The sequence below is a fragment of the Eubacterium sp. genome (genome assembly GCF_057858645.1).
This window is the reverse complement of the sequence record NZ_DBLZZO010000001.1, coordinates 57,672-115,342: the sequence shown is the minus strand read 5'-3', so window position 1 is coordinate 115,342 and position 57,671 is coordinate 57,672. Positions and strand designations below refer to the sequence as shown.

The following is a 57,671-nucleotide window of genomic DNA, read 5'->3' as shown; positions in this document are numbered from 1 at the left end:
ATGAACTACTTTAACTTGATTTTTACTAAAATTATTGTGAACCACTTTTCCTTTAAATTATTTGCTTTTTCTTTGTGGTAATTTTGAAGTTCATAGGTTGTTCTAATAATAATAACGTAAAAATTGCGAAAAATATTGCATTTAAATAAGAATTAATTAAAACTTAAGGAAATCTTAAGATATGGACAGTAGGGCGAAAAAATCGCTGTATCCATTATTTGATACAACGATTTTTATTATTTAATTATTTATGTTTTTTTAATTTCTATCTGATACCAATATATTCTTTAATAATGTCTAGCCTCTGTTCTGTGCGTCTACTAAATTCTTGCTATGGTAAATTTCTCTAAGCTTTGGCTTTTCGATTTTTCCTGTGGCATTTCTTGGTACTTCCGCAAAAATCACCTTTCTAGGTCTCTTATATCTTGGAAGTTCCTTACAGAATTCATTGATTTCTTCTTCTGTACATTCTGTATCAGGATTTAATTCAATGATTGCTGCGGAGATTTCACCTAAACGTTCATCCGCTAAGCCGATTACGGCAACGTCCTTTATTTTTGGATGCTTGCTTAAGAAGTTTTCAATCTGTACAGGATAAATATTTTCACCGCCACTAATGATAACGTCTTTCTTTCTGTCAACTAAGTAAATAAAGCCGTCTTCGTCCATTTCAGCCATATCACCTGTGTAAAGCCAGCCATCCTTTAAGCAGGCTGCTGTTGCTTCCTCATCATTATAGTAACATGTCATAACTCCGGGACCTTTTACAATAAGTTCTCCAACTTCACCCTGAGCCACTTCATTGCCATCTGTATCAACTATCTTTGCTTCCCAGCCATAGCCGGGGATACCGATAGCACCTACTTTATGTATGTTTTCCACGCCTAGATGTACGCAACCAGGTCCAATTGATTCGCTTAAACCATAGTTTGTGTCGTACTGATGATGTGGAAAATATTCTTTCCAACGTTTAATCAGACTCTGTGGTACAGGCTGTGCTCCAATATGCATCAATCTCCACTGGTCTAAATTATAATCTTCTTTTTTAATTTCTCCTCTGTCTAATGCAAGAAGAATGTCCTGAGCCCAAGGAACTAATAACCATACAATTGTACATTTTTCATTAGAAACTGTTTCCATTATTGTTTTTGGTGTTACACCTTTTAGAAGGACTGCCTTGCCACCTGTTAATAAGCTACCGAACCAATGCATTTTTGCACCTGTATGGTAAAGAGGTGGTATGCACAAAAATACATCATCTTTTGTTTGTCCATGATGATTCTGTTCAACCTTTGCTGCATGCATAAGGCTTTCGTGATTATGTAAAATAGCCTTTGGGAATCCTGTTGTACCTGATGAAAAATAAATAGCTGCATCGTCCTTGTCTGTGATTTTCACGTCCGGCGAAAGTGATGAACAGTTAGATACCAATTCATTGTAATCCTCAGCAAATGATGGACAGTCACCGCCTACATAGAAAAGAATTCTCTTTTCATCTATTTCATCAACTATTTCCTCTAATCTTCCAATAAATTCAGGTCCAAAGAAAAGCACGTCTGTTTCTGATAATTCTAAACAGTATTTAATTTCATGTTCGTCAAATCTAAAGTTCATTGGAACTGCCAAAGCTCCCATTTTCAAAATACCAAAGTAAATAGGTAACCATTCTAAACAGTTCATCATAAGAATGGCAACTTTGTCTCCTTTTCTGACACCACGACTAATTAACAAATTAGCAACCCTGTTTGCCTTTTCGTTAAATACATGCCATGTAATTTCTCTTCTATATTGCTGACGCAAATCCGGCTGAATCAATTCATATTCACGCCATGTAACTCTCTTTTTCTCCTGAATTTCAGGATTAATTTCTACTAAAGCCACATCATCTGCAAATTCTTTTGCATTTCTCTCCAATAATTCTGTAATTGGCATTTACTTGTCCTTCTCTCTCTTTATTTTGATGTATAACATTATCTATAAATGTTATTTTTAGTTTCTACACTAAAACATTGTCTATGAATATTGTTTCATTTCTGCAATATAACACTGCCTGACAATGTTACGTTTTTAATTTCTTTTATGTTAGAACTTCTTAATTATGATTTATAGTTTAAATGCCTTATAATCTCTAACCTAGAAAAAATTAAATAAGTTATTTGCGTTTTCGCCTAAAATAATTTTATTTTCTTTTTCTGATAATCCTACTTTTTCAAAATCTACCAAAGCCTGCTTTTGGTCGTACCATGGAGTGTCTGTTCCAAAAATAACTTTGTCTGCCCCATGTTTTCTGACTATTCTCGCAAATTGTTCCTGTGATATTTTTACAGGGAATTTTTTATTTAGTACAGCTGCTGTGTCAAAATACATTGGAAGACCGGCTAATTTTTCTTCTACTTCATCCCACATTCTCCAACCGCCTAAATGTGCCAAAATAAGCTTCTCCGGCTGAATGTGTTTCCACAAATTAAGAACCATGTCAGGGGTACAATGCACTCTGCCTGGCAAACCTACGTCCTCACCTGCATGTACAATAATGCCCAAGTCTTTGTTTGCTGCGTAATCAATTAATCTTAAATACTTTTCGTCATCAAAAAAAGTATTCTGATAGTCAGGATGAATTTTTATGGCTTTTAAATCCATTGCCACAATGTCATCAATTATCTCTTTGTAATTCTCGCAATCAGGATGAATTGCCCCAAAATAAAAGATTTTGTTTTCTGACATTTTCTCATTGTATTCCACTGATAGTCTGTTAATTTTTTCAGGTTGCCTTGTGTTGGTAGCTACGGGACAAACCACTGACAGGTCTATGCCTCCATTGTAGGTGCTTTCTATTAATCCCTGCAATGTTGGTATTCTCTCGTGTTTTACCACCATCTTCTGACCTTTTAAGATTTCTTTTTCCATATTGGCTATAGTCTTATCTGCTATAGCCTCAGGAAATGTATGTGCATGAATATCAATTATCATTAACCTATTTCGTAACCTCTCTCAAATGCTTTTACGTTGATGTCGATTGTTTTTGGTGGAACTTTTTTCTTGATTACTTCAATCCACTGTTCCTTCTCAAAATCCATTTTGCTTGCTGCAACACCAAGAATAATTACGTTAAATACTCTTGAATTACCTAATTCTAAAGCTTCTTTCTGAGCATCAACTGATATAACTTTATATTTCTCAGAAAGATGTTCAATTATACCTTCAGGGTATTTTGCTACACCTGTTACAACAGTCATAGGATCTATTTTCTGATCATTTACAATAATTACTCCGTCTTTCTTTAAGAAATGTGCGTAACGTAATGCCTCTAATTTTTCAAAGGCAATAAGCACATCTGCCTGACCTTCTTCAACAATTGGCTCTGTTACTTTTTCGCCATATCTTACATAAGTAACAACGCTACCGCCACGCTGTGCCATACCGTGTACTTCTGAAAGTTTTACATCATATCCGTTTTCTACAGTGATACCACCTAAAATTCTGCTTGTAAGGAGAGTACCCTGACCACCAACGCCTACTATCATAATATTCTTTGTTTCTGCCATGATTATTCTCCTCTTCTTTCTAATTCAATTGCTCCGAATTTACAGTTACTCATGCAAAGTCCACAACCGTTACACATTGTCTTATCAATTGCAACTGTTCCGTCTGCATTCTTTGTCATTGCAGGACAACCTGGAACTAAACACTGACCACATTTTACGCATTTTTCAGGAATTGTGTAACACTTGCCCTTTGGAACAAATGATTTTAACAATGCACATGGTGACTGTGAAATAATTACAGAAACTTCATCTCTTGCAACTTCTTCTTTTACAACCTTTGCTAATCTGTCAACATCAAATGCATCAACAACTTCTACATGCTGTACACCTAATGCCTTACATAAATCTACTAAATCTACTGCATAAGCCGGTTCTCCTGCTAAAGTCTTTCCTGTAGCCGGATGATCCTGATGACCTGTCATACCTGTTGTTGAGTTGTCGAGAATAATAACTGTTCCTGTTGATTTGTTGTATACCATGTTCATAAGTGAGTTTACACCTGTATGTAAAAATGTACTGTCACCTATTACTGCAACCCAATTCTTAATGTATTCTTTACCTTTTGCCTTCTCCATACCATGAAGAGTTGAAATACTTGAACCCATACATAATGTAGTGTCAACTACTCCAAGTGGATTAACTGCACCTAATGTGTAGCATCCAATATCGCCTGCTGCATGAATTCTTAATTTCTTTAATACTGAATATGTACTTCTATGTGGACAACCAGGACAAAGAATTGGTGGTCTTGCAGGTGCTTCTTCTGCTTCTGCTATTTCTACTTTTTCACCAAGGAGTTTTTCTCTTAACATGTTTGCACTGTATTCTCCCTGAATTGTAAATAAATTCTTACCATCACATTCAATTCCCATTGCCTTAACTTGTTCTTCAATTACAGGTTCAAGTTCTTCTACAACTACAACTCTGTCAACCTTGCTTGCAAATTCCTTAATTAAATCTTTTGCTAAAGGATGAACCATACCAAGTTTAAGCACTGATGCATTTGGTAATGCTTCTTTTACATACTGGTAAGGAATACCACTTGTAATAATACCGATGCTTGTGTCGTTGTATTCAACCTTGTTAATATCTAATGTGCATGCATCTTTTTCTAGTCTCTTCATACGTTCTTCTACACGTACATGTGCCTTAATTGCGTTTCCTGGCATCATTACATTTTTTGCAACATTTCTTTCGTAAGGTTTGTCTTCTACTTCTACTCTATCTTCTAAATTAACAATTCCCTGTGAATGAGCAAGTCTTGTTGTTGTTCTTAAAATAATTGGTGTATCGTATTCTTCTGATATTTCATACGCTCTCTTTGTAAACACTCTTGCTTCTTCACTGTCTGATGGTTCAATAACGGGAATCATTGCCGCACGACCTACCATTCTTGTATCCTGTTCGTTCTGTGAACTGTAAATTCCAGGATCATCTGCAACAACTACTACCATACCACCATTTACTCCAATGTATGAACCTGAATAAAGTGGATCTGCTGCTACATTTAAACCTACCATCTTCATCATTGTCATAGAACGGATTCCTGCCATAGATGCACCGATAGCCACCTCGGCAGCAACCTTTTCATTTGGAGCCCATTCTGCATAAATACCATCATATTTCACTACGTTTTCGCTTACTTCTGTACTTGGAGTCCCAGGGTATGCTGATGTCACCTTAACTCCTGCTTCGTAAGCACCTCTGGCAATAGCTTCATTGCCTAACATAATTGTCTTTTTACTCACTTTTATATCCTACCTCTCTTTTAAAATAGACACTTTTTTCACTGCTTTAAAGTCATAAAGTATATTATAATTTATCCATTTCTATAAGTCAATGAAACCCACCACTAGAAAAGGCATCCCTTTGTGCCTGTTCCTGCAACATGGGATGCCTTTTACTTCTACTGAAGTCTTTCAATCATAGCCACTAATGTGTCAATGTTTTCAAAGTTTTCTTCTGTTTTTTCTTCCATTGTTATTTCAATATCAAACTTATCTTCCAGTTCTGCAATTAACGCAATTATGTCCATGGAATCTAAATCTTCCGGAAGGTTCATGTCCTCATCGTTTACATCAATGTCTGGGCATATCATTTCTAAAATTTCAATAACTTCATCTCTCATATTCATTCTCCAATCTTTCTTTAATTATTTTCCAATGCTTTCAACTGTTTTCTTATGATTTTTCCATTGAAAGTTCTTGGAATTTCATCTATAACCTCAAAAGTCTTTGGCACTTTTAAAGATTCAAGTTTTGATAAAAGATACTTGGAAAGCTCTTTTTGATCCAGTTGATATCCTTCATTTAAAGTTACAAACAACTTAGGGGCTTCACCTGTTATTTCATCTTTAATCGGGATACATGCGCAATCTTTAATCATTTCATGCTTCATAGCTACTTCTTCTATTTCAGTAGGTGCAATTTTGATTCCACCCATGTTAATAACATCTCCCTGTCTGCCAAGAAGATACACTAAGCCATCCTCACCTAAGTAGCCTAAATCATTTGTATACACAACACCGTTTTCATCCATCACTTCTTTAGTAATTTCAGGTTCCTTGTAATAAGAACGCATATTCATTTTACCTTTAAAAGCAAGTATGCCCGGTTTTTCCAACGAAGCTTCTACTATATTTCGCTTGTCATCTACAAATAAGATTTCTGTATTAACTGTTGTTCGGCCAATACATTTTTTCTTGTGACCATATTTGCTAAATTCCAAAATCACTGTACAACCTGACTCTGTAGCCCCGTATGTATTGTACAATCTTGTAGTTGGAAACATTTTTGTTAATATTTCTTTATTTGTTTCAGACAATGGTGCTGAACCTAACTGAATATAGTGAAATTGATTATCATAGGTTGCAAATCTGTCCTTTGCAAATTTTAGAACCTGCTCAAGTATTGCAGGTACAAAAGTAATTGCCGTAATTTTGTATCTGTCTAATAATTTGAAAAAGTCCTCTACAAACTTTATTCCATCTGTTAAAACAATTGAACTTCCATTGTAAATTGCACCGTAAGATCTTCTTATTGCCAGGGAATGATTAATTGGTGTAGTAATCAATTCTATCTCATCCTTTTCCATACCAACACTGTCAATAACGTTTTGTGCAATAGCTACATTACACCCAAATGTAACTTCAATTCCTTTTGACTTTCCTGTTGTCCCTGTAGTAAACAAAATTTCTGACAAATCATCACTAGCCGGTAAACTAAATTCTTTTGAATTAACGGCTTCACTACTGTCTGAGCTTTCGTTTAACACTACATTTTCACTGTTGTCTGTATTTTCATTTGGTGTTACTGCCTCATTATTTTGGACAACCTTAAACATTTCCTTCAAACTAATATTATTAACAGTTGTATTCTTTACAGGTTTTTCTGCTAAATAAATATTTGAATCAACGAAATTCATTATTTCCATAATACGGTCGTCTTTTATGGCTTTTTCAAGAGGGCAAACAGCACCACCTGCTAGTTGTACACCGAAAACTCCTAACAAAAATTCAACTTTCTGTGCTCCTCGAATAACAACCATATCTCCTTTTTGTACGCCTTTTTCCTGAAGATAAACTGCCGCCTTTTTTACCATGTTCCAAAATTCTTTATAAGTAACCTGATTTTTCTTATCACCTACACATAATTTGTCAGGTGTTTTCTCAGCATTTATTTTTAATGCTTCAACAATTGAACTTATCTGTTCTTCCATTTTTGTGTCCTTTCTTCAATTAGAGATTACTAAAACTGTCCATAAACAAATGCTCCTGCATTATATCCTGAACCATATATACCAAATATAATAATTCCGAATATTAAACCAAAATATAATATCCAACGGAAAATAATATTCTGTTCGCAAATTACATCTCTAATGCCCTTGTTATCTTTATCAAATTTTTCCTGTAACATGCTAACACACCAAACTAACCCAATTAAAATAAGCGATAGTGTAAACCCATGTCTGTCAAGTCCAAAAGAATATAGGCTTTCGTCCCATAATGTATGTAATCCAAAATTTCTCAAATCAAAAGTTCTTTTGATAATCAATACTGCATGATGGAAACCTGCTGTAGATACAAAAAATATTCTACCAATGGCAGACAATAAGAATGTTCTTGCCATTCTAAATAAATTAAATGAAAAACATTCAGTGTTAATATGCAATAACTTATTTAATTTCTGTATTGGTACATCAAACACTGCTCCAAGTATAATCAAGATTCCATGATACACACCCCATAGCACGTAGCACATTGCCGCTCCATGCCACATACCTGTTACAATCCATACGCATGCTGCAGGGATTACTGTTGAAAATGCTCTTGATGCCTGATTGCCCCACTTCTTTCTTGTAAATCTGTTAATTGATTTACAAAGCTTCGACATTGAAACAGGATAAAGTAAATAATCCTTAAACCAGGCTCCAAGTGTAATGTGCCATCTTCTCCAAAACTCCGGCATGTTTTTTGAAAAATAAGGATGCCAGAAATTTCTTTCCAACTCTATTCCAAAAATCTGTGAAACACCTCTTGCAATATCCATGCACCCTGTCCAGTCTAAATACAACTGCATTGAAAAAAATATAATTGCAAGCACTAACGGTAAACCTGTAACCTCGTCCCACTTTGCATATACGCCGTTAGCGAAAATAGCCAACCTGTCTGCAATAACCATTTTTTCAAAATAACCCCATAACATTAACAGCAAACCTTTTTTTACTCTGTCATAATCAAACTTATATCTTTGATTAAACTGTTCTGCTAATTTGTTATATCTGCCAATTGGTCCCTGAACTATGTGTGGAAAATACGATGTGAACAAAGCAAGCTTCAAAATATTTTTCTCTGCTCTATATCGCTTCCAATAAACATCGAGTATGTATCCTACTGTCATAAAAGTATAAAATGATATACCAAGTGGTAAAACAAAACTCACAGATTTTGACCAGTCAACTCCAAACTTTGCAAGCACTGCGGACATACCGCGAAGTGCAAAATCCATATACTTAATTACACACAGCATACCCAAATTTATAACTAAATCCAGCAATAACCAGACTTTTCTTTTTGCTGTAAACTGTTTCTTTATGGATTTCTTCTTTTCTTTTGAGAAATCATGTTCTCCAATAATCTTCTTTTCTCTATCATGAAGTTTTTGTATCTTTCCTGCAAACAAATATGTTGTAACAGCAGTTATGCTAATATAAACTATGTACTTTGGACCTGAAAACATATAGAAAGCAATACTTGCAAGTAGCAGTAAAAACCACTGACACTTTCTAAACAGGGTAAAGTACAAAATTGCAACCACAAGTACAAAACCTAAAAAACTTAAACTTGTAAAACTCATCCTTTGCCCTTTCTCCCTATACTTACAGTTCCATAAGCATTATTTTTTAATCTTACTGTATCTATAACTGACTTTGTTTTCTTATCGTAAACAACAATATTCATGGCATCCTCATACACATCACCACAGGCATTGTTGTTTACTCTCACTGAACAAAGTCCAACGCTAACTTTTGCTGAGTAAGACATTCCATCACTAAACTGTCCCCCCTGATCTATTACCGCTGTTGTGTATTTGTCTTCTTCTTTTGATATATTGATACTTGCATCTGACTTTACGTCCTCTGATACATAAACAAAATTATTTCCATAAACAGAATCTTTTTGGAACTTGTCAATTTTTATATTCATATCCTTAAAAAGATCTAACTGCTCTGTTGAAAAATTCAACTTATGTGATGATGAACCTGCAACTACAATAAATGCATAATCTTTGTCATTTATTAATTTAAGGTAATTATTTAAATTCATTTCCTTTAAAAGTTTTGCATTTTTCATCTGAGTTTCATAAGTTGCCATTTCTGACTGAAAACTCTTTGTTACACTAGAATCTTTTTCTTTATAATTTGTAAGATTAAAATTCTTTGTCAAATATTTTCCAATGTAAGATGTTACCTTTTTTCCACCACTAATGTTCATATGGATATTGTCTGCACCATCTTCAGCAAAATTAATGCCTACAGCTTTTCTCATAGACTTCAAATTAAAATCTAAATACTTAACGCCTAATTCCTTTGCTAAATCATTTACATAATTGTACTTTTTAACACTCCAGCTTGTATCCGGTGTTTTGTATAAAATAAGCTCCACATTATTTTGTTTTGCTAACTTTGCAATCTTTTCAACATACTCTTTGTTTGTGGTGTTATATTTGCTGTACTTAACTTTTTTTGCATCGAATCCATCATACTTTCCTGCATCATCACTTGCCTTATCATATTTTGATGTATATTTAAAAGTATTTGTTAATGCAGCGTAGCCTTTTGTATCTGAATTATTGTTGCCCAAAACAAAATCATAATCGTCATAGTCTAACTCAGACCATCTTGTGTGATAAAGTGAAAGTGGAAAGAGATATTCAAAAATTCCCTGTGCTTCCTCATTATCTTTTATTTCCTTATCAGAGTTCACTGTGGCATAAGCGTACTCTAATTTTGTTTTTCCAAGTCGCATATAATCATAAGACTTTCTTGCCTTACTTTCTAACTTGTCATGCTTTCTTCCTAGAATTTTAACCTCAACAAAAATCACCTTTGGCTTTTGTGTCTGTAAAGCTTCCTTTACCCAAAAATATGTTCCGCTCATAGTTTGGGAAACCACACTCAAATTGTAAGAAGATATTCCATATTCATTGTATAATTGAAAAGGATCCGCTGACGCAGCTACAACACTGGAGCCAAAGAACAACACATCTGTACTGTTCTTTTCCAGCTTATAAAAACTTACATTTGTTTTTGAAGATGTCCATCTGTCCTCTAACCACTTTGGCTTAAATAACCCATTAACAAAATCAAGTAGTAGGACAAATATCAGACAAAAACAAACTATTTTTGCTAATATTTTCAATTTTCTTTTCATTGTCTAACTCCACATTAATTTTCTTTAGTATTTTCTTCCGTCAACATGCTATTCAAATGTTCCCATAACTCTCCGTATCCTTCACTAGCAGGAGTTACCGGTTTTTCAATTGGATTGTACATATGCTCCTTAATTAAACCATCCTTTGACATAACCATAATTCTGTTGCCAAGGGCAATTGCCTCCTGAATGTTATGAGTAATAAATAAAACTGTCATTTTCTCTTTTTCTTTTATGTGCATAAGTTCTGACTGCATTTGATTTCTTGTCATTGCATCTAATGCTGCAAATGGCTCATCCATCATAATGATTTTTGAACCTAATGCCATTCCTTTAGCAATAGCTACTCTCTGTTTCATACCACCACTTAGCTGATGTGGATAGTAGTCCTTGTATTGCAAAAGATTTACCTTGTCTAAATATTTCTCAGCTCTCTTTATTCTTTCTTTTTTGTCCTTCATGCCACTGCTCTTTAAAGGAAATGTTATGTTCCCAAGAACTGTCTTCCACGGAAACAACTGATTAAAGTCCTGAAACACCATAATTCTGTCAGTACCGGGACCTTTTACACTTTCGCCACTAACTTCAATTGTTCCTTCATAATCCTCAAAACCTGCAATACATCTAATCATGGTTGATTTTCCACAACCTGATGGTCCAAGCACACACAAGAAATCTCCTTCATAAATACTTAAGTCTATTCCCTTCAAAACAGGTTCAGTAGTATTGCTATATATCTTTTTTAAATTTTCTATTTTTAAAATCTCATTATTGCTCATCGTGTCATACCCCATTTCTTAAATGTTCTATTTTCAATAGTTCTAAAAATTCCGTATTCCACAACAAGTCCAATAATTATAATTATGATTATTGTTGCATATATACTTGCAAGGTCACTATTATCTCTTCTTTGAGAAATGTAATATCCCATACCAATAGTTCCTGCTCCACCAAAAACCATTTCCGCACTAATAAGCCCTCTCCAGGCTCTCGCCCAACCAACTTTTATGCCTGAGAAAATTCTTGGCATTGCCGCTGGAATGAAAACTCCAAACAAAAGTTTTATTGGTGACAGACCTATATTTTGTCCAACTTCCAAATATAATTTTGGCACAGCATTAAAGCCATCAATAATACTACGTGACATAGGCCACACAACTGAATGAACTACCAAAATCACAATGGCAGTATCGTTTTGTCCATACAGAAAAATTATAATTGCTGAAATTAAAGCAATTCCGGGAATCAGGTCAAACATAGATACAACCATGTTGTAAACTGCCGCAAATGAATCTGAGATAACAGATATACCTGATAATACAATTGCTAAAACTATCCCTATACCTAATCCCTCTAACATTAGTAAGAGTGAGTGAAGCATAATGCCACCAAAACCTTTTTCAGCAAATCCCCATATCATTTTTTCAAAAATCATTCCTATGGATGGGAACAGATTTGCGTTTCCATTTTGTGCAAAATTGTATGCCACAATCTGCCATATAGCCACAACTATTACTATAAAAATAATCTGACACAATAAACCTTTTGTTTTTTTCTTCACTGCTTTTGTCTCCTTGTAACTTTATTTTCCTTTTCCACCATCGTATACAATGTCACTAAGATTTCCTGAATATTCGTTTTCTAAAAATCCTTCATCCTGCATAAACTGAACAAAATTTCCTGCACCCTGTAGTGTTGTTGAATATTGTGATTTTGAATCAGTCATCCACTTAACAATATCTTCCACGCTGTCATCAAGTTCTAATTTATCTTTTACAAGTTGTGCTGTTTCTTCAGGATTGTCCTTTACATACTGCATAGCTTCATCAAGTGCTTTGCAAACAGCATTGTATAAATCTTTGTTATTTTCATATAGATTTTTTGAAGCAATTCCTACAATAGATGTATCTCCAGGCACCCACACATCTTCACTAATAGCAATTTCATGAGTTCCCTCCACAGCTAACTCTTTGAAATTATACGGTGAAATTACAATATGTGCCTTAATTGAACCACTTTTAATTCCGTCAAATCCTGATGCATTGTCAACCGAATTAAGCACATTATCAAATGCATGAGCATCTCCAAGTTCAGCCTTAGCAGCCATACCAAGTAAAATATGTCCCTGGCTGTTTGTACTTAAAACTCCTATCTGAATTTTTTTATCTTTTAAATCTTTTAAAGTGTTTATATCCTTTTGATTTGTAACAATTGAATATGGCTGTGAAGAAATACCTGAAAAGATTTTGTATTTACTGCCACTTAAAATTCCAACAACTGCCGGTGGCAATCCTAATGTTCCAATATCAATGCTTCCACTTGATACGCCTTCTTTAATTGTGTTTCCATCTTTCTCAACCTGACAATCAACTTCTAAATCCTTGTCATAATATTTTGAAATCATATTCTTTTCTGCCATTATCATTACCGGTGCATAAGCAATACTTTTCTGGTATCTGATAACAATCTTGTTATCATTTTTGCTTTCCTTACTGCTGCCTCCACATGCTGTCATTGTTACTGCCATAGCTGTAATCAGCGCGAAGCTCAAAACTTTTTTAATAATTCTCATATTTTTAAATTCCTTTCATTTAATGTTTTTGTTTTTTGTTTTTCTTTTGGTTATATTTCTTTTTATTTTTTCTAAAAATCCTATTTTGCCCATTTTTACTAATATCTTTGTGATTTTATCAATCTGATATGATGTAATTTTGATATAAATTTTCCATCAAATTTCGACTTTACTCTTTTAGCAGATTATTTACAAAATACATAAGGAGACAAAAAATGAAGAGATATTATAAGGTTATTTTTCTTTTACTATTAATTTTTCTTGGCATAAATTGTACCCCAACCTATGCCACATCTAACGATATTTCAACAACACGAATTTTATTTATCGGAAACAGCTCAACATATTGCAATCAAATGCCTTTGATGGTGGAAGGTCTTGCTAAAGCTAACAATATTAACTGTGAGGTCAAATACATTACAGCCTCTGGCTATAAACTTACTCAATTTGCCACAACGGGCAATGCTTATAACACAGAAATTGTTAATGCTCTATCAAAAGAGAAATGGGATTTTGTTATTTTGCAGGAGCACCGCGAAAATATAATGGGTAATTTAGAAGCAACTGAAAATGCTATCACAAACTTAAAATCAAAAATTGATAGCACAGGTGCAAAGACAATACTATATGAAACTCAGGCAGATTATATTGGTAATGATTTTATAATTGATGGCACTTCAATTTACTTTGACAATATTACATTGCAAAATTATATGACTAAATTCTATTTTTCTCTTGGAAATAAATTTGACTGCAAAGTTGCACCTGTAGGTGTCAATTATACAAGATGCATGAAAGAATATCCTGAAATCAGCTTATATAATTCCGACATGATTCATCCAACATTAGAGGGAAGTTATCTGGCTGCCTGCACACTTTTTCAGACAATCTTTGAAACATCAGCTTACAACAATACTTTTTTGTCAGGAAGTGAATTCGACACCAGCCATATTATAGATAAATTAGATAATGATACTGCAAAAAAACTTCAGAATGTAGCTGACGGAATGATAAATTTATCTACCTATAACGTTACTCTTAAAAAAGGGGAAAAAGCCTCTGTGAATGCCAAAATCACTTTCACTGACACAAACCCTGTTATGGCAAATTATTCAAATACAATAACATATTCAAGCACTAACGAATCAAGTGTAGGTGTAAATTCACAAAAGGGAACCATTACTGCAATTAGAAATGGTTCTTCAATGATTAAAGCTTCAACAGATAGCGGACTTATGGCATTCTGCACAGTAAATGTTGTTCAGCCTTCTACCTCTCTTACTATAAAAGAAGGTAGTATTTACCTACACATAAAAGATACTGCAAAGTACACTACGGAAATTTATCCAACTGACACCACTGATACAATCACTTGGACAAGTAGTAATCCATCTGTAGTTTCTGTTGATGAGACAGGCACAGTGAAAGCCAAAGAAATCGGTTCTGGGAAAATTACTGCCAAAACAGATAGTGGGATTAAATTGACCCGATATGTAAGAGTTAAACTTAAAACTCCTACATCAGTAAAAGCTGTTAAAACCAGCGGTTCTACAAAAAGCTATAAATATTCAAACGTTAAAGTAACCTGGAAGAAAAATTCATCTGCTGTTAAATACTACATTTACAGAAGACGATTAGGTAAATCAAAATATACTAAAATAGCTACTACAACTACTAATAAGTTTATTAATTCTAATGTTAAAAAAGGTAAAACCTATTACTACAAAATCGTAGCAGTATATTCAAGCTCATTGTGTAACAGCTATAAATCATCTGCTGCTAAAATCAAATTACAGTAAAGAGATATAATAAGGAATGTACTAAAGAACATAATAAAAACTTTTATAAACAAACTTGCTGTATTTTCTAATGAAGTAATCTAACACCTTTTATTGAAATAATGTTATAATCTACTTTTGAGATTTATAACTAGAAAATATAAAAAAATTTCTATTATAATCATTTTTTTAATTAAAGGTGAATTTATGTTACATGATGCAGATATTAGAGAGCCTCTGTTTGATTATTTGGAGGATTCTTACGGAAAAATACGAATACTTGAAGAAGTAGAAATTGCCCGCTCAAGAGCTGATGTTATTATGGTTACTGACGATTCTTTAGTGGGACTTGAAATAAAAAGCGACGCAGATACATATGTAAGATTAGAAAGACAGGTAAAAGACTATAATCTTTTCTTTGACTATAATTATGTTGTAGTTGGTTCAACTCACGCAAAACACGTTAATGAACATATACCTGACAGTTGGGGAATTATTTCTGCTGAGCTAATTGACGGCAACATGGACTTCTATGTACTACGGGAACCTACACGAAATAAACGCCAGCGTATTAAGCGTAAGCTTAGTTTATTATGGCGACCTGAACTTGCACATATTCAGGAACGAAATGAACTTCCAAAGTATAAACAGAAAAGCAAGGATTTTGTAGTAAACAAGCTTATTGAAAAACTTCCACGAGAGCAACTTGATTTAGAAATCAGCACTGAACTTTTTGAGCGGGACTATACTTTGATTGCTGACATAATCGCAAACTATAAGAAGGAAAATCAAAAGTCTGTTAAGAAAAGACGTTCCCGAAAAACAAAAAAAATTACCCGAAAGCATGTATAAGTAACGGTAATATCTATAATCACCTGAAAACATGTATAATCAACCAAAATATTTATCATCACAAGAAAACATATATATCAAAAAGCATAAATAAAAAGGTACTACTTAAATTAAGAATATCATTCTCGAATATTTAGTAGTACCTTCTATTATTTCAAATAAATTTTTTCTCTTGGCAGGAAACTCTTGGCTATTGTTGCCATTTCCTGTGGTGTTTCCTTCATTCCGCCACGAACCCAGTTTTCCACAACAGCCGTACAGCCAAAAACTATATAGTATCTGTAATATTTAAACTGTTTCAGAGATTCATCCATAAACTTATCTTTCCATCTAAGCATATACTTGTCATGTATGTAATATCCCATTTTTTCATAACCGGTCTGGTTGTTCACACTAAAGCACAACAAACCTGCTTTGATTTTATCCTCATAAAAATAGTTAAACAGACCATAGAAAAAGCCCTCTGCGTTTCCTCCTTCTGTAGCCTCAACAACTTTTTGAATATCTTCGGCAATTTCATCCTGTAACTGCTCAAGCATATCCACAGGGTCACGATAATACTGATAAAAAGTTGTTCTAGTCACATCAGCCTTTTTTGCTAACTCGCTTACTGTAACATCCATAACATTTTTCTCTTTCAGTATTTCAATTAAAGCCTCAGTAAGTATCTTTTTTGTTCGTCTTATTCTTTTGTCTACCTTACAAGTGTTTTCCATTTTGCGCCTCCTATACCTTGAAGGATATTCCTCAAAATGGTATTTTACCACTTTTAGACATATTAGTAAAATTGTAAAATAAGCCTACTTGTAAAAAGGAAAAGTTATTCCGCTGGCACTACCATACTGTGACCATACCGTAGTCCATTTTGTCATTTTCCATTTTGACTTTTCTTTTTTGAACCAAATAAAATGACCTGCTTCATGGTCTGATTCCACATAATACACTTTGGCAGTTTTATTTGTATTATAAAAAACCTTATAGTATTCTATGTCGTCAATCATGTTTGTCTGTTTATACTGATTCTTAAATTCACTTCCAAATAAAAGAGTGTTGCCTTCCACAAAAATATATGGCACAAGAATTATTAAAATTAAGGCAACTATTACAATTATTTTTATTTTCTTTTTCATATATTAGCCTTTCTTTGTCTACTTACCCTTTGTAATATTCTATATTGTTATTTTTTAGAAATTCTTCTACTTTTCGCTTTTTACAGAACTCGCACATATTTTCATGAGCTACACTCGACATAAAAACTTTGCCTTTTCTATAAAAACTTAAATCTTCAGGAAAATCAGGATATTTCCACTGATATAAATCCTTAACATAATCGAAAAATTTTCTCGTATCATCATTTAGTTCAATCAGAAATATTTCTTTTTCATATTCTGAAATAGAATCACAATATACCGTATCAATATAATGATTCTTGATATGCTCAGAAATACTATCTAAATACTTTTTAATATTAACACGATATCTATTATAATCCTCAACCCAGTCGTCATCCATTTCTGTATATCCTATTTTATATTCAGGAAAATATTTCGCATTAGATTCATTTATTAATGTTTTTCCTAAATTTGGCACACAAAACGCAAATTGATCACATTGTGTCATCAGGAAGTCTATCACTTTATCGTATAATTCTCCTGATATTTCACTTGTAATGCAAAAATGTTTCTTCCTAAATATTGTTTTTAATAAAATTGATATATATGCTAACATAATTCACCTCCTTAAAAATATCAAATTACTAATAATTTAATCTTCAATGTGTATAAGACTAAATTATTCTATAAAGCTATTTGTTACTTTATCTAAAACAAATACCATACATGGGCGCCATTTCTATTATAAGTATGATAATGCCAGTAATATCCTATAATTCCATTTTTTCCCTTATCAATTTCAGCCTTTGTTGGTTTTTTATTATCGCCAGCAGCTTTAGCTACAGCTTTCGCCTCTGCTTTAGTAACTGTAAACACATTGTGTCTTCTTGAAACCTCTTTTACAGCCTGCGAATATGATAATGGTCTACCAATATCAACATATCCTTTTTTTAAAGTTGCACTCCAATAACGAGTTTTAGATGTTCTTTTAACACGACTTCTTATCTTTGCTTCAGCCTTTGCTACTTCTGTAAATGCCTTAACAGCTTTAATGGCTTTTTTTATTTTACTCTTTCCCCAACTGAATGCACGTTTACCACCATGCACAACGGTATATGCTATACCAGACATTCCATTTCCTACTAATTTACAATATTCCTTAAACGAATTCATTATCTTTTTTATACTACAATATGCAATTACCGTTCCTACCAGTATTACACAAGCCTTTATAAACTCGTAAGCATAATATATTATTATAGGAGATTTACCATTTGGATCTGTGCAATTTACAACATTGTTGTTACAATAGCAATATAGATTATCTTTATATATACTTGTATCTTTTATTCCTAATATTTTAACATCATCTGCATTAATAAATCTTCCTGTTTCAGAATCATAGTACCTACTTTGGAGATAGTAAAATCCACTTTCGTTATCTTTGTAATATCCTCGATAAGTTATATGATTTAATTTTAATGCTGTTTCATTTTCATATGATACATCAACAATATTTCCCCATGCATCGTATGAATACTTCACAAGTTCTTTTCCCTTTGTATCAAGAAGACCAATAACATCTCCCTGTTTATTTTTTTTCAAAATAAATTGGTGTTTTAACGATATTACTATTATCAACTTCACTATACTCAAAACCTATAGCTTCATCATCATTGTTATAAAAATACCAAATATCATACTTCTTTTCATCTCCCTTATATGCTACTGTCTCTCTTATAAGCTTAGAATCATCCCATTGATAATTAGTTATAGATTCCTTTGTATCTTTATATGTTCTTAATCCATCCTGATTATATTTATATGTAACACTTGAACCATCTTTTAATGTCATTTGTTCAAGTTGTCTGCCTCTTGTCCACTTAAAAGTTTTTCCGTCAATATAATCTATAGGATTTCCCATACCATCATAAGTTATCTTCTGTCCGTCATACTGTGTAAGTTGATCTGCCCATTCTCCATTTTGATAACTATATTTAATATCTCTTACATTAGTAAGACTTCCATCATTATTAATTTCTTTTATGTGTTTTGCTACAACATTTCCTGTACTTGTATATCCATATGTACAACCTGTTTTATTAACATAATCAAGTTCCTTTGTAATTCTTCCGTGTACATCATAGGCATATTCATAAATTTTCTTATCGCCCAGCTTTATTTCCGTTATATTTCCTGCCAAATCATATATATAGCTAAATACCTTTTTATTTCCACTAAAAATTATTGTATATAATGATTCCTGTTCTGTATTCTTCTTTTCATCTACATTAAATATTCCCTGACCATTAAGACTTGAATACAGTTTTCTGCTTATTGTTTGTTCATTATCACTTGACTCTTCTGTCAACACTGCATTATTGTAAAATACATTTGTCATCAATACTTTGTTTTCATCTGACATATCAGACTTTTGAGTTGTCTTATATGTTGCGTTTCTGTCTAAAATATCTTTATATGTATACTCAATATTTTTTTGTGTAATGCCACTTTCTTCATTTTGTTCTGTATTGACTGTCTTTATAAAGCCATCATTTCTTTCAACCTTTACATTATCACCTGTATAAATGTAGTTATAACTTACAGCTTTTTTTTCTGTATTATCTGTAAATTTTATAATCTTTCCCTCATCATTGTATTCGGTTGTATATGCAGGAATGCTGTTTGTATCATAATATATTTCTACTTTCCTAGCAACTGATGTTGTATCGTTTTCTGCCACCTTCATTTCAGTTGTTACTGTTCGAATCTTTTGATTATTACCATATGTAGTTGTATTTTCTGTACTGTTTATTATCTCTCCTACAGCAATATCGGAAGCTTCATCATTGCTTTTTATTATATTTTCCGAATTATTTACAAGCTCTATATTTCCTACTTTAAGCGACTTCATCTCACTGTCTTGATATTCCATTGTATATGCTGTTTTCTGATCACATATGTATATTACATTTCCGTCACTATCATATGTATATGTAATGCATATTGTGTGGTCTTTATCATTTTGATTTTCTTCTACAACAGCAGTGTTGTTTCCTTTTTCATCATAGAAATATTTTACCACTTTATTTAAGTTTTCATCACCATAATCGGTTGTTACTTTTTTTATATCATTTCTATAAATATTTTTTAAATATATAGTCTTTACACCGTTGTCATATTCAGAATATTCTCTATCGTAAAGTCCTTTATGTACCTCTGCTGAACATGCTCCTAATCTATCTGTTCCTTTATTCTGAGGGTTATCTGTTTTTCTCGGATTTGTTGTTTCAAAATCATCAGAATCTTTTATTTCATCAAAATCTGAATCCTTTAACCACGGATCTGTTCCTTCTTTATATTCTCTTAAATCTGTCCATCCATCTCCATCACTATCTGCTCCTGATTCATTTGCTACTGCCGGATCTGTACCCAATGTAAATACTTCATAGCCATCTGGGAATCCATCTCCGTCTGTATCCTGATTGTATGTGCCATCAGATTTCTTTTCATTCCACTTTGTCTTAAAATCCCATATTTCATATCCATTTTCGAGTCCATCTCCGTCTGTATCAATTTTAACATTTTCGTAGGTGATTTCTGAATCATCATCCTCATTGCTCTTCTTAAGAGATACAATATTCGAAGGTCTAACTGTTCCATCAGAATATAACAAGCATGCTCTTAAATCTATACAATCTTCATTGTCTGATGCTATCTTGATTGTCTCGTCTATTGTTGTTCCCTTTCCTACTACTGAAAACACTGATGCATTATTTTTTCTCGCATATATTTTATATCCGGTTACTGTCACCCCATCATCTGTATTATTATCTGTAATGTTAAGTTGAATATTATTTTCATCATTAGCATACTCTGCATTTAATTCTACTGTTTCATCATATGATTTCATTTCTCTATAATTAACAGCAATTGCCATATATAATGGATCTCCGTATTTACCATTCTCTGAACTTGAATACTGTATTTCAGGACTATAGATAGATGCTGCCATTCCTTTTTCAGGATATGTGAACACTAATCCATTATCCTCTAACTTACCATCTGCTATATCCTGCACCCAATCAGTTATATCTAGTGTATGACGATTTCCTTCCTCTCCTGTACACTGTGTTTCAGCAATATAATCATCTGATATTTTGGGCTGTGAATTCCATGTTATTGTTGATTTATCCCATTTAGCTAATGCTCTTTTTACTTGAACAGTACCTGTTGGATAATAATCCGGTGTTTTACTTTCACTAAAAATAAGTTCTGCACTTTCTATATATTTGCCTTTAAGAGGTGTTTTAGTTCCAACAAAACTTTTTCCACTTAAAAGATTTGTTGTATCAAGATATATTCTATTTTCACTATTATATGGATATGCATCTTTTAGATAATTAGTAACGTTTAATATTTTATAGTTCATCATTGAATCAGCCATAAATGGAACTGACCATACACCTCTTGTTGCTAAATAGTCAGACATCCATACCATTGTCGGATCAACCTTCACAGGATACTTCAATGATTCATTATCAAAATATTGTCTGTTAAGTTTAACTTCTATTTCTGTCTCTGAATTTTCTTTCTTTAGTTTATATTCAACATTTTCATAATCTACATCTCCATTACCATCCTCTAAATTTGGTGGTGAAATATATCCTATTGTTTCATTTGTACTACTATCGCATACTAAAATTCCTCTGTCATTTTTTCTTTGCTTCAAGCATATGTTTTCACCTTCTATTTTATATTTAAATGAGTATTTTTCAGGTTTTTCTTTTAGTAATATATTTTCCTTAACTCCGTTCTTCATTGAAATATACTCATATTTAATATTCATTTCTTCTGTTGAATATGTAACTGTACTTTCATTCTTTTGCGGAATATATTCTTCTTCAGTTACAGGCATCATATTTAATATATATTTCCCATTATTCAAAACAACCCCTGTATCTACAGATAATGTCTTTGGGAAATATTGTCTTATGTTCCCACTTTCATTTATATATTTATAGTCTTCTCCGTTTACGTCTGTCTTTTCATCTAATATATCTTTCGCATCTTTTGATATTTTAACAAGCTTCGTTGAAAAGTCTGACAATTCGCCCTTGTCCTTAAATCTTATACTATCTGTATGTATTTCTGTCTTTTTAGAGCCATCACTCATTAAATAAGTATTTGAATTTTGAGTTCTTTCATCTTTTAACTCTTTTAAAACTTTCGGTTTCTCCTTAACTACTTTTTGTTCAGGTTTACTTGCATTTTCTACCCCACTGACAGATTTATACACTCCTCCGTTTCCCAGTGTGGTAGTTGTAGCTACCGTAAGTGCAATAGCTACTACTTTTTTGAACTTCCTACTCTTAAAAATGTTCTTTTTCATGTTCCTTCCTCCCATGTTTTTCATGTGTTACTTGGTATTACTTCATACCGGTTACTAATTATGAGAAATGAACAAATACAAAATTTCATTTTCGATAAATCAAATACAATTTCTAAAAGAATTTAACCAACAAAAAACAAAACTCTGCCACAACAGCGAATCTATCAGATTCTATCTGATACATTAACTGTTATGCCAGAGTCTCTTATATTCTTATTAGTATTAATGTTTCTAAAATCTTAAGTTCTTCACAGCCTTCTCATTCACGTACCCATCTATATATCCACAGTATAACACTTTCATTTTTTTATGCAACCTTTAAACTACCCAAATAATTTTTCTATAACCCTATGAACTGTTGTAATTTCATTTTGCATGTAGGCATTTGCTCCACAAAATAGTAAGCCATTATCTACATTTCCCTCTGCTGCATTAATTAAACGCTCTGTAATGCAATATGGTATGTTTGCCGGATTGCATTTTTTGAGACATTTAAGGCATTTCTTTGGTGGAAAATTTTCTCCTGCCATAACCTGACTCATAAACTTATTTTTGATGGCTCTTCCCGGCATCCCCACCGGACTTTTCACAATTGTAATTTCATCTTCTTTTGCATTAACATAAGAATTTTTGTAATTAATGTGGGCGTCACACTCTTCTGTTGTCACAAATAATGAACCTACCTGAACTCCGTCCATTCCTAAGTCAAATGCATTTTTCACATCATCTCTTGTTGTAATTCCACCTGCCAAAACAATGGGAATTTTTTTTGAATATTTATTCTCGTATTCCTGAACCACTTTTTTAATTTCCAGAACTTCCTCTTTATAATCCTTTATGCTTTTTTGTTCAAATTTGTCATTTTGATTATCTTCAGAAATTTTCAAACCACAATTTTCTTCTTTTTTGCCTGCACCAAAACCGTACTTCTCCAGCTCATCTTTTTTAAATCCAAGATGACCACCTGCTTTTGGGCCTTCAATAACCACTAAGTCGGCTGTTTTCTTGTATCGTGTATCCCAGTATTTTAAAATAACCTGAGCTGACTTTTTGCCTGATACAATGGGGGCTATTTTGGTTTTGTAACCTTGCACAAAAGCAGGTAAATCCACCGGTAGGCCTGCGCCGGAAATTATAATGTCTGCCCCTGCTTTCACTGCTGCAAGCACCTGCTCTTTATAATTGGTAAGCGCAGTCATTATGTTAAAGCCTAAAATTCCTTTGGGGGCAATTTTTCTGGCTTTTTTCAACTCCTTCTCAATGGCACGTAAATTAGCTGCCAAGGTATTGCTGTAAAAATCCTTTTCCTTAAATCCAATTTGTGCAGTGGAAATAATTCCAACGCCACCTTCATTTGCTACCGCTCCTGCAAGATTTCCCAAGGAAATTCCAACGCCCATTCCACCTTGAATTAATGGAATTTTTGCCTGCAACTCCCCTATTTTTAAAGGTTTAATATTCATTACATTCTCCTAAATCGATTATATCTTTCATTAACAATTTCTTCCCCTGATAAATGAGATTTGCTAATTAAAAATTGGTCCATTTCTGTTTTTAGCCTATCAGTTACAAATTCAAGTGTTGTAACATTATAGTCAACAGGTTCCTTAAATATTTTTTCAATTACATTTAACTGCTTCAAATCATCCGCTGTCATTTTCATGGCTTCTGCCGCTTTGTCAGTTTTTTTTCCATCTTTCCAAAGAATACTTGCATAGCCTTCAGGAGACAAAATCGAATACACTGAATTTTCCAGCATCCAAACTTCATTGGCAACTGCCATGGCTAAGGCGCCGCCACTTCCCCCTTCTCCTACAAAAATAGAAAGAATAGGTACTTTTATTGCTGACATTTCAAAAAGATTTCTTGCTATGGCTTCACCCTGACCCCTTTCTTCTGCCTCCAAACCGCAAAATGCTCCCGGAGTATCAACGAAACATATTATAGGTCTGTGGAATTTTTCTGCCTCTTTCATTAAACGCAAAGCCTTTCTATAGCCTTCCGGTGATGGCATTCCAAAGTTTCTGCTAATATTTTCCTTTGTGTTGTGACCTTTTACCTGAGCGATAACTGTTACCGGCTTATTGTTAATAGTTCCAATTCCACCGACAATTGCTTTATCATCTCCAAAATATCTGTCACCATGCAACTCTGTAAAATTCTCCACAAGTTTTTCTATATAATCAAGTCCTGTAGGACGTTTGTTCTCTCGTGAAATCTGAACTTTTTCCCAAGGTGTCAAATTGTTCTGAAACGTCTTATTTTCTACATTATTATTTACATCGTCTGCTAATACCTGCTTTAGATTATTTTTTATCTTCTTAGAATAATGAAGCTTAATAATCTCTGACAACTTATTTTTTAAATTCTGTCTTTCCACAATTAAATCTATAAAACCATGTTCAAGCAGAAACTCTGACTTCTGAAATCCTTTTGGCAGCTTCTGGCCGATTGTCTGTTCAATTACTCTGGGACCTGCAAAACCTATTAACGCGTCAGGTTCTGCCATAATAATATCCCCAAGCATTGCAAAACTTGCAGTAACCCCACCTGTTGTTGGATCAGTTAAAACAGATATGTAGAGATTTCCACTTTCGCTGTGACGTTTTAAGGCTGCCGATGTTTTTGCCATTTGCATAAGGGAAATAATTCCCTCCTGCATTCTTGCCCCACCGGAACATGCCACAATTACAAGAGGAAGATTTTCTTCTGTGGCTTTCTCTACAGTTCGTGTGATTTTTTCGCCAACAATTTCTCCCATACTTGCCATTAAGAAACGCCCGTCCATTACCGCCAAAGCAACTTCACTGCCGTTAATTAAAGCTTTTCCTGTTATTACTGCTTCTTCTAATTTTATTTTTTCTTTTACTTCCAATAATTTCTTTTCATACTCTTTATCTCCAAGTGGATTGCTAATTTCCAGTCCCTCAAACCATGGTTCGAAAGTTCCCTTGTCAACAAGCATTTTGATTCTGCGCTTTGCGTGCATTCTCACATAACCGCCACATTTAGGGCAAATATAGCCATTCTCCCTAACCTCTTCTGACAATACCATTTGACCACATTTTTTACATTTTCCAAAAAGTCCTTTTGGCACATCCGGCTTTGGAATTTTTATTGTCACATATCCATTTCTTTGTTTTTTTATTCTTGTTTTTAGTCTCAACTTACAGCTCTCCTCTGCTTATTAAACTGCTCAATAAAATCTACGTCAAAATCCCCCGAAATAAATTTTTCATTATTTATTATTTCGTATTCGTAATCTATATTTGTATCAATGCCTTCAATTACCACTTCTCCAAGGGCACTTCGCATTTTGTTAATTGCTTCCTGTCTGTTGTCACCATAAACTATAAGTTTTGCTAACATTGAATCATAGTAAGGTGTAACTTCGTACCCTGTAAAAATAGCTGAATCAACACGTACGCCATTTCCACCTGGAAAATGCATTTCTGTAATTTTTCCGGGACTTGGTCTAAAATTCTCCTCTGGATTTTCCGCATTAATTCTGCACTCTATTGAATGGCCTTTAATTTCAATTTCATTTTGTGTAAAAGGAAGTTTCTCTCCCTGAGCAATTTTAATTTGCTCTTTTACAATATCTATACCTGTTATATTTTCTGTTATTGGATGCTCCACCTGAATTCTTGTATTCATTTCCATAAAATAATATTTACCTGTTTTCTCTAACAAAAATTCAATTGTGCCGGCATTTTCATAACCTGCTGCTTTTGCAGCTCTTACTGCCGTCTCGCCCATTTCTTTTCTTAATTCTTCTGACAAGGCACTAGACGGTGCCTCCTCAATAATTTTCTGATGATTTCTCTGAAGAGAACAGTCACGTTCCCCTAAATGCACTACATTTCCATATTTGTCTGCTAAGATCTGAAATTCAATATGACGTGGATGTTCCACAAAATGTTCAATGTACATGGTGTTGTCTCCGAATGCCATTTCACTTTCTTTTTGTGCAGCCTTAAAAGCACTATCGAATTCCGCCGGTGTAAAAGCCACTCTCATACCTTTTCCACCACCACCTGACGCTGCCTTAATCATAATGGGATATCCAACCTTCTCAGCTACCTGCTTTCCCTTTTCAACCTCTACAATTCCACTATCATTTCCGGGAATTACCGGAACATTAGCTTCTATCATGGTTGTTCTCGCCTGTACTTTGTTTCCTAAATTTTCAATAACTGTATGATTTGGTCCAACGTATGTGATGTTACATGTTTCACATAATTTTGCAAAAGTTGGATTTTCTGATAAAAAGCCAAAACCCGGATGAATTGCATCTGCGCCTGTTGTAATGGCAGCACTAATAATGCTTTCCATGTTCAGGTAACTTTCGCTGGACTTTGTTTCACCTATGCAAACAGCTTCATCTGCTAACTGGGTGTGCAATGCTTCCTTGTCTGCAACAGAATATACTGCAACAGTTTCTATCCCCATTTCCCTGCAAACTCTTATAATTCTTACTGCAATTTCACCTCTGTTTGCAATTAACATTTTTCGTATCACCAAAATCACCTCTAATTTCCAATTATCTGTTTTATTAAATTAATCTTCCTATCCACATCAAAACTGCCGGTTTCTTTGCCACCCACATTCTATATTGCTTTAAACTGGCATTAAATCCTGTCACTGTTTTTCAACTGCAATAGGTCTTTTTATTAATTTTTAACCAACCATAAATGTAAGTTCTGCTGTCACTACCACTTTTCCATTAACGGAGGCTTTTGCCTCTCCAATTCCCATAGGTCCTTTTTGTCTGATTATTTTTGTTTCAAGCTTAATCTTGTCACCGGGAACTATTTTTCCTTTAAAGCGACATTTGTTAATTCCACCAAAGAATGCTGTTTTTCCTTTGTTTTCTTCCTGACTTAAAATTGCAACTGCTCCAACCTGTGCCAATGCCTCTACTGTTAAAACTCCAGGCATTACCGGCATCCCCGGAAAATGTCCCTTAAAAAAATCTTCCCTGTAAGTTACGCATTTGTAGCCAACAGCATAAACTCCAGGCTCATAATCTTCAATATAATCAATCAATAAAAAAGGATGTCTGTGAGGTATAATTTCCTGTATTTGTTTTATGTTTAGCATTTATTTCCTACTTTCTAATTTTTTACAACTTTTCTTCTATTCTATAACGAACATTTCCTGACCAAATTCCACAGGTGATTCATTGTCAACTAACACTTCTTTAACCACCCCATCGAACTTTGACTCAATTTCATTCATTAGTTTCATAGCTTCAACAATTGCCAGTGTTTGTCCTTTTTTTACTTTGTCACCCACTGAAACAAAAGGTGGCTCATCTTCTGCCGGTGCCAGATAAACTGTTCCAACTAACGGAGATGTAACAATGTTTCCTTTTATTTCTTTTTCAATTTCAGACTGCTTACCGCTATTCTCACTGCTTCCCAAATTTTCCTGATTGTTAGCAGGATTAACATTTTCCTGAGAAATAGTAGCTGTAGTTTTTGCATCTGTTATGGCAACCGTTTTCTTTTCGTCATAAATTGTGCCTTTTGAAAGTTGTAATTTTACTCCATTTTCTTCATATCTAAATTCGTATAAATTAGAATTTGATACTTCATTTATTAAAATTTTAATATCCTTAATGTCCATTTTTTCCCCTTTACTTGCTATATTTTCTTACAGCTAAAGTTGCGTTATGTCCACCAAAACCTAATGAGTTACTAAGTGCAAAATCAACATTTGTTTCAACGCCCTGTCCCATTACATAATCAAGGTCTAACTCCTCATCCGGCTCTGTTAAACCAACTGTCTGATGTATATAACCTTCGTTAATACTCTTTACACATGTAATAAATTCAACACCACCTGCGGCACCTAGCAAATGTCCAATCATTGATTTAGTTGAATTTACTTTTACATTCTTTGCTGCCTCTTTAAGTGCAAGTTTAATGGCTCTTGTTTCAAATAAATCATTGTGATGTGTACTTGTTCCATGAGCGTTAATGTAGTCAACGTCTTCCGGCTTTGCCCCTGCTTCTTTTATGGCAAGTTCCATTGCTTTTGCTGCTCCACTTCCATCTTCAGCAGGTGATGTAATATGGTAAGCATCACAGGTTGCTCCGTAACCTACCACTTCCGCCAAAATATTTGCACCTCTGTCTAAGGCATGTTCCAGTTCTTCAAGAACAACTATTCCTGCACCTTCTCCCATTACAAAACCACTACGTTTCTTATCAAATGGAATTGATGCCTGTGTTTTGTCAGTTGTTTTTGTTAATGCTGTAAGACTTGTAAAACCTGCAACCCCTAAAGGTGTAATTGAACTTTCTGTTCCCCCTGCTATCATTACGTCGGCTTCGCCACACTGAATTGATCTGTACGCCTCGCCAATTGAATGTGTTCCTGTTGCACAGGCAGTTACCACATTAATACATTTTCCTTTTGCTCCAAAGGCGATTGCCACGTTACCTGCCGCCATGTTTGTAATCATCATTGGCACAAGCAATGGTTTAATTCTGCCGGGACCTCTTTCCAGAAGCTTTTTGTTTTCTTCTTCCATATCCTTCATGCCACCAATACCTGAGCCAACACTTACTCCCACTTTGTAAGGGTCTTCTTTTGTCAAATCAAGCCCTGACTGTTCAAGTGCCTCCTTTGCTGCACACACAGCATACTGTGAAAATGGTGACATTCTCTTTGCCGCCTTAAATTCCATTCTTTCTTTTGCCACAAAGTCCTTAACTTCTGCTGCTAATTTTACAGAATAATCTGTTGTGTCGAATTTGGTAATTTCGTCAATACCAACTTTTCCTGCTTTAATTCCCTGCCAAAATTCATCTACACTATTTCCAATTGGTGTTATTGCACCCATACCTGTTACTACAACTCTTCTCATATGACACCTCGCTACATTACCATTCCACCATCAATGTGAAATACCTGTCCTGTTATATAATTACTTTTTTCACCTGCTAAAAACGCCACTAACTCGGCAACTTCCTCAGGCTTTCCAAATCTGTTAAGGGGAATTTGTGAAACTGCCTGCTCTTTTACCTTGTCAGATAATTTTGCAGTCATGTCTGTTTCAATAAATCCCGGTGCAATTGCATTTACATTAATATTTCTTGATGACAATTCTCTTGCCATTGATTTTGTAATTCCAATTACTCCTGCTTTCGCCGCTGAATAATTAACCTGTCCGGCATTACCTGCAACTCCTGAAACTGAAGTCATGTTAATGATTTTTCCATGTCTTTGTTTCATCATTATTCTTGAAGCAAATTTAATGCAGTTAAATGTTCCTTTTAAATTAGTATTAATTACAGCGTCGAAGTCTTCTTCTTTCATCGCCATGCACAAACCATCTCTTGTAATACCTGCATTGTTTACTAAAATATCAATGGAACCAAATCTGTCTTTTACTTCATTAGTAAATTCACTGCATTTATTAAAATCTGAAATGTCGCACTGCATGGCTGTTGCCTTGCCACCTGCATTTTCAATTTCTTTTACTACTGTTTCTGCTTTTTCTCTGGAGCCTGCGTAGTTTACAATTACTGTGGCACCCAGTGAAGCTAGTTTTTTTGCAATGGCAGCTCCTATGCCTCTTGAAGCTCCTGTTACAATTGCTACTTTATTTTCCATATAAAACCTCTGTTCCAGATAATCAAAATCTACACTCTCTTTCCCATGCACATAGGCAATATGCATTCACGAAAGCACGCTCCCTCTGCCTTCAGCTCGTAGCGGTTCTACAAAGCCGACTTCGCTGCCTTTGTGAACCCACGGCTTCAGAGCACTTTCTTAGAATGTTTATTACCTATGTGCAACGTACTGGGAAGGCTTGTACGTGCAGTATCCTAAGTGTAACGTGCTTTCGTGAATGTATATCTGCAAAGCAGAAAGAAGAAAAGCTATATTTTTGATTATCTTGATTTTATTCTTTAATATTTTTTACTTTTCTAAAAAAGAGTTAAATTATCTTATTAATTTTTAATTTTGATTTAGTTTTTTTAAGTCTTCATATTGACTTATGTTTATGCATTTTACATTTCTGTCTATTTTGCGTAAGAAGCCTGCGATTGTTTTTCCGGGACCTATTTCAATAAATGTGTCTACGCCTTTTTCTATCATGTTTCTTACACTTTCTTCCCATCGAACCGGTGAGTAGACCTGTTTTATTAACAATTCTTTTGTTTTATTAACATCTTCCACATATTGTGCTGTTACGTTTGTAACGTATGGTATTGTTAATGGTGTGAATTGTACTTTTTCAAGTTGCTCTCCTAGTTTTTTTCCGGCTTCTTTTAGGAATTGTGAGTGGAAAGGCCCACTTACGTTTAATTCTACTGTTCTTCTGGCTCCGGCTTCTTTCAATGATTCCATTGCTTTTTGAACGGCATCTTTTTTTCCGGTTATTACAATTTGTCCTGGGCAGTTATAATTTGCCACTGACACGTTTTCCATCTTGTTTACAATGTTATCTATTTGCTCAGCTGTCATTCCAAGAATTGCTGCCATTGTACCTTCACCTTTTGGCACAGCCCTGTTCATAAGAATTCCTCGTTGTCTTACCGTTTTTATGGCATCTTCGTAAGAAAAGCCACCGCTTACTGCAATTGCCGCATATTCTCCAAGGCTTAGCCCTGCTGTAACGTCAGGTTTAATCCCCCTACTTTCTACTTCTTTTGTTATTGCAAGATATGTAGTAACCAAAGCCGCCTGTGTGTACTCTGTATCATTTATTTCCTGATTTTCCTGAAAACAGATTTTCTTTATATCAAAATCAAGTACCTGATCTGCCTTGTCAAATACTTCTTTTGACAAAACACTGTTTTCATAAAAGTCCTGTGCCATGCCTACTGTCTGCACACCCTGTCCCGGATATACAAATGCGATTTTACTCATATGCTCCTCCAAAAATTTTAAATACAACTCTAATTTTTCTCCACTGATTTTTAGATATGAATGCTAAATTTTACTTTTAAAATCTCACGTCAAAATTCCAGCTTTAAAACTCTGCCAATCTGTTTTCTATTACCTGTTGTCCTTCGGTTACAACTTTTTCGATAAGTTCCTTGCAGGTATATTGTTTTTTTACCAAACCGGCACTTTGCCCCGCCATTAGACTTCCTTCTTTTACGTTGCCGTCAACAACAGCTTTTCTTAAACCACCTAAAGTTAAAAGTTCTAACTCTTCCAATGTGGCACCTTCCTGCTCTTTTTTTATGTACTCATTGCTCATTTGATTTCTAAGTACACGTACAGGATGTCCTGTTGAGCGACCTGTTACCTTTGAGTCAATATCTTTCGCCTTTATTATTTTTTCCTTATAATTTTCGTGAACGTTACATTCTTTTGTGGCAACAAAATGAGTTCCCATTTGAACTGCCTTAGCTCCCAACATCAGTGCCGCAGCAAAACCTCTTCCATCAGCGATCCCACCTGCTGCAATGACAGGTATATTCACTGCATCAACAACCTGTGGCACCAAAGACATTGTTGTAATCTCCCCAATATGTCCTCCTGCCTCTGTTCCCTCTGCAACTACTGCATCGGCTCCACAGCGTTCCATCATTTTTGCCAAGGCACAACTTGCAACTACAGGAATTACTTTCACGCCAGCTTCTTTCCATTCTTTAATGTACTTTGCCGGATTTCCCGCTCCTGTAGTAACAACAGGTACTTTTTCTTCTACAATTACTTTTGCGATTTCATCTGCCTCCGGGTTCATTAACATAATGTTTACTCCAAAAGGTTTATCAGTTAATTTTTTTACTTCCCTAATTTGGTCTTTTACCCAGGATGCAGGTGCTCCACCTGAACCAATCAGCCCAAGTCCGCCGGCATTGGAAACGGCAGCTGCTAAATGATAGTCAGCCACCCATGCCATACCACCCTGAATTATGGGATATTCAATATTTAGTAATTCTGTTATCTCTGTTTTCATAACGAAATTTCCTACGCTTTTCTATTATTTATTGTCCTGAATATATTTCACAACATCTCCAACTGTCTTGATTTTTTCTAAATCTTCTTCAGGAATCTTTACGTCAAACTTATCTTCAAATGCCATTACAAGTTCAAATAAATCTAATGAGTCAGCTCCTAAATCTTCATTAAATGTTGCTGTTTCCACAACCTTGTCTTCATCTACTCCTAATTCTTCAACAATAATTTCCTTAATTTCTTCAAACATTTTTTAATCTCCTTATTCTTTTATAATTGACTTTTTATTTTGCTTTTTGAAAATCTGTTTATAAAGAACTACTATTTTATGTTCCATGGGATTTTTTATTTTCAAAAGCAATTTTTATATAATCCGGCTGTACCGGTTAATAACTAATAAAAAATATTTTACGGCTTTAGTTACAACTGCCATTAACAAATTTCCAAATATGTTGCAGCAAGGGTTACTCCTGCACCAAAACCTGACATTATAATTTTGTCGCCTTTTTTCAGTTTGCCTGCCTTAAACAACTCATCCAGCAATATTGGTATGCAGGCAGATGATGTATTGCCATATTCTGAAACATTTGTTGGCACCTTATCCATACTGATTTTCAAACGCTTGGCAATCCCCTGACAAATTCTTAAATTTGCCTGATGCAAAACAAACATATCCACATCGTCACTTGTTATATTCATTTTTCCCATTAATTCATTAATACATTTTGGAACTTCTTTTACGGCAAACCTAAAAATTTCCTGACCATCCATCTTTACAAAGGTGTCTGAGCTTTCCTGACCATCTATTTTTTTATATGTACCTGAATTTTCCTGACCATTCATTTTTTCATATATATCTGAAATTTCCTGTTTTTCTTCTGTAAAAATTTTTCTTGGTCTTGTTGCGAACCCGTTATAACATGTAAGTGCTGAACCTTTTCTACCATCAGATTTCATAACAGTTTCAAAAACTGCAGCCTCGCTTGCCTTAACAATTGCGGCTCCTGCCCCGTCTCCAAAAAGAATACAGGTTCCTCTGTCACTCCAATCAACAATTCTTGACAAGCCCTCTGCTCCAATAATTAACGCTGTCTTCACTAAACCTGAATTAATATAACTTTGGACAGTATTGTATGCCATCATAAAACCGGTACAGGCTGTATTAATGTCAAAACAAAAAGCATTTATGGCTCCAATTTGTTCCTGAACAAAGCAGGCTGTATTTGGAAGAATCAAATTGGAAGATACTGTAGAAACCACAATAACATCAATTTCTTCTGGCTTAATTCCTGCATTTTCAACTGCTCTTTTTGCTGCCTCAGTTGCCATAGTAGCAGTAGTTTCATTTTTCATAAGGTGTCTTTGCTTAACGCCGGTTCTTTCCTCAATCCAACTGTCACTTGTTTCAACAATTTTTGTTAAATCATTGTTTGTAACTATATTTTCAGGAACATATGAACCTGTTCCAATTATTTTTCCAAACATATTATCCTTACAAAAAATGTTATTAACATTTTTTGTACTCCTTCCCTGTTACGATTTATTTAAGTCTTTCTTTTGTCTTAGAACGCCTACAGTATAGCCACCTAAAAATTAATGGTCAATAGAATTTGGCAAAGCTAAACAACATGAAAAAAAGATGTCCTGTAATGAACATTTCCTCTTGTTTTTGTTCATTATCGGACATCTATTTTCTGATTTGTCTATTAAATTTTATATTTGAGTAGCATTTTTATTTGCCCTTAGAGTGTTCTACATTTTACACTCCAGAAGCCTTTATTTCAAATGTTCCTTTGCTACTGCTTCTGTTTTTTCTTCATAACATTCAAATAAATCGTCTAACTCTTTCTGGTCCTGTTTCTTTGTAAATAAACTAATAATCGGTACAATAATCAAGCCACCAACCATGGCAACTACACCTGAGTTGATTGAAGACTTAAATACATATGAAAGAACTGTTCCCCAACCTGTTGTATCAATTCCCGCAAGTGTAATTACAAGCTGTACAACAGCAATTCCGCAACCCCAGATGAAACATACAATTGTCGCTGCTTTTGTAACGCCCTTCCAGTATAGTCCATACAAAAATGGTGCAAGGAATGCTCCCGCTAAAGCTCCCCATGAAACACCCATCATCTGTGCTATAAATGTTACTTCAGGATGTGCATCCTTGAAAATGGCAATTATTGCTGAAACAAGTATAAAGAAAACAATAAATAAACGCATTATTGTTACCTGTTTCTTATCTGACATTTCCTTCTTTGATGCCGGCTTAATTACATCCAATGTAAATGTTGAACTTGAAGTTAAAACTAATGATGAAAGTGTTGACATTGAAGCTGATAAAACCAAAACAATTACTACTGCAACCACTATTGCAGGAAGTGCTGATAACATTGTTGGAATTATTGTGTCAAATAAAGGCTTACCTGTTGCCTCATTAATTGCAATTTTATCGCTATATAATCTGCCGAATCCGCCTAAGAAATAACAGCCTCCTGCTACAATAATTGCAAATACTGTTGAAATAACTGTTCCCTTATGTATGTCTTTTTCACTTTTAATAGCATAGAATTTTCCAACCATCTGTGGAAGTCCCCATGTACCAAGTGATGTTAAAATAACCACAAATAATAATGCTAAAGGATCAGGTCCTAAAAATGCTGTGTAAGCGCCTTCCCAACCTGCATCTCCTGTAACTTTTGCAAGGCTCTTTGTTGCCTGTAAAAGACCACCGTTGTCCATTAAAACCGCACCAATAATAGCACAAATTCCAAATAACATAATGATTCCCTGAATAAAATCATTAATAGCTGTTGCCATGTAACCACCAAAAATTACATAGAATCCTGTAAGCACTGCCATTACCGCAATAACTACCCAATATGGAATGTCAAACACTAAACCAAATAAACTTGAAAGTCCATTGTAAAGTGATGCTGTGTACGGAATTAAGAAAATAAATACAATAACTGATGCAGCAACTTTTAAAGGTGTTGAATTAAATCTTTTTCCAAAAAAGTCCGGCATAGTCTTTGCATCAACGTGCTGTGTCATAACCCTTGTTCTTCTACCTAACACATTCCATGCAAGTAAAGAACCAATGAATGCATTTCCTAAACCTGCCCAAGTTGATGCAAGTCCGAAATTCCATCCAAACTGTCCTGCATATCCTACGAAGATAACTGCCGAAAAATAAGATGTTCCAAAAGCAAAGGCAGTAAGCCAAGGGCCTACTGAACGGCCTCCCAGAACAAATCCTGTAACGTCTGTTGCATGTTTTCTAGTGTAAAAACCTACAAAGATCATTACAGCAAAAAATACAACTAGCATAATTGAACATAATACTACTGTCATAATGTTCCCTCCATTAAAATTATTAAAATATATTCCGAGCCTTTAAAGCGTTAAACTTTAAACCGTTACGTTTTAAAGCATTAAAGTGATTATATAAAAAAAAAGATGCTTTGTAAATAACAAAGCACCTGTTAGCTATCAACTGTTTCCTTTTCCTGCTCCTATCTTCATGTCAGAGCACATCCACAGCCGACTTTTTTATATTTCTTTTATCCAACATCTACGTCTTCTATGCTGAATCTTATTAAATCTTTTCCACATAGACTGAACCTTAATATTATCTTCAAGCATTGGTCCTGTCTCAGCATATTTCATTCCATCTTCAATGGCTGCTTTTAGAATTTCCGTAATTAAAACTAACGGTAAGCCTTTCTTCTTATACTGATCTCTTACACCAACTAAATAAAGTTCCAATGTGTCAGGTTTAGAATATGGTGCATAAAGCAGTCTTGCCCATCCAAAAGGAAACAATCTTCCATGAGATTTTTTTGAAGCCTTGCCCATTGAAGGAACAGTCACTCCAATAGCAACCATCTCATCTTTTTCATTTACAAGTAATGAAATAAATCTAACATTAACCATTAATATGAACTGATGAACATACTTTTTAATCTGTGCCTCAGATAAATCCACTTCACCATATAATATCTTTGCAGTATCATTTACAACATCAAATATATATTTTATGTATTTTCTTAGCTGTAATCTGTTCTTAACTTTTACAATTTTGAGTTTATTGTCTTTTAAAACTCTCTCACACATTTTGTCAAAAACAGGTGGTATTTCATCCGGTATATCTATTCTGTTTTCAATCCAATCCACAGATTTTACATACCCAAGGCGTTCCATATGCTCCTTATAATAAGGTGCATTATTAATCGTTATGAATATACCATCATATTCGAAACCTTCAATAAGCATTCCTTCCTGGTCCTAATCGCAAAATCCCATTGGTCCATGAACTGCTTTAAGTCCCTTTTCCCTGCCCCAATTTTCAACAGCCTTAAATAAAGCCTCTGAAACTTCGTAGTCGTCAATAAAATCCACTCTTGTAAATCTTATTCTTTTTCTATCCCATTTCGCATTTGCCCTATGACTGATTATGGCACCGATTCTTCCTACACACTCTCCATCTTTGTATGCCAACCACTGTCTTGATTCAGCATACTCAAATGCCGGATTTTTCTTAGGATTAAAATTCGCCATTTCGTCTGAAATCAAATCAGGCATTGCCTGTGGCACATCTCTATACATTTTTTCATTGAAACCAGCAAAAGTTCTTAAATCTTTTCTGGTTTTAACTTCCTTTATTGTTACCATTATTTATCCTAAGTTTTTTCATTTATATCATTCTACTAACCAATAGTCTGCCATCAAACTATTTTAGCTTTCCTTTTATAATTAGAAAATTATATTCTTTCACCTAAACTTGTTATCTTTTTTCGATTTCTCTAATCATATCGACTCTTCTCTGATGTCTTCCACCTTCAAATTCAGCTCCAAAGAATTCATCAAGAATCATCTTTGCAAGTTCAACACCTACAACTCTTGCACCAAATGCAATGATGTTGGCGTTGTTATGCTGTTTTGTAAGCTTTGCAGAATATGGTTCGCTGCAAACTGCCGCAATAACACCAGGAACCTTATTAGCTGCTATAGAAATACCAATTCCTGTTCCGCACATAAGTACACCATAATCAACATCTCCGTTTACTACTGCACGACCTACTTCTTCACCCTTTGTAGGATAATCACATTTGATTATTTCACCGTTTTCATCATAACCTGTTCCATAATCTACACATTCATATCCTTTTTCTTTCATATATTCAACTAATTCATTTTTTAAATCAATTGCTGCATGATCACAACCAAAACCTATTTTCATTGTAAATTCCTCACATTTCTTATTATTAACAATCTGTTATCCCTAACTTTTTTATTCTACCTAATCTAAAAGTTCATGTCAAACTTTTATATTTGTATAATAAATAAGGTATTTCTACCACATTCCTAACTGAACTTTTTATGTAATATGAAATTATGGAGGATTTTCTTATTACATAAAAAAAGACATACCTAAAAAAATCAGGTACGCCCAAAGCTTTGAAAAACTTAAACATGCCGGTGACCGGAATCGAACCGGTACTGTGTTGCCACAACAGGATTTTAAGTCCTGCGCGTCTGCCAGTTCCGCCACACCGGCATTCATAACCAGCTAAAAGCTAATTATAGACTGGGCAGAGAAGGATTCGAACCTTCGAAGGCGGTGCCAACAGATTTACAGTCTGCCCCCTTTGGCCACTCGGGAATCTGCCCATAATAACTTAGAAAGCGCTTTTCTTTTTTTAATGAACTTTACATACTCGCATGTATAAGTTTATTGAAAAAGGAAAAGTCATTTGCGAAGCAAATGACAGTGAGCAAACAACGTTTGCGAACTGCTCTTCCCAACAATATACATTTATACCATAAATACTATAAAAGTGCAATTATTTTTTTATATAATAGAAATTTTCTCGAAATTTCTCTCTTTGACATACATTCTTCCAACCACTATACTTATAGTTACAAACAATCGTTATTGAAAGGGATTCTAAAATTTATATGAAGAGTAAGAAAATTATATGGGGAACTGTTTTGGTTATAGCTACTGCTATTTTTATTATTTGTTGCTACCTGCTACTTTCACAGGGAAGCAGCAACGGTGGAAATACAAAAAAATATTTGACCGAAACTACCTCTAGGCATGTCAAGAATTCAAAAGAATATGCTGACAGCCACAACATTAACTGGAAAAAATTAAAAAAATATAACTCTGACATATATAGTTGGATTTATATTCCAAATACCAAGGTTGATTATCCTGTTGTTCAGCCAACAACAGACAATGATGACTTTTACCTAAATCACAATATACAGAAGAAATCAGAATTTGCCGGTGCAATTTACAGCGAAATGCAAAATGCAACCGATTACTCTGATCCTGTAACAGTTTTATACGGGCACAATATGAACAACGGTTCAATGTTTAAGACTTTGCATAGTTTTGAGAAACCTGATTTTTTTAAGAAAAATAAATACATTTATATTTACATGCCAAGTCAAAAATTGACATTTAAAATCTATGCAGCGTATGTATATGACGACAGACATATTTTAAATTCCTTTGATTTTAGTAACAAAAGTGTTTTGGAAAAATATCAGAAATACACTCTTAATCCTGACTCAATGAATAAAAATACAAGAAAAGTTACATTAAATAAGGACAGTAAAATTTTAACTTTAAGTACCTGCACAAACGGTGCCGAAAACACAAGATATCTAGTACAGGGGGTTTTAATTAAACGTGAGCAAACAAACTAATGATAATAATATAAGCGACAATTCAAACATTGCTAATCCTAACGTCATTAAGGACACTAGGAATAATCTGGAATTTGATGTTGACTGGGAAACTGTTGAGAAAAATTATAAATACGACTCTCATCATCACAGACACCATAGACATCACAATTCGTCGAACTCAGATAAGCCTACAGACTTTAACAATAATAGCTCTACTAACGTAGATAAGTCTGAGAATTTTGACGCCAATGCTTCAACTAACAAGCAAAAACATAATAAGTTAAAAAAAGATGATCAAACTAATACACACAAACATAAGAATGTAAAAGATGATAATCAAACTAATAACCACAAGCATAAGAAGGCAAAAGATGATAATCAAAATCTTAAAAAGAAACATAAAAAGCTAAAGATTTTTTTGATTATTTTACTTTCACTACTTATAATTATTGCAATTGTTTTGGGAGTTTTAAATTATATTGGCAGGAAGAAGTTACTTAATTACAGAAATCTCCATGTTAATGTTCCATCAGGAATACAATATGAAGATGACGGGCGAATTGTATATTACAATGGACATACTTATGAATTTAATGACAATATTGCAAGCATACTTTTTATGGGTATTGATAATCGCAAACTAAAAGATAATGCAGTCTCTGGAACAGGCGGCCAAGCTGATGCTTTGTATCTTTTTACTTACGATACAAAGAGCGGTCATATAAAAGTGCTCAGCCTTAATCGTGATATCATGACTGACATTAGCCGATATGATGAGGGCGGTAACTACGTGGACACTGCAACTGCCCAGCTTTGTTTGGCATATGCCTATGGCGACGGCAAACAAACAAGCGCTGAGAATCAGGTAACTGCTACGGAACGTCTTTTATACAACATTCCAATTAACGCTTACTATGCAATTGATTTGGATGCCATAAAAATTTTAAATGATGATGTTGGTGGGGTTACTGTTACACCTGACTATACATTTGAAAGTTTCACAAAGGGGCAGACTGTTACCTTAAAAGGCGATATGGCAGAGGCATTTGTTCGTCATAGAGACACCAGCTTATTAGATGACAACCTTAGAAGAATGGATTGCCAGAAACAATATCTTACAGCTTTTGCCGGTTCCATTGTGCCTGCAATAAGAAAAGATTTCCACGTGTCTTTGGATTTATACAAAGATACAACAACAAATACAGTTACAAATATTTCTGCACCGATACTTACATATTTAGGTTGGTCACTGACTACAAACTATACCGGGTTAAATATACAAAGTACATCCGGGAAATATGTGGACTCCCCAAAAGACAGTTCTGCAGAATATAAAATTTCCAAGAAAAAACTTTTTGAAACTGTTTTGGATTTTTACTATAAACAGATTGATTAAAAGTATGACTTTGATTTTTAAGCGTATATATGTATAATAGAATAAGAAAAGCTTCACATTTTGTATAATGTGTAATTACGGAGGTAAAAACTATGAATAAAACTGCGAAAAAAAATATTATAGTTCTTCTAGCGACTTTAATATTTACATTGGCTTTTGCTACAACATGTTTTGCCAAAAGTAGTCCTACTGCTACAGTTATTCCAACTACTACAGTTAACCCAACTACTAAAGCACCAACAACAGTAAAGCCTACTAAGAGCAACGAAACAACTAAGAAAAAACAAAAAAAGCAAAAAACTACTAAGAAAGACGAAACAACAACCGGCTCAGGTAAAACAGGAAAGAGAAATCCTTCAGACATTTCTCCAAAAACAGGCTCAAATATTATAATCCCAATTGCCGGCTTGTTAGTAGCCGCAGGTGCAATTGTAGTTTCCAGAAAAGAATTAACAAATAAGAACTAAATAATAAATAACAGATAGCCATTAGTGGCAAATGAAGGAAATTCATAACTCAATAGAAAAAGCGAGAAAATAAAAAGGAATTCAGACAATAGAAATATGACTTGTCTGAATTCCTTTTTATTTATCCGCTTTTTCACCAGATTGTGAATTGTTATTTATTTGTTGCGGTAGATTGAACCACTATTTCCTTTGACTGTTAAGTTCAAACTGCCATCTTCTACTTCATAGATTATTCTTCCACAGTTATAGAATTCTCTACTTGATTCCAACAATCTTTCCCACTGTGAAACACTTCGTCCCAACTTCCAAACGGGAACGGAAATCTCTTTGTCTATGTCAGATGTGTTGATTACTGTTAATACTGAATCATTTTCATTAAAGCGACCATAACACACCAAATCGGTGTCAGCAATTAGCAACATGTAAGACCCGTCTTTTAATGGCTGATTCTGTTTGTGAACACATATTGCCTCTCTATAGAATTCAAGCAATTCTAAATCTTCCTTACCCCAAGGATAAGTTCTTCTGTTATCCGGATCTGTCCAACCACATACACCTGCTTCATCACCGTAGTATAAAGTAGGTGCACCAGGCAATGTCATCTGCATAATAACGCCCTGTTTAAATATTGCTTTATCTATATTTTCTGCTGCTGCTGCAGCTCCTACTGTACCGATTCGACCAACCATCTTATTTGTTCTCGTCATAAATCTTGAATGATCATGATTTGATAATTCATTCATTGCCACAAGAATTGACTGGTTCTGCATACGTGAAAGCTGATACTGCATTGTGTTATGGAACACTTCTCCGTTACCTCTCATGTATGGGTTTGCATTGTCAGAATGTTTATCAACACCTGTTAAAAACCATGTGACAGGGTCCATAAATGCGTCATAGTTCATTACCGTATCCCACTGGTCACCCATAAGCCATGAGTGTGCATCACCATAGTGCTCTGCCAAAATAATTGCATTAGGATTGGCCTGTTTAACTCTGTCTCTAAAACGCTTCCAGAATTTATGGTTAAATTCAGGGCTGTGTCCTAAGTCAGCTGCCACATCAAGTCTCCAACCATCAACATTAAATGGAGGTGACACCCATTTTTCAGCTATATGCAAAATGTAATTACACAACTTTTCACTACCCTCATAGTTTAATTTTGGAAGAGTATCAAATCCCCACCAACCTTCATAACTGTAATTATCAGGCCAGCTATCTGTGCTAAATTTAAAATAAGAATTATATGGGCTTTCCTTTGACTGATATGCCCCTGTTTCATAATCACTGTTTCCTTTATAAAGTTCCTCTCTGTCTAACCACTTGTTAAAAGAACCACAATGATTAAGAACTCCATCGATAATTATTTTAATTCCATGCTCATGAGCTTTTTCAACTAATTCTATAAATAACTGATTACTTGCCTCAAGGTTTCCCAAGTTAGTAGTTCTTGTTTTGTACTTGCTTGCTTTTTTATTATCAGTTGCGTAATCAGGTACAGTTTCTCCACCATCCACAACAATTTTTCCTAAATGCGGATCAACATGGTCATAATCCTGTGTGTCATACTTATGGTTTGATGGTGAAACAAAAATAGGATTAAAATAAATTACATCAATACCTAATTTTTCTAAATAGTCCAGCTTGTCAATGACCCCCTGCAAATCCCCACCGTAGAACTGTCTTGTTCCATCAACTGCAGGATTTTCGTTCCAATCCTTCACTGCTGTAACTGCTTTTCCAATATAAACATATTCATTGTCAACTACGTCGTTTGTTTTGTCCCCATTGTAAAAACGGTCAACCATTATCTGGTACATAACCGCTCCCTTTGCCCAATCGGGAGTTTCAAAACCAGGTGTCAATTCGAAATAACCATCATTTACAGCCTGTTTCATTATTCCAAACATATTATAAAAAATACAGCCTTCATTTATATTGCATTTAAAATAATACTGATACATCTTTTCACCGGCATCCAGCAGAGCTTCGAAATATTCAAAGTCCTCTGTAGTTTTTATTTTTGTCATCTGCAATTCATTTCCATTAACGCACACAAAGACACTACTAACAGTGCCTTTATTTGCTCTAAGAATGATGCTATATGTTTTTTGCTGTTCATTATATTTACAGAACTGCTTTGTTCCGTCATGAAATAATATATCTTGATTAACAAACATATTTTTACCTTCTATTCCTTATTAGAACAACGCTTCAAATTCTTCCTGATTAATCTTTTCTTTTTCTAACAATAATTTAGCTGAAGCATGAAGCTGTTCCATGTGTTCTTCAATAATGGCTTTCGCCTGTACATAACAACTCTCAACAATATCTCTAACTTCCTGATCAATTGCTGAAGCAGTTGCTTCTCCATAGCCTTTAGAGTGTGCCAAGTCTCTTCCAATAAACACATCATTGGAATCGTCATCATAGTTTATTAAACCTAGTTTATCTGAAAATCCATACTTTGTAACCATAGCCTTTGCTGTTGATGTTGCCTGTTTTATATCCTGCGATGCCCCTGTTGTTATGTCATCTAAAATCAGTTCTTCGGCAATACGACCACCAAGGCTTACCATAATTTCCTGTAACATCTTGCCCTTTGTAAGGAACATTTCGTCTTTTTCAGGAAGTGGCATTGTGTATCCTGCTGCACCTGCGCCTGTAGGAATAATTGAAACTGTGTGTACAGGTCCTACATCAGGTAAAACATGGAATAAAATTGCATGACCTGATTCATGATAAGCTGTAATCTTCTTTTCTTTTTCAGAAATAATCTTGCTCTTCTTTTCTTTTCCAATTCCAACTTTAATCATTGCCTGGTCAATATTCGCCTGTGTAATATATGGTTTGTCACCCTTTGCTGCCAAAATTGCTGCTTCATTTAAAAGATTCTCAAGGTCTGCACCTGTAAATCCTGCAGTAATTCTAGCTATATTTTCTAAATTAACATCGTCACCAATTGGCTTGTTCTTAGCATGAACTTCCAATATCTGCTCTCTGCCTCTAACATCAGGTCTACCAACTAAAACCTTTCTGTCAAATCGTCCCGGTCTTAAAATAGCCGGATCAAGAATATCAACTCGGTTTGTAGCTGCCATTACTATGATGCCTTCATTTACTCCAAAACCATCCATTTCAACAAGCATCTGGTTAAGTGTCTGTTCACGTTCATCGTGGCCACCACCCATACCTGTTCCTCTTCTTCTTGCCACTGCATCAATTTCGTCAATGAAAACTATACATGGTGCATTTTTCTTAGCCTGTTCAAATAAATCTCTAACTCTTGAAGCACCTACACCAACAAACATTTCCACAAAATCAGAACCTGAAATTGTAAAGAAAGGTACGCCGGCTTCTCCTGCTGTAGCCTTTGCAAGTAATGTTTTACCTGTTCCCGGAGGACCTTCTAATAAAACGCCTTTTGGAATACGTGCTCCCAAGCTAATATATTTCTTAGGATCCTTTAAGAAATCAACTATTTCTTCTAACTCTTCTTTTTCTTCTTCTAGTCCAGCAACCTTTGTGAAATCCATGTTTTTAATTTCAACAACCATCTTGGCTCTGCTCTTTCCAAAGTTTGCCATCTTGCCACCGCCACCTCCGGCATTGGCATTCATCATCATAAGTACAACAACCACAACAATACCTAACAAAATCATAGGTAACACGCTTGTTAAGAATACGCTGTCTCTACTTACATCAGGTATATATGGTTTTAATTTAATCTTATTGTTGTCTGCTTTTGCTTTGTCAATATCGCTAATAACTTTATTAACATCTGTTACATAAACAATCTTTGATTCATTTGAATTGCTTAACTTAATTACCAGCTTACCTGTAGGAACTTCCTTGTTTTGCTTAATTGTCAACTGCTTAATGTTGTTAGCCCTTAAGTCTGTTAAGAAATCACTGTAAGCATAATCATTGTTTACAAAGCTCTGGCTAAAACTGTAGATGATTAAGCAAACCAAAACTACAATCCCTAAAAAATAAAACTTAGAAAATCTATTTCTGCCTATACTGTTCAAATCTTCCTCCTCGCATTTCATAATTTGTGTCAATTTATATTAAAGTTCTACGATACCAATATATGGTAAATCTCTGTAGCTCTGGTCATAATCTAAACCATAACCTACTACGAACTTGTCTTCAATTTCAAAACCTACATAGTCAACATTCATGTCAACTTCTCTTCTGTCAGGCTTATCAAGTAATGTTGTTACCTTAATGCTTGCAGGATTTCTATCCTTTAGCATTGGAATTAATTTGCTTAATGTATTGCCTGAGTCAATGATATCCTCTACTACAATAACATCTAAGCCTTCAATGCTTTCATCTAAATCTTTTTTGATTTTGATATCGCCTGAGCTTTCTGTTCCTGAGCCATAGCTTGAAACACTCATAAAATCAAGTGTAACAGGAACAGTTAATCTTTTTGCCAACTCACATGTATAGAAAATACTTCCTTTTAAAATACAAACAAGTCTGATTTCTTTCTTTGCATAATCTTTGCTGATTTCTGCTGCAATCTCTCTAATTCTCTTATCTAATTTTTCTTCACTAATGTACTCTGAAATCTTGTGTATCATAATCCTTACTCCTTATTGTATGTGATTTTAATAATTCTTTTTGTACTATCTGTTACCTTGCACATCTCACTTATTCTATATCCAACAATCCACACAACATGATTCCCGTCTGCCAGCAACCATATATTGTTTCTTTCTTCCTGTGGAATTTTATTATCTATAAAATATTTTTTCAGTTTCTTTTTTACACTTCTTCCCGATTCACTTCCGCTAATTTCAATATAATCTCCCGGAAGTCTTTTTCTCAGTGTCAATCCCTTTATTTTATCATAATCAAACCATTTAGTATATAACAAATCAGGGATATTTGATTTGTCAAAACTTTCATTTTCCACTGTAACTGTAATCTTTTCTGTGTTAAAAATCTTACCGTCTTCAATAATCGTCTGCCTGTTGCTGTCTTTTCCTTCGTTATTTTCAGGTAAAACTTTCACACCTTCGTAGGTTTTGATTAACTTTAAGCCGTATGGTAGTTCCGATTTCTTTGAGACCTGATTTGACAATAACCCAATTACAATATTAACGTGATTAGCCTTTATGTCTTTTAGTCTACCAGTGTTTTCCAAAATCCACATTCTGACGACCTCCTGTAAAATTACAACATTAAGATCTTCTGCCGAATTAAGTAAAACATTATCTTTCACATAAATCTTATATGCCTTCTGTGCCTCACCGTAAATATATTCATACACCTGAGATAAATTTTCAGCCGCATTTACTATATTATATTCCGCTTTTTGATTAATATTTTCTTTTATATAGGGCATTAGCTTAAGGCGAATCCTGTTTCTGCTGTAATCTGTCTCTTTATTGGTGCTGTCAATACAGTAACTCAAATTGTTTTCCTGTAGATACTGCTCTATTTCATTTCTGCTACAGCAAAGTAGGGGTCTGATAATCTGCCCTCTCATTGGAGAAATTCCCGTTAAACCTTTCAGTCTGCTACCTCTAAACAAATTAAAAAGAACCGTCTCGCTGTTATCATTTAAGTTGTGAGCCACTGCTATTTTGTTTGCTCCAACTTCATTTGCCACCTGTTCAAAAGTGTTATATCTGAATATTCTTCCGGCTTCCTCCTCTGATAATTTCTGTTCTTTTGCCATTTCAGGTATATTTGCCGTCACAACTCTAAAAGGTATTTGCAAATTTTCAGCCATTTGTTCTACAAAATCTGCATCGCGTTTTGCCTCGCTGCCTCTGATTCCGTGATTTACGTGAACAACGTATAGCTTCAAGTGATACTTTTCTCTTAAGCTGTACAACACATGTAGCATACAGACAGAATCAGCGCCCCCGGAAACTCCAAGTAAGACGCTGTCTCCATCTTGTAATATTTTATTTTTTTCAATGTAACTTATCACTTTTTTCAACATAATTCTATGATACTTTATGGGTGTTTCGATGTCAAACTTTCAAAGAAGTAAAACTATTTTTATGACTAATTTATTAGATTTTCTCCCAGATTCCCGTACAAATAACTGTCATGTCATCTTCCGGCACCCCCTTTGACCTGGCTAATGCTCTGGTTAAAATCTCCATTGCCATTTGTTTTGAATTGGATGTTTTAATGTCCATGATAATTCTACCCATAGCCTCCTCCTTGTCAGGCTCATCAAGGGCATCTACAATTCCATCTGAAACCATGATTACAAAATCGCCATCGTACAGTTTTTTCGTTATAGTTTCCATATCCACTTCCTGGAATACTCCCATTGGAAGAGATGTGGACTTAATACATTCTACCCAGTTTCCACGTTTAATATAAGTACAGGCTGCACCTAATTTTAAAAACTGACACGTTCCTGAGTATTGGTCAATTAAAGCCATGTCCACTGCTGCCGGCTCCTGCCACTGATTTCCTGTTAGCATTATCGAGTTGGCAAGTTTCAAAGTTGTTCCCTCTTCAAAGCCACTGTCTATCATTTTTTCCAGCAAATCAATTATAAGTTCACTATAGCCCCCTGCTCTTTTTCCGGAACCCATACCGTCACATATACTCATAAAAGTCTGCCCACTGTTTAAATTCATAACAGCGAAATTGTCTCCTGAAACGTTCTCGTTATTTTTTGTCTGTCTGGCAGTTCCACTTATTGTCATAAAATTTACTTCTTCTAATAAAACATACTCATTGTAATCTTCCGTAATATTAACAATGCTGTCCATGGAAAGGCGTACCTTTTTGCCTAAAGCCTGACTTACTACCTTTTTAATTACATCTGATTTAACATCAGTTTTTTTCTTTTTTTTGGCAAAAAGTCTCACCTCTAACATGCCTTTACTATTTTCATTTATATAAATTCTTCTTGCTATAACTTTGTTTTCCCGTAACTTATGTTTTATATAATCGTCCATTCCTAGAATTGTTTTCTTTTCGCTGTAAATTGGTTTAGTGTAATTTTCCATTACTTTTGCCATTTCATTAAACTGCACAGCCATTGCTTCTCTTGTTTCCAGCAGTTTGTTGTACCATAAGTAATTTATTTTTGCCCGCTCCAGATATTGAATCTGACCGTTGGCACAACCTCTACAGGAACTGTTTGCAATCTCCTGTTCCACACAACCTTCCATGGATACGTCGTAATCCCTATCAATACCACTCATTCTTTTAAGCTCTGATGCAAGATTTTTAAATGCCTTTGAGGTCCGTAAAATACTTTCGTTTCTTATATCTTCCTGTTTGCTTATTGCCTCCTGCAACGACTTATGGTTTGGAACATAATCACTTACATATTTTATAAAGTATGTAAAAATTACTGTCATTGACCAGGTAAGCATTACAATTGGCACTAAACCGTATAAGTCAATTTTCATCATTCCGTCTATTGACCAGTCAACTGCCTCCACCAGCACAGTAATAACTGTGGCAATTACCGCCACCACGTATGGGTTATACTGATTGCTGATTTTTTTATACTGGGTTATGCATATACCGGTGGTTGCCATAATCGTGCCGTATTTCACTGCAACCATAAAACCACCGTTTATAAATATTGTGTACATCATAAGTGGCAATGTAACTAAAGGCACGCCTTTCATTTGACACAATGCCCCATACCAGCTTTCTCCTATTGTATAGTAACCAAGCATTGGCATTAAACAGGTTAATACACTCATGGCTATTATCAATATTGGTTTTAATATTTTTTGCATACCATCCCTCCTTGTTTTTTTCACAAGAAATAGTATACAAGCTCTGTTTATGTTTTTTTGTCAAAGCAAGGTATGATAATCGTTAGATATTTCGACATTAGATTGTTAAAATACATCCCTAGTGGAACGTATTTTTTTACAGAAGATTTTGAAAAAATTTCTTATAGAAAAAACCATATCAAAACTTTTGGTATTCCACTGGGTTTTAATATGGCATTTATAATTAATCGTTATTTAATTCTTTAATAAAATCATTTAATCTTCACTTATATTGTTAATTTCTATTCAATTTCAATATTGCTATAAGTTTTCAATTAAACTATAGATTATGTTTCCTAATATAGCAGCTAAAAATAATACTAAAGCTATTCTTGCTGCCCAAATTTGCGTTCTGCCTCTTTTTACTTTTTTCTTTTTTCCAAAGCCGTTTGCATTGATTATCTCTAATGCTTCTTTCCAGTCTTTGTCTTTTACAAGCACGCCTTTAGGTATCATAAAATCAGAACCTTTTATTCTAAGATAATCTCCAGCCCCGTCTGTGTATATTTGTGTATATATACCGTTGCTTTCTAAAAGCCCTATAAGCATTTGTAATTCTACTTCATCGTTTGTTTCGTACACCTGTTTCATCTCTTTAACCTCGTAATAAAATTTAACTATCCTATTGTTTAAATTATTAAATTCATATCAGATTCGCTAATATTGATTCTTCATTCTACTGATTTATTAATCTTCCGGCTTGAAAATTACTTCGTTAGGATATAATAAACCTAAATTTCTAGCCATCTGTTCTACATAATCATCTGTTTTAACATATTCTTCCTGATCCTTTAATTCTTCAGATAACTGTAGTTCTTTCTTATATTGATTCTTTAATTTTCTTTCCTGCTCTCTTAAATCAGCCAATGTGCTGTATTTGCTTATCATCTGTCCACCAATGACAATGCAAAATGCCACAACTACTGCTGATATAGCTATCATCATTCTTCTATTTTGAATACGCTTTCTTCTTGCGTTGCTTAATCTTCTTGTTGATACTTTTCTGTTTTCTGTTGCCATTTTCTCTTCCTTTTTTCTTTTTTAACTCTTTTTAGTTTATCTAATTTGTATAACTTTTGCAATGGTTTTAACATTTTTGTCACAATTCTCTTTACTTTACCAAACACGCAAGTGTTTAATTTTTTTAACATTTTAGAAAGTTTGGTTTTTACTTTGCACAGAAACTTTGCAACCCTGTCAACAATTTTTCTTCCAACTAACCATTCATACAAAGCCATTATGCCTAATGTAAAGATTATTGAAAAGAATCTAGGTCTGCCGTAATTGTATTTCAAGTATATATTAAACATAAATATTGCAGAAATCGTCCAATAAATAACATCCTGAATAATCATGGAAACAATTCCCACTTTGAAAATTCTTCTGCAAACCCGAACCATATCATAGCAGACAACTAAAACAAGTCCACCATACAGGCTCATTACAATAAGCAATGCTTCCTGAGAAATCTGCGGACTCATTATTCAAACATCCTCTTCAAAATAGACTTACTTTTTTCTCCATAATCCTTTACGTCTGAATAAACAATACTGTCAATTTTTCCTGAAATATTTACCTCGCCTTTTTCAATTGTAAGCTTAGTTACCTTTAGGTCGCTGCCCTTTATATGTACCATACCTAAATTTGATTCAAGTAAAACCTGATTCAAGTCGAAAGCCACTACGTCTTTAATCCCTGTCAAATTCATCTGCTTTCTATTGTCCATTGAAAGTTTGTGGGTTCTTGGTGTACTGCCTGCTTCCATATTAACCTCGAAAAGTTTTCTATATAATAATATATTAGGTTATGTGAGAAATATGTCTTGCAGTTGCATTTTAATCAATCTCTTTGTACATGTCTACTGCTTCTTCTTTTTTAACTGTTTCTTTTGTGCTTAAAACTTCCACCTTTACAGTTCTTTGACCAAACTGAATTTCTATTTTGTCTCCCTCTTTTACATCTCTTGAAGCCTTAGCCGGCTGTCCGTTTACCAAAACTCTTCCTGCATCACATGCCTCATTTGCCACTGTTCTTCTTTTTATTATTCTTGAAACCTTTAAAAATTTATCTATTCTCATGATATCTCCTTTTGTTCTAATTAATATTTTTAAATTTATGTGCTTAGAATATATATTTTTCTACTATTAGGTTAATTTTTATAATACAATTTTCCATATTATTAAATTTACATTTTAAAAAATAATTTCCTATTTACATATAAAAATAATACCGGAGATTTTTTCTCTCCGGCATTATTATAATATATGTTTGATTTTCTATAAAGACTATATTTATTTTTTGCCAGGATCATATAGGTTGTCATTCCAACCGTAATCCACTTTATGATTATAATAGTAAGGATTTTTATTATCTATTTTACTTAAAATTGTATCATAAAGATATGCGTGACCATTGTAGTTTGATGACAACACATTTTTGTAAAGGTAATTTGCAACTTCAGGTATGGACATTGTTACTGTATCCGTGCCGTAAATCAAAGTACCATCTTCTGCCACAACAAAACCTCTTACATGGAATGAATTTGTCATAACCTTTAGTGTGCCATCACTACCATAATATGAGTTGTTACTCATTGTTCTGACATACTTCATTGTGCCATCTTCTTTGCTTAATATTCCATTGTCTGTTGTCACATAGCCATATGTATAATCCATGTTGTTGTATTGCCTTGCTCCTCTATAGGTATATTCATTACCACTAATAGCCTGAGTATTTAGTATTGAATATGTGTTATCCAATACATCATCAGCCGAATTTCCTGAACTGTTAGGATCGATTGTGTATATTACCCCTGTATTTTTTACGGTGTAATTCTTTCCTGAAACTGTAATGGTCTGTCCAATATCAGGTGCTTTACAAATTGTTCTAAAGGCTACTTTTTTCTCACTTCCTTCTTCATCAAATAAAACTTCGCCCTTTGTGTTGTAATACCTATTTCCATTTGTTTTAATCTGAAATCCCTCAACTGTAATGCTGTCAGACTTTAACATTGTATTTTCTGACACAACTTCAACTTCATTTGATGTTGTTCCTTTTGATACCTGTTCATTTAAAGTTGCCTGTACAGTAACTTTATGCTTTCCTGCAGCCACATTTTCAAGCTTCACATTTCCATATGAACTTATTAATGTAAAATCTTTTAAATTCACAACATTGCCTGAAATATCATTTACAAATTTTAAGTATATAGTATGTTTTCCCTCTTTTAAAGGCTCATACAAGTCAATTGTTTTTGTAACATAGTCACTCCATGTTGCATTTGCAGTTGGTGGTGTAATTTTAATAGATCCAATAGGAACACTATCCATACTTTTATCATATACATAAATTGTACCGTTTGCATTTTTATCACATGAATAGTTAAAAGTGACAGAGGTTATAGGATTTGATGCTGAAATGTCTTTGTATTCTACCCAGTCACCATTATGGGTTCCACCTATATTTACCGGATTTCCATTGATGGTATCTTTTACTACACCACTTTGATTTGTATAATCTGTTGCCTTTATAACTGTACTGTCTGATTTTATATCAGACTTGGATATAGTTGCCACACTGGTTGTACTGTCATCAATATAAATGTTGTACTTTGTATCTTCAGCCATACCTGCCTTTGGATACCAGTTTACATCTATTTGGTTTAACATTCCATCAGCATTCACAAGGCTTACACTTTTAATTTTAGACTCTGCAAGATTGTCCACTGTACCCGGAAAATAACTTTTTACTTTGTCCGTTACATTTGTATTTCTGTCAACGCTTCCCTGATTTGACCATTTTGATAATATGGTTTCATAAGAATCATTTTCTACATCTGCCCAATACTTTTTAGTATCAGCATCGTTGCCGTTACCGTTTCCCGGAGTATTAAATAATCCCCAGTTTCCATATTGTTTTGTACATTTGTAGTTCCAAACTGTCCAACTTAAATTATTGTCATTTAATAATTTAACACCTTCACTCCATGAATCACTGTTTGACATCATATTAAATTCTCCAATATAACTTGGCACATTATAATTTGCACCTTTTATATTGTTGATTTTGCTCTGCATTGCAGCAACCTGTTTGTCTTTGTCACTGTAATCACTGTATAAATACTGATGATATTCGTACATTACGTTTGTCCAATCTTTATCAGAAGGATCGGGAAGAGTGTCTGCATCCCACACGGCTTCCATAATAATAACGTGATTGCGGTCAACTGTTCTTATCTTTTTGTAAGCCTTATCATATACATTCCACAATGTACTAAGTCTTTCGGCCTTTGTTCCGGTTACATCTGTCGCATTCATATAATCTGCCATTGGTTCATTAAGCAAATCATAACCTGCAACAACAGGATTATCTTTGTAATGCTGTGCAATTTTTAACCACATATCCAAATATTTTGCCTGATTTGTACTTGCATCTGTTCCAAAGAACAAATTTGAATTGTCCTTTTTTTGCTGATTTGTGCTTCCACCGTAAATACCTGAGTTGTGACTGCCATTTTGTGAACCATATGCACCATGCATATCAATAATTACATATATGCCATATCGACCTGCTGTTTCCACAAACCAGTCAATTTTATCAAAGGCATTGTCATACCAGTTGCCATTTTCATCAACAAGATTTCTGTACCAAATTGGAAGTCTGATACAATTAATGCCAAGTTTTGCACAATTTTCGAAATCACCGGTTGTCCAATAATTGTCTTCATATGCACTAACAAGATTTTTTGCCTTTTCACTGCCAAATCTGGAATTTAAAGTATCCAGAATGTTTTTCTGGCATCTGATATTTCCACTTGAGTTGTCATCAGTTCCACCATATGTTGCACACAGCCAGATTTCCTGCAACATATAACCACCTGCATTTACTCCACGCAAATGCACGATATCACCATTGTCATTTCTTAACTGCTTACCATCTGCTTTTATAAATCCGGGATAGCTTTCCTTTGTGGTAGAAACTGCTTTTACTCTTACACTACCCAGCTGTGGTATTCCTGTTATTACAAAAGAGACGGCAAGTATTATTCCAATTATTTTCTTTAATCTTTTCATAAATTTCTCCTAATTTCTAAACAAATTTTCTTAAAATTCAATTGGAAGGGTCCCACCTGGAACATCAGGAGTGGATTCCCATTCTCTTGTAACTATATCTCCCGGTTTTTCGTTTGGATTGGTAGTTTCAAAAAATGATCCAGAGTCCATAATTTTTTCAGACACCTCAAACTTTGTCACTATCAATTCCGGTGTCTCATAAACTTTTGTTTTTTTCATTTCCTTCACCTCATTCTTTACTACTTAACATAAATTCCATTGTCCCATGCATATTGAACTTTTTTATAATAGCCATTATATTTGCCCTGTTTTTCTGTCTGATTGTATATCCAATCATTTATATCTGAATAAGAAGTTCCTGTTTTGTTATTTAAGGCACTTAACAAATCTTTCTGCTCCTCACTTGTAAGTGTTGCCGGAACAAATTCTTCCCTTTCCTGATATTTTCCTTTGTACTCCTGCTGACAATATACATAATTGTTCATGTCCTTGTACAATTTATTTAATGTAGCATAGTATGGATTTGATGTACTTGTTACATTTAAGGCCTTCATCATTGATTTTAATATATCAAGTCTGTTGTTGTTAATTGTCACAAGATTTAACACATTATTGTATAAGAAATTATGTCCCTTCAATGTACTCATTTTCTGGTTTTTATACAGAGAATCTGCTATCTCATACATATTTACAGTATAAATGTTATCTCCATATTCAATGCTTCCATCTGCCATTAATGCATATGCTCTTACAGTAATATTTTCCTGTAATGTGTAGAACATATAATCAAGACATTTAAAGGTCAGTCCATAATATTTCCAATACTTTGTGGAATACTGTGAATCACTCTTTGTACTCCAGTCAGGATATATTCCGTTTTCTGTCTCTTCATGTACCTTTATTGTCTTATTATCAGCCTTATCTATTGTCATCATTTCTTCAAGTTCAGCTCTTGTTTTTCCATCGGTAGCGTTTGCTATTGCATAAATCACACCAAACTTGCTGACTTTTTTTGTTTTAATTGTATTTCTACTTACACGACATACTACTCTGAATGATGGACTAAACTCTGACACACCACCTGAATCCTTATTACCATTCATCTGGAAGCCCTGTACCTCAACATCTCCTAAATCATTGTAAACATTGTTGCAAACAAGTTCCTGATCTGAATTAACACTGTCAATGCTTATGATTCTTCCATCTGTAACCTTAGAGTCTTTCTCCCATGAAGTTACATAATAATCATCGCTGAAAATCGTTGTATTCACATCTCTCTTCTTACTGTAATCGTCTTCTGAAACAGTTACCTTACAATTGTTGTATACATAGAGTTCTACCTTTTCTGAATGTTTAAGAGCAAATGTATACTGTCCTGTTGCTGTACTTTTAAGCTTATTATCTATTATTTTAGCTGCATCTATGGTATTTCCGTCTTTTTCTATCTTAATACTAAAGTTAAATGACTTATTTTTCTCGTTATCATCTACCATATTTCCGGAAACATTTTTGCTAATGGTAATTTTTCGAATAGGGTTATAAATATTAATAAAATTAACTGAATTGTCTGTTCCCGCTGAATACGTAAACGTTGCTGTATATGACAGGTTATCTATGTTTATTTTATCTTTTCCAACAGCTTCCGGTGTTCCATTTTTATCAACTGTTTCCAAATAGTATGGTAAATAGTTATTTTTTACGATAATTTCTTCAACAGTATATGGTTCTCCGACATTCAAAGTTGTGCCATCAAAAGTCACTGTATCAAAATATCCTTCAACTCCTCCACCACCTGGTTTTTCAATTTTAGTAAACTTATCTTTGTTCATTGGATGATCAGGCTCAGTCGACTGTAAAACTTCGCCTGCTTTGTTTTTCAGATTTACAATTACGCTATAATCGTTAGGTAATTCTTCAAGTCCCTGTATTTTTACATTGGCAACAACTACACCACTCTTATAGTAGAGTTTTAATACATTATGGTTATAAGCTACTGTCATGTTTCTGTCTTTATCATCCACATAAAATGCCTTACTTCCATCATTATTTTCTCCACTGATTTTTGCATCGTATAAAGTATAATCGCTTACTGCCCCCGGTGCCGGTATGCTTACTCTGTCATAAGGGTTTACTGTGCCTTTAACAGTCAAACCATCATTTTTTACTCCATTTACATAATACTCTATAACATAATCCTTTTTCTGCTGGAATTTTACATTATCAAGTAAACTTCCCACAGTCATATTCGGTGTATCACCGTCATTTCTCTTTGCACCACCTGCTGATACGAAGAAAAATCTTGTAAGATAATTATTTTCTCCGGAAGGAACATTATATATACCGTTATGATCATTCCACTGCCCTGCTGTTTCCTTACTTGTAACTTTCCACAACGTAGCAGTAACTCCATCAGGCAATTTAATTGTTGTACCTTTTGTGCCTTCCTGATTAGTTGTAATAGCCTTTACATCACTACGTTCGATTAATGCCTCAATCTGTTTGGATGTTGTATAATTTTGTGCACCATTAGCTGACATTGCAACAACATACATACTATTCTGGCACCAACGTCCTGCATAATCTAAGTCCCAATAACACTCTGACTTTGGTGTTGTTAAAATATCCTGATATAATGCACCTACATTTTCACAGTTAAGCTCTGCAAACTGGTCTCCATGAGCATTGTTTTTATACATTTCATCCTGTGTTACGGAGAACTGGGATACCTGTTCTTTTTCTCCTGAGGTTTTTAACTTTCTTCCATTTACAATTTCAATATCATGTCCTACACGGTTACTATTTGGCCCGTTAGTCCATCCCGGTGCTGTTGTTTTCCACATTAAACCTTCATATCCGTTAGGATACTGCTGTTCATCTTCGTTTATATTAAACGGAAATACCCTGTTGTCTTCATCTGACGAAAACATTGCCGGATACTCAAAATCTCCATTTTGAATGTCGTTGTAATATTGAACTTTATATGGATGTGACCACTGGGTTGTTCCTTCTTTTCGTACACGATAATACTGTCCACCGCCTAAGTCATGAGCAACATTTACCACATCATTTTTAATACCATTTCCACTTCCACTAAGAATTTGCAAATCATATCTCTTTTCAGAAACATCACTCCATGTATTTCCATCGACACTCTTTTGCCACTGATATGTAGCTCCATTTTCAGGATTCTTTACACTAAGACTTCCGCTTTCACTTAGTTTATCCTGTATAATTAATGATGATTTCCATATTCTTACTTTATATGTAAGGCTAAACTTTGGACTAGGATTTTCATTTTTTAATTCTGATTGATTGTAAATCTGACATCCTATTTCTGTCTCTACATAATCTTTATCTCCAAAATCAATGTTATCAGGCATTATATACTGCACCGTGGCCTGCGCCTGTCCTTTATATTTTGCAATATTTTCATCATGACTTGTAGCACCCCACAGGTTCTTTCCTGAGTTAGATGACGACCAGCATATCGTGTGTTGTGATAAATCCAAATACAAATCTCTTGGATTTGCATAGAAATACATACTCTGACCGGGTTCATATACCACTTCATATGTATCACCACTGCCAATAACATCACCCTGTACAAGGCTACTGTCAATCAATCCGTTATTTTCTGTATTTTGCAATTTTGAAACAGGATATATTCCATACGTTTTCTTTGCCTGATTGCTCCAATAATCTTTCTTTGCTACTTCAGTTCCCCATACTTCAAATTCATAAATTGAAACTCCCCAGTTGTTGTCTATGATTTTTGCATCAGCATACAATCTTATATACTGTGTTTTCACATCATCCATATGGATACTGTTTCCAAATTCCAGATTGGCATAATAATTCGATTTCTGAATTTCTGTTGAATCTCCCGGTTCAGTCCAATCCTTTATGGTTTTATAATCTTTCCATGTTTTTCCATCATCAGAAATCTGTATCCTAAAGCTCTTGGGATATGCCCTTTCAAATTTTAAATCAACAGAATCTATTCTGCATTGTTGTCCTAAATTAATTTCATACCATGGATTGCTATCTGTCTTAGGTGCTCCCCATCTTGTATTATCCAATCCATCTACTGCATTAGCAGGATTTGAAGTTTCAGCACTACTATCCGAACTGCTTA

Annotated in this window: 49 protein-coding genes and 2 tRNA genes (1 of these 51 only partly in view); 5 read left to right on the top strand and 46 right to left on the bottom strand. The window is 34.3% G+C overall.

Translation table 11 applies throughout. From position 1 onward, the window contains the following. Positions 1-297 precede the first annotated feature (297 nt). The 11 genes from ACZM4J_RS00470 to ACZM4J_RS00420 all read right to left on the bottom strand — a co-directional run bounded on the left by ACZM4J_RS00470 (position 298) and on the right by ACZM4J_RS00420 (position 13,051). Complete coding sequence (locus tag ACZM4J_RS00470) at positions 298-1,932, bottom strand: class I adenylate-forming enzyme family protein (protein WP_022166304.1); 1,635 nt, start codon at positions 1,930-1,932, stop codon at positions 298-300. A 201-nt stretch (positions 1,933-2,133) separates the two neighbouring features. Then, entirely contained in the window at positions 2,134-2,970 is an 837-nt protein-coding gene (locus tag ACZM4J_RS00465) for an amidohydrolase family protein (RefSeq protein WP_489485425.1), read from the bottom strand. After that, on the bottom strand, positions 2,970-3,545 hold the full coding sequence (locus ACZM4J_RS00460; protein WP_489485423.1) for an indolepyruvate oxidoreductase subunit beta: 576 nt from the start codon (positions 3,543-3,545) through the stop codon (positions 2,970-2,972). Before ACZM4J_RS00460 ends, ACZM4J_RS00465 begins: the two co-directional genes overlap by 1 nt. Positions 3,546-3,547: 2 nt before the next feature. Beyond that, on the bottom strand, positions 3,548-5,293 hold the full coding sequence (gene iorA, locus ACZM4J_RS00455) for an indolepyruvate ferredoxin oxidoreductase subunit alpha (protein ID WP_290986778.1): 1,746 nt from the start codon (positions 5,291-5,293) through the stop codon (positions 3,548-3,550). 158 nt (positions 5,294-5,451) lie between these two features. Beyond that, positions 5,452-5,673 carry an acyl carrier protein gene (locus tag ACZM4J_RS00450; RefSeq protein WP_022166309.1) on the bottom strand — a complete coding sequence of 74 codons (222 nt, stop codon included), beginning with the start codon at positions 5,671-5,673 and terminating at the stop codon, positions 5,452-5,454. A 20-nt stretch (positions 5,674-5,693) separates the two neighbouring features. Continuing rightward, positions 5,694-7,262 carry a class I adenylate-forming enzyme family protein gene (locus tag ACZM4J_RS00445; protein ID WP_489485420.1) on the bottom strand — a complete coding sequence of 523 codons (1,569 nt, stop codon included), beginning with the start codon at positions 7,260-7,262 and terminating at the stop codon, positions 5,694-5,696. Positions 7,263-7,291: 29 nt separating this feature from the next. Further along, on the bottom strand, positions 7,292-8,902 hold the full coding sequence (locus ACZM4J_RS00440) for an MBOAT family O-acyltransferase (RefSeq protein WP_296964463.1): 1,611 nt from the start codon (positions 8,900-8,902) through the stop codon (positions 7,292-7,294). Further along, positions 8,899-10,479, bottom strand: a complete 1,581-nt coding sequence (locus tag ACZM4J_RS00435) for a hypothetical protein (protein WP_489485417.1) — start codon at positions 10,477-10,479, stop codon at positions 8,899-8,901. The genes ACZM4J_RS00440 and ACZM4J_RS00435 overlap by 4 nt, the downstream gene beginning before the upstream one ends. A 14-nt stretch (positions 10,480-10,493) precedes the next feature. After that, positions 10,494-11,258, bottom strand: a complete 765-nt coding sequence (locus ACZM4J_RS00430) for an ABC transporter ATP-binding protein (protein WP_302689430.1) — start codon at positions 11,256-11,258, stop codon at positions 10,494-10,496. Beyond that, positions 11,255-12,040 (bottom strand): ABC transporter permease, encoded by a 786-nt coding sequence (locus tag ACZM4J_RS00425; protein ID WP_302689429.1) that lies wholly within the window; start codon positions 12,038-12,040, stop codon positions 11,255-11,257. Before ACZM4J_RS00425 ends, ACZM4J_RS00430 begins: the two co-directional genes overlap by 4 nt. A 21-nt stretch (positions 12,041-12,061) precedes the next feature. Then, the gene (locus tag ACZM4J_RS00420; protein WP_489485414.1) at positions 12,062-13,051 is read right to left on the bottom strand and encodes an ABC transporter substrate-binding protein; all 990 of its coding nucleotides are present in this window, start codon (positions 13,049-13,051) and stop codon (positions 12,062-12,064) included. A gap of 215 nt (positions 13,052-13,266) precedes the next feature. On the opposite strand from ACZM4J_RS00420, the gene ACZM4J_RS00415 reads away from it, so the two are divergent. Both ACZM4J_RS00415 and ACZM4J_RS00410 read left to right on the top strand, forming a co-directional pair. Beyond that, positions 13,267-14,850, top strand: coding sequence for an Ig-like domain-containing protein (locus tag ACZM4J_RS00415; RefSeq protein WP_428244980.1), 1,584 nt, complete (start codon positions 13,267-13,269; stop codon positions 14,848-14,850). Between the two features lie 186 nt (positions 14,851-15,036). Beyond that, positions 15,037-15,681: a sce7726 family protein gene (locus ACZM4J_RS00410; RefSeq protein WP_022164568.1), complete on the top strand. Its 645-nt coding sequence runs from the start codon at positions 15,037-15,039 to the stop codon at positions 15,679-15,681. Between the two features lie 149 nt (positions 15,682-15,830). On the opposite strand, the gene ACZM4J_RS00405 is transcribed toward ACZM4J_RS00410, so the two are convergent. From ACZM4J_RS00405 to ACZM4J_RS00300, 22 genes are all read right to left on the bottom strand, one after another. Beyond that, positions 15,831-16,397 carry a TetR/AcrR family transcriptional regulator gene (locus tag ACZM4J_RS00405; RefSeq protein WP_022164567.1) on the bottom strand — a complete coding sequence of 189 codons (567 nt, stop codon included), beginning with the start codon at positions 16,395-16,397 and terminating at the stop codon, positions 15,831-15,833. A gap of 84 nt (positions 16,398-16,481) precedes the next feature. Then, a complete protein-coding gene (locus tag ACZM4J_RS00400; protein ID WP_022164566.1) occupies positions 16,482-16,811 on the bottom strand; it encodes a hypothetical protein in 330 nt (109 codons plus the stop codon). 22 nt (positions 16,812-16,833) lie between these two features. Beyond that, positions 16,834-17,409 carry a hypothetical protein gene (locus ACZM4J_RS00395; RefSeq protein WP_022164565.1) on the bottom strand — a complete coding sequence of 192 codons (576 nt, stop codon included), beginning with the start codon at positions 17,407-17,409 and terminating at the stop codon, positions 16,834-16,836. Positions 17,410-17,501: 92 nt separating this feature from the next. Beyond that, on the bottom strand, positions 17,502-18,398 hold the full coding sequence (locus ACZM4J_RS00390) for an RHS repeat-associated core domain-containing protein (protein ID WP_489485412.1): 897 nt from the start codon (positions 18,396-18,398) through the stop codon (positions 17,502-17,504). Continuing rightward, positions 18,385-22,185, bottom strand: a complete 3,801-nt coding sequence (locus ACZM4J_RS00385) for an RHS repeat domain-containing protein (protein WP_489485410.1) — start codon at positions 22,183-22,185, stop codon at positions 18,385-18,387. Before ACZM4J_RS00385 ends, ACZM4J_RS00390 begins: the two co-directional genes overlap by 14 nt. A 323-nt stretch (positions 22,186-22,508) precedes the next feature. After that, a complete protein-coding gene (locus ACZM4J_RS00380; protein WP_489485408.1) occupies positions 22,509-23,648 on the bottom strand; it encodes an NAD(P)H-dependent flavin oxidoreductase in 1,140 nt (379 codons plus the stop codon). Beyond that, the gene (locus ACZM4J_RS00375; RefSeq protein WP_489485407.1) at positions 23,648-25,351 is read right to left on the bottom strand and encodes an acetyl-CoA carboxylase carboxyltransferase subunit alpha; all 1,704 of its coding nucleotides are present in this window, start codon (positions 25,349-25,351) and stop codon (positions 23,648-23,650) included. The genes ACZM4J_RS00380 and ACZM4J_RS00375 overlap by 1 nt, the downstream gene beginning before the upstream one ends. Next, the gene (locus ACZM4J_RS00370; protein WP_022165167.1) at positions 25,348-26,706 is read right to left on the bottom strand and encodes an acetyl-CoA carboxylase biotin carboxylase subunit; all 1,359 of its coding nucleotides are present in this window, start codon (positions 26,704-26,706) and stop codon (positions 25,348-25,350) included. The genes ACZM4J_RS00375 and ACZM4J_RS00370 overlap by 4 nt, the downstream gene beginning before the upstream one ends. 159 nt (positions 26,707-26,865) lie before the next feature. Further along, positions 26,866-27,288, bottom strand: coding sequence for a 3-hydroxyacyl-ACP dehydratase FabZ (fabZ, locus tag ACZM4J_RS00365; protein WP_022165168.1), 423 nt, complete (start codon positions 27,286-27,288; stop codon positions 26,866-26,868). Between the two features lie 36 nt (positions 27,289-27,324). Further along, positions 27,325-27,816: an acetyl-CoA carboxylase biotin carboxyl carrier protein gene (gene accB / locus ACZM4J_RS00360; protein WP_022165169.1), complete on the bottom strand. Its 492-nt coding sequence runs from the start codon at positions 27,814-27,816 to the stop codon at positions 27,325-27,327. Between the two features lie 10 nt (positions 27,817-27,826). Then, positions 27,827-29,062, bottom strand: coding sequence for a beta-ketoacyl-ACP synthase II (gene fabF, locus ACZM4J_RS00355; protein ID WP_412335196.1), 1,236 nt, complete (start codon positions 29,060-29,062; stop codon positions 27,827-27,829). 11 nt (positions 29,063-29,073) lie between these two features. Beyond that, positions 29,074-29,811 (bottom strand): 3-oxoacyl-[acyl-carrier-protein] reductase, encoded by a 738-nt coding sequence (fabG, locus tag ACZM4J_RS00350; RefSeq protein WP_412335197.1) that lies wholly within the window; start codon positions 29,809-29,811, stop codon positions 29,074-29,076. Positions 29,812-30,159: 348 nt separating this feature from the next. Next, the gene (gene fabD, locus ACZM4J_RS00345) at positions 30,160-31,074 is read right to left on the bottom strand and encodes an ACP S-malonyltransferase (protein WP_022165173.1); all 915 of its coding nucleotides are present in this window, start codon (positions 31,072-31,074) and stop codon (positions 30,160-30,162) included. A gap of 103 nt (positions 31,075-31,177) precedes the next feature. Then, positions 31,178-32,116, bottom strand: a complete 939-nt coding sequence (fabK, locus tag ACZM4J_RS00340) for an enoyl-[acyl-carrier-protein] reductase FabK (protein ID WP_022165174.1) — start codon at positions 32,114-32,116, stop codon at positions 31,178-31,180. A gap of 24 nt (positions 32,117-32,140) precedes the next feature. Beyond that, positions 32,141-32,365 carry an acyl carrier protein gene (locus tag ACZM4J_RS00335; RefSeq protein ID WP_022165175.1) on the bottom strand — a complete coding sequence of 75 codons (225 nt, stop codon included), beginning with the start codon at positions 32,363-32,365 and terminating at the stop codon, positions 32,141-32,143. A 182-nt stretch (positions 32,366-32,547) separates the two neighbouring features. Next, a complete protein-coding gene (locus tag ACZM4J_RS00330; RefSeq protein WP_022165176.1) occupies positions 32,548-33,600 on the bottom strand; it encodes a beta-ketoacyl-ACP synthase III in 1,053 nt (350 codons plus the stop codon). A 291-nt stretch (positions 33,601-33,891) separates the two neighbouring features. Continuing rightward, positions 33,892-35,472, bottom strand: a complete 1,581-nt coding sequence (locus tag ACZM4J_RS00325) for a sodium:solute symporter family protein (RefSeq protein ID WP_022165177.1) — start codon at positions 35,470-35,472, stop codon at positions 33,892-33,894. A 198-nt stretch (positions 35,473-35,670) separates the two neighbouring features. After that, positions 35,671-36,393 (bottom strand): hypothetical protein, encoded by a 723-nt coding sequence (locus ACZM4J_RS00320; protein WP_022165178.1) that lies wholly within the window; start codon positions 36,391-36,393, stop codon positions 35,671-35,673. Positions 36,394-36,405: 12 nt separating this feature from the next. Further along, entirely contained in the window at positions 36,406-36,792 is a 387-nt protein-coding gene (locus ACZM4J_RS00315) for a hypothetical protein (RefSeq protein ID WP_022165179.1), read from the bottom strand. A 112-nt stretch (positions 36,793-36,904) separates the two neighbouring features. Further along, positions 36,905-37,360, bottom strand: a complete 456-nt coding sequence (rpiB, locus tag ACZM4J_RS00310; protein ID WP_022165180.1) for a ribose 5-phosphate isomerase B — start codon at positions 37,358-37,360, stop codon at positions 36,905-36,907. Positions 37,361-37,594: 234 nt separating this feature from the next. Next, a tRNA-Leu gene (locus ACZM4J_RS00305) sits at positions 37,595-37,678 on the bottom strand. Between the two features lie 31 nt (positions 37,679-37,709). Continuing rightward, positions 37,710-37,791, bottom strand: a tRNA-Tyr gene (locus tag ACZM4J_RS00300). A gap of 288 nt (positions 37,792-38,079) precedes the next feature. On the opposite strand from ACZM4J_RS00300, the gene srtB reads away from it, so the two are divergent. The 3 genes from srtB to ACZM4J_RS00285 all read left to right on the top strand — a co-directional run bounded on the left by srtB (position 38,080) and on the right by ACZM4J_RS00285 (position 40,683). Further along, complete coding sequence (srtB, locus tag ACZM4J_RS00295) at positions 38,080-38,838, top strand: class B sortase (protein ID WP_489485405.1); 759 nt, start codon at positions 38,080-38,082, stop codon at positions 38,836-38,838. Further along, a complete protein-coding gene (locus ACZM4J_RS00290; protein WP_489485404.1) occupies positions 38,822-40,216 on the top strand; it encodes an LCP family protein in 1,395 nt (464 codons plus the stop codon). The genes srtB and ACZM4J_RS00290 overlap by 17 nt, the downstream gene beginning before the upstream one ends. Positions 40,217-40,308: 92 nt before the next feature. Then, positions 40,309-40,683: an NPXTG-anchored protein gene (locus ACZM4J_RS00285; protein WP_022166203.1), complete on the top strand. Its 375-nt coding sequence runs from the start codon at positions 40,309-40,311 to the stop codon at positions 40,681-40,683. A gap of 155 nt (positions 40,684-40,838) precedes the next feature. Here the strand turns inward: ACZM4J_RS00285 and ACZM4J_RS00280 are convergent, their stop codons facing one another. The 13 genes from ACZM4J_RS00280 to ACZM4J_RS00220 form a co-directional block, all read right to left on the bottom strand. Then, complete coding sequence (locus tag ACZM4J_RS00280; RefSeq protein ID WP_022166202.1) at positions 40,839-42,863, bottom strand: glycoside hydrolase family 13 protein; 2,025 nt, start codon at positions 42,861-42,863, stop codon at positions 40,839-40,841. A 21-nt stretch (positions 42,864-42,884) separates the two neighbouring features. Further along, positions 42,885-44,714 carry an ATP-dependent zinc metalloprotease FtsH gene (gene ftsH / locus ACZM4J_RS00275; protein ID WP_022166201.1) on the bottom strand — a complete coding sequence of 610 codons (1,830 nt, stop codon included), beginning with the start codon at positions 44,712-44,714 and terminating at the stop codon, positions 42,885-42,887. Between the two features lie 39 nt (positions 44,715-44,753). After that, on the bottom strand, positions 44,754-45,275 hold the full coding sequence (gene hpt, locus ACZM4J_RS00270; protein WP_022166200.1) for a hypoxanthine phosphoribosyltransferase: 522 nt from the start codon (positions 45,273-45,275) through the stop codon (positions 44,754-44,756). Between the two features lie 5 nt (positions 45,276-45,280). Beyond that, positions 45,281-46,648, bottom strand: coding sequence for a tRNA lysidine(34) synthetase TilS (gene tilS, locus ACZM4J_RS00265; protein ID WP_022166199.1), 1,368 nt, complete (start codon positions 46,646-46,648; stop codon positions 45,281-45,283). A 73-nt stretch (positions 46,649-46,721) separates the two neighbouring features. Then, entirely contained in the window at positions 46,722-48,425 is a 1,704-nt protein-coding gene (locus ACZM4J_RS00260) for a SpoIIE family protein phosphatase (protein WP_022166198.1), read from the bottom strand. Positions 48,426-48,725: 300 nt separating this feature from the next. Beyond that, on the bottom strand, positions 48,726-49,055 hold the full coding sequence (locus tag ACZM4J_RS00255) for a putative signal transducing protein (protein ID WP_022166197.1): 330 nt from the start codon (positions 49,053-49,055) through the stop codon (positions 48,726-48,728). Positions 49,056-49,151: 96 nt separating this feature from the next. Next, a complete protein-coding gene (locus ACZM4J_RS00250; RefSeq protein ID WP_022166196.1) occupies positions 49,152-49,484 on the bottom strand; it encodes an FtsB family cell division protein in 333 nt (110 codons plus the stop codon). Further along, positions 49,445-49,945, bottom strand: coding sequence for a spore cortex biosynthesis protein YabQ (gene yabQ, locus ACZM4J_RS00245; RefSeq protein WP_022166195.1), 501 nt, complete (start codon positions 49,943-49,945; stop codon positions 49,445-49,447). Before yabQ ends, ACZM4J_RS00250 begins: the two co-directional genes overlap by 40 nt. Further along, on the bottom strand, positions 49,945-50,229 hold the full coding sequence (yabP, locus tag ACZM4J_RS00240) for a sporulation protein YabP (protein ID WP_022166194.1): 285 nt from the start codon (positions 50,227-50,229) through the stop codon (positions 49,945-49,947). The genes yabQ and yabP overlap by 1 nt, the downstream gene beginning before the upstream one ends. Positions 50,230-50,299: 70 nt before the next feature. Next, positions 50,300-50,542, bottom strand: coding sequence for an RNA-binding S4 domain-containing protein (locus tag ACZM4J_RS00235; protein ID WP_022166193.1), 243 nt, complete (start codon positions 50,540-50,542; stop codon positions 50,300-50,302). A 213-nt stretch (positions 50,543-50,755) separates the two neighbouring features. Next, on the bottom strand, positions 50,756-53,536 hold the full coding sequence (locus tag ACZM4J_RS00230) for a cellulase family glycosylhydrolase (protein WP_022166192.1): 2,781 nt from the start codon (positions 53,534-53,536) through the stop codon (positions 50,756-50,758). Between the two features lie 30 nt (positions 53,537-53,566). Then, the gene (locus ACZM4J_RS00225; RefSeq protein WP_022166191.1) at positions 53,567-53,755 is read right to left on the bottom strand and encodes a hypothetical protein; all 189 of its coding nucleotides are present in this window, start codon (positions 53,753-53,755) and stop codon (positions 53,567-53,569) included. 20 nt (positions 53,756-53,775) lie between these two features. Continuing rightward, positions 53,776-57,671 carry the 3' portion of a discoidin domain-containing protein gene (locus ACZM4J_RS00220; RefSeq protein WP_428245006.1) on the bottom strand. The gene runs 3,484 nt beyond the window's last position, so the window shows 3,896 of its 7,380 coding nt (coding positions 3,485-7,380); its start codon lies beyond the right edge, outside the window — the gene reads right to left on this strand; it ends in the stop codon at positions 53,776-53,778.

What these genes read in the sequence shown, in the direction of transcription:
- srtB (WP_489485405.1), top strand. Translation starts at nt 38,080, where the DNA reads ATGAAGAGTAAGAAAATTATATGGGGAACTGTTTTGGTTATAGCTACT.
- ACZM4J_RS00410 (WP_022164568.1), top strand. Translation starts at nt 15,037, where the DNA reads ATGTTACATGATGCAGATATTAGAGAGCCTCTGTTTGATTATTTGGAG.
- fabG (WP_412335197.1), bottom strand. Translation starts at nt 29,811, where the DNA reads ATGGAAAATAAAGTAGCAATTGTAACAGGAGCTTCAAGAGGCATAGGA.
- ACZM4J_RS00445 (WP_489485420.1), bottom strand. Translation starts at nt 7,262, where the DNA reads ATGGAAGAACAGATAAGTTCAATTGTTGAAGCATTAAAAATAAATGCT.
- ACZM4J_RS00330 (WP_022165176.1), bottom strand. Translation starts at nt 33,600, where the DNA reads ATGTTTGGAAAAATAATTGGAACAGGTTCATATGTTCCTGAAAATATA.
- ACZM4J_RS00230 (WP_022166192.1), bottom strand. Translation starts at nt 53,536, where the DNA reads ATGAAAAGATTAAAGAAAATAATTGGAATAATACTTGCCGTCTCTTTT.
- fabZ (WP_022165168.1), bottom strand. Translation starts at nt 27,288, where the DNA reads ATGCTAAACATAAAACAAATACAGGAAATTATACCTCACAGACATCCT.
- ACZM4J_RS00250 (WP_022166196.1), bottom strand. Translation starts at nt 49,484, where the DNA reads ATGGCAACAGAAAACAGAAAAGTATCAACAAGAAGATTAAGCAACGCA.
- ACZM4J_RS00415 (WP_428244980.1), top strand. Translation starts at nt 13,267, where the DNA reads ATGAAGAGATATTATAAGGTTATTTTTCTTTTACTATTAATTTTTCTT.
- ACZM4J_RS00420 (WP_489485414.1), bottom strand. Translation starts at nt 13,051, where the DNA reads ATGAGAATTATTAAAAAAGTTTTGAGCTTCGCGCTGATTACAGCTATG.
- ACZM4J_RS00335 (WP_022165175.1), bottom strand. Translation starts at nt 32,365, where the DNA reads ATGTTTGAAGAAATTAAGGAAATTATTGTTGAAGAATTAGGAGTAGAT.
- ACZM4J_RS00450 (WP_022166309.1), bottom strand. Translation starts at nt 5,673, where the DNA reads ATGAGAGATGAAGTTATTGAAATTTTAGAAATGATATGCCCAGACATT.
- ACZM4J_RS00280 (WP_022166202.1), bottom strand. Translation starts at nt 42,863, where the DNA reads ATGTTTGTTAATCAAGATATATTATTTCATGACGGAACAAAGCAGTTC.
- ACZM4J_RS00320 (WP_022165178.1), bottom strand. Translation starts at nt 36,393, where the DNA reads ATGCTTATTGAAGGTTTCGAATATGATGGTATATTCATAACGATTAAT.
- yabP (WP_022166194.1), bottom strand. Translation starts at nt 50,229, where the DNA reads ATGGAAGCAGGCAGTACACCAAGAACCCACAAACTTTCAATGGACAAT.
- fabF (WP_412335196.1), bottom strand. Translation starts at nt 29,062, where the DNA reads ATGAGAAGAGTTGTAGTAACAGGTATGGGTGCAATAACACCAATTGGA.
- tilS (WP_022166199.1), bottom strand. Translation starts at nt 46,648, where the DNA reads ATGTTGAAAAAAGTGATAAGTTACATTGAAAAAAATAAAATATTACAA.
- ACZM4J_RS00285 (WP_022166203.1), top strand. Translation starts at nt 40,309, where the DNA reads ATGAATAAAACTGCGAAAAAAAATATTATAGTTCTTCTAGCGACTTTA.
- ACZM4J_RS00470 (WP_022166304.1), bottom strand. Translation starts at nt 1,932, where the DNA reads ATGCCAATTACAGAATTATTGGAGAGAAATGCAAAAGAATTTGCAGAT.
- ACZM4J_RS00400 (WP_022164566.1), bottom strand. Translation starts at nt 16,811, where the DNA reads ATGAAAAAGAAAATAAAAATAATTGTAATAGTTGCCTTAATTTTAATA.
- ACZM4J_RS00380 (WP_489485408.1), bottom strand. Translation starts at nt 23,648, where the DNA reads ATGAATATTAAACCTTTAAAAATAGGGGAGTTGCAGGCAAAAATTCCA.
- fabD (WP_022165173.1), bottom strand. Translation starts at nt 31,074, where the DNA reads ATGAGTAAAATCGCATTTGTATATCCGGGACAGGGTGTGCAGACAGTA.
- ACZM4J_RS00460 (WP_489485423.1), bottom strand. Translation starts at nt 3,545, where the DNA reads ATGGCAGAAACAAAGAATATTATGATAGTAGGCGTTGGTGGTCAGGGT.
- ACZM4J_RS00405 (WP_022164567.1), bottom strand. Translation starts at nt 16,397, where the DNA reads ATGGAAAACACTTGTAAGGTAGACAAAAGAATAAGACGAACAAAAAAG.
- yabQ (WP_022166195.1), bottom strand. Translation starts at nt 49,945, where the DNA reads ATGAGTCCGCAGATTTCTCAGGAAGCATTGCTTATTGTAATGAGCCTG.
- ACZM4J_RS00315 (WP_022165179.1), bottom strand. Translation starts at nt 36,792, where the DNA reads ATGGTAACAATAAAGGAAGTTAAAACCAGAAAAGATTTAAGAACTTTT.
- ACZM4J_RS00395 (WP_022164565.1), bottom strand. Translation starts at nt 17,409, where the DNA reads ATGTTAGCATATATATCAATTTTATTAAAAACAATATTTAGGAAGAAA.
- ACZM4J_RS00325 (WP_022165177.1), bottom strand. Translation starts at nt 35,472, where the DNA reads ATGACAGTAGTATTATGTTCAATTATGCTAGTTGTATTTTTTGCTGTA.
- ACZM4J_RS00235 (WP_022166193.1), bottom strand. Translation starts at nt 50,542, where the DNA reads ATGAGAATAGATAAATTTTTAAAGGTTTCAAGAATAATAAAAAGAAGA.
- ACZM4J_RS00385 (WP_489485410.1), bottom strand. Translation starts at nt 22,185, where the DNA reads ATGAAAAAGAACATTTTTAAGAGTAGGAAGTTCAAAAAAGTAGTAGCT.
- accB (WP_022165169.1), bottom strand. Translation starts at nt 27,816, where the DNA reads ATGGACATTAAGGATATTAAAATTTTAATAAATGAAGTATCAAATTCT.
- ACZM4J_RS00440 (WP_296964463.1), bottom strand. Translation starts at nt 8,902, where the DNA reads ATGAGTTTTACAAGTTTAAGTTTTTTAGGTTTTGTACTTGTGGTTGCA.
- ACZM4J_RS00225 (WP_022166191.1), bottom strand. Translation starts at nt 53,755, where the DNA reads ATGAAAAAAACAAAAGTTTATGAGACACCGGAATTGATAGTGACAAAG.
- ACZM4J_RS00260 (WP_022166198.1), bottom strand. Translation starts at nt 48,425, where the DNA reads ATGCAAAAAATATTAAAACCAATATTGATAATAGCCATGAGTGTATTA.
- fabK (WP_022165174.1), bottom strand. Translation starts at nt 32,116, where the DNA reads ATGAAAACAGAGATAACAGAATTACTAAATATTGAATATCCCATAATT.
- ACZM4J_RS00435 (WP_489485417.1), bottom strand. Translation starts at nt 10,479, where the DNA reads ATGAAAAGAAAATTGAAAATATTAGCAAAAATAGTTTGTTTTTGTCTG.
- ACZM4J_RS00430 (WP_302689430.1), bottom strand. Translation starts at nt 11,258, where the DNA reads ATGAGCAATAATGAGATTTTAAAAATAGAAAATTTAAAAAAGATATAT.
- rpiB (WP_022165180.1), bottom strand. Translation starts at nt 37,360, where the DNA reads ATGAAAATAGGTTTTGGTTGTGATCATGCAGCAATTGATTTAAAAAAT.
- ACZM4J_RS00255 (WP_022166197.1), bottom strand. Translation starts at nt 49,055, where the DNA reads ATGAAACAGGTGTACGAAACAAACGATGAAGTAGAATTACAAATGCTT.
- ACZM4J_RS00465 (WP_489485425.1), bottom strand. Translation starts at nt 2,970, where the DNA reads ATGATAATTGATATTCATGCACATACATTTCCTGAGGCTATAGCAGAT.
- hpt (WP_022166200.1), bottom strand. Translation starts at nt 45,275, where the DNA reads ATGATACACAAGATTTCAGAGTACATTAGTGAAGAAAAATTAGATAAG.